This window comes from Chloroflexaceae bacterium, assembly GCA_025057155.1.
GTDB lineage: Bacteria > Chloroflexota > Chloroflexia > Chloroflexales > Chloroflexaceae > JACAEO01.
Genome location: JANWYD010000001.1, coordinates 262,456 through 320,126, shown reverse-complemented (window position 1 = coordinate 320,126; position 57,671 = coordinate 262,456). Strand labels below are relative to the sequence as shown.

The 57,671-nt window shown below is 65.5% G+C and carries 44 protein-coding genes and 1 riboswitch (2 of these 45 only partly in view); of the genes, 29 read left to right on the top strand and 15 right to left on the bottom strand.

Annotated features, from left to right (window positions below; translation table 11 throughout):
* The 6 genes from truB to metK form a co-directional block, all read left to right on the top strand.
* Positions 1–52 carry the 3' end of a tRNA pseudouridine(55) synthase TruB gene (gene truB, locus NZU74_01225; GenBank protein MCS6879933.1) on the top strand. 824 nt of this gene lie to the left of the window's left edge, so only the last 52 of its 876 coding nucleotides appear in the window; its start codon lies beyond the left edge, outside the window; the stop codon is at positions 50–52.
* A gap of 374 nt (positions 53–426) precedes the next feature.
* A riboswitch (SAM riboswitch) is annotated at positions 427–563 on the top strand.
* A gap of 44 nt (positions 564–607) precedes the next feature.
* Complete coding sequence (gene mtnA, locus NZU74_01220; GenBank protein ID MCS6879932.1) at positions 608–1,660, top strand: S-methyl-5-thioribose-1-phosphate isomerase; 1,053 nt, start codon at positions 608–610, stop codon at positions 1,658–1,660.
* A 61-nt stretch (positions 1,661–1,721) separates the two neighbouring features.
* A complete protein-coding gene (locus NZU74_01215; protein ID MCS6879931.1) occupies positions 1,722–2,780 on the top strand; it encodes a hypothetical protein in 1,059 nt (352 codons plus the stop codon).
* A 465-nt stretch (positions 2,781–3,245) separates the two neighbouring features.
* Positions 3,246–4,238 (top strand): carbohydrate kinase family protein, encoded by a 993-nt coding sequence (locus NZU74_01210; protein MCS6879930.1) that lies wholly within the window; start codon positions 3,246–3,248, stop codon positions 4,236–4,238.
* Positions 4,239–4,301: 63 nt separating this feature from the next.
* Entirely contained in the window at positions 4,302–5,564 is a 1,263-nt protein-coding gene (gene ahcY / locus NZU74_01205; protein MCS6879929.1) for an adenosylhomocysteinase, read from the top strand.
* 208 nt (positions 5,565–5,772) lie between these two features.
* On the top strand, positions 5,773–6,987 hold the full coding sequence (metK, locus tag NZU74_01200) for a methionine adenosyltransferase (GenBank protein ID MCS6879928.1): 1,215 nt from the start codon (positions 5,773–5,775) through the stop codon (positions 6,985–6,987).
* Positions 6,988–7,342: 355 nt separating this feature from the next.
* Here the strand turns inward: metK and NZU74_01195 are convergent, their stop codons facing one another.
* Both NZU74_01195 and fsa read right to left on the bottom strand, forming a co-directional pair.
* The gene (locus NZU74_01195; protein ID MCS6879927.1) at positions 7,343–8,263 is read right to left on the bottom strand and encodes a phosphoribulokinase; all 921 of its coding nucleotides are present in this window, start codon (positions 8,261–8,263) and stop codon (positions 7,343–7,345) included.
* Between the two features lie 14 nt (positions 8,264–8,277).
* Entirely contained in the window at positions 8,278–8,925 is a 648-nt protein-coding gene (gene fsa, locus NZU74_01190) for a fructose-6-phosphate aldolase (protein MCS6879926.1), read from the bottom strand.
* A 189-nt stretch (positions 8,926–9,114) separates the two neighbouring features.
* Between fsa and purL the strand changes: the two genes are divergently transcribed.
* From purL to aat, 3 genes are all read left to right on the top strand, one after another.
* The gene (gene purL / locus NZU74_01185; GenBank protein MCS6879925.1) at positions 9,115–12,078 is read left to right on the top strand and encodes a phosphoribosylformylglycinamidine synthase subunit PurL; all 2,964 of its coding nucleotides are present in this window, start codon (positions 9,115–9,117) and stop codon (positions 12,076–12,078) included.
* Positions 12,079–12,116: 38 nt separating this feature from the next.
* Positions 12,117–12,818 (top strand): hypothetical protein, encoded by a 702-nt coding sequence (locus NZU74_01180; protein MCS6879924.1) that lies wholly within the window; start codon positions 12,117–12,119, stop codon positions 12,816–12,818.
* A 78-nt stretch (positions 12,819–12,896) separates the two neighbouring features.
* The gene (gene aat / locus NZU74_01175; protein MCS6879923.1) at positions 12,897–13,490 is read left to right on the top strand and encodes a leucyl/phenylalanyl-tRNA--protein transferase; all 594 of its coding nucleotides are present in this window, start codon (positions 12,897–12,899) and stop codon (positions 13,488–13,490) included.
* A gap of 20 nt (positions 13,491–13,510) precedes the next feature.
* Here the strand turns inward: aat and NZU74_01170 are convergent, their stop codons facing one another.
* Positions 13,511–14,182 (bottom strand): RNA polymerase sigma factor, encoded by a 672-nt coding sequence (locus NZU74_01170; GenBank protein ID MCS6879922.1) that lies wholly within the window; start codon positions 14,180–14,182, stop codon positions 13,511–13,513.
* A gap of 286 nt (positions 14,183–14,468) precedes the next feature.
* On the opposite strand from NZU74_01170, the gene NZU74_01165 reads away from it, so the two are divergent.
* The 3 genes from NZU74_01165 (at position 14,469) to NZU74_01155 (ending at position 17,275) form a co-directional block, all read left to right on the top strand.
* Positions 14,469–15,377 carry a twin-arginine translocase TatA/TatE family subunit gene (locus NZU74_01165; GenBank protein ID MCS6879921.1) on the top strand — a complete coding sequence of 303 codons (909 nt, stop codon included), beginning with the start codon at positions 14,469–14,471 and terminating at the stop codon, positions 15,375–15,377.
* Between the two features lie 56 nt (positions 15,378–15,433).
* Positions 15,434–16,159, top strand: coding sequence for a twin-arginine translocase subunit TatC (gene tatC / locus NZU74_01160; protein MCS6879920.1), 726 nt, complete (start codon positions 15,434–15,436; stop codon positions 16,157–16,159).
* Positions 16,160–16,225: 66 nt separating this feature from the next.
* The gene (locus NZU74_01155; GenBank protein MCS6879919.1) at positions 16,226–17,275 is read left to right on the top strand and encodes an AI-2E family transporter; all 1,050 of its coding nucleotides are present in this window, start codon (positions 16,226–16,228) and stop codon (positions 17,273–17,275) included.
* Positions 17,276–17,575: 300 nt separating this feature from the next.
* Here the strand turns inward: NZU74_01155 and NZU74_01150 are convergent, their stop codons facing one another.
* Positions 17,576–19,282, bottom strand: a complete 1,707-nt coding sequence (locus NZU74_01150) for a SulP family inorganic anion transporter (GenBank protein MCS6879918.1) — start codon at positions 19,280–19,282, stop codon at positions 17,576–17,578.
* 579 nt (positions 19,283–19,861) lie between these two features.
* On the opposite strand from NZU74_01150, the gene NZU74_01145 reads away from it, so the two are divergent.
* From NZU74_01145 to rpoD, 9 genes are all read left to right on the top strand, one after another.
* The gene (locus tag NZU74_01145; protein MCS6879917.1) at positions 19,862–20,299 is read left to right on the top strand and encodes a zinc ribbon domain-containing protein; all 438 of its coding nucleotides are present in this window, start codon (positions 19,862–19,864) and stop codon (positions 20,297–20,299) included.
* A gap of 160 nt (positions 20,300–20,459) precedes the next feature.
* A complete protein-coding gene (locus NZU74_01140) occupies positions 20,460–22,133 on the top strand; it encodes a hypothetical protein (GenBank protein MCS6879916.1) in 1,674 nt (557 codons plus the stop codon).
* A gap of 132 nt (positions 22,134–22,265) precedes the next feature.
* Complete coding sequence (locus NZU74_01135; protein ID MCS6879915.1) at positions 22,266–23,285, top strand: MoxR family ATPase; 1,020 nt, start codon at positions 22,266–22,268, stop codon at positions 23,283–23,285.
* Positions 23,286–23,441: 156 nt separating this feature from the next.
* Complete coding sequence (locus NZU74_01130; GenBank protein ID MCS6879914.1) at positions 23,442–24,335, top strand: DUF58 domain-containing protein; 894 nt, start codon at positions 23,442–23,444, stop codon at positions 24,333–24,335.
* Between the two features lie 20 nt (positions 24,336–24,355).
* Positions 24,356–26,284, top strand: coding sequence for a BatA domain-containing protein (locus NZU74_01125; GenBank protein MCS6879913.1), 1,929 nt, complete (start codon positions 24,356–24,358; stop codon positions 26,282–26,284).
* Between the two features lie 422 nt (positions 26,285–26,706).
* Positions 26,707–27,849 (top strand): carboxylate-amine ligase, encoded by a 1,143-nt coding sequence (locus NZU74_01120; GenBank protein ID MCS6879912.1) that lies wholly within the window; start codon positions 26,707–26,709, stop codon positions 27,847–27,849.
* A 106-nt stretch (positions 27,850–27,955) separates the two neighbouring features.
* Positions 27,956–29,101, top strand: a complete 1,146-nt coding sequence (locus tag NZU74_01115) for an acyl-CoA dehydrogenase (GenBank protein MCS6879911.1) — start codon at positions 27,956–27,958, stop codon at positions 29,099–29,101.
* A gap of 70 nt (positions 29,102–29,171) precedes the next feature.
* A complete protein-coding gene (gene ptsP, locus NZU74_01110) occupies positions 29,172–30,869 on the top strand; it encodes a phosphoenolpyruvate--protein phosphotransferase (GenBank protein MCS6879910.1) in 1,698 nt (565 codons plus the stop codon).
* Positions 30,870–31,225: 356 nt separating this feature from the next.
* Positions 31,226–32,422: an RNA polymerase sigma factor RpoD gene (gene rpoD, locus NZU74_01105; protein MCS6879909.1), complete on the top strand. Its 1,197-nt coding sequence runs from the start codon at positions 31,226–31,228 to the stop codon at positions 32,420–32,422.
* Here the strand turns inward: rpoD and NZU74_01100 are convergent.
* The 3 genes from NZU74_01100 to NZU74_01090 all read right to left on the bottom strand — a co-directional run bounded on the left by NZU74_01100 (position 32,404) and on the right by NZU74_01090 (position 34,741).
* The gene (locus tag NZU74_01100; protein MCS6879908.1) at positions 32,404–33,105 is read right to left on the bottom strand and encodes a thiamine diphosphokinase; all 702 of its coding nucleotides are present in this window, start codon (positions 33,103–33,105) and stop codon (positions 32,404–32,406) included. The two genes, rpoD and NZU74_01100, sit on opposite strands and share 19 nt — an antisense overlap.
* A gap of 175 nt (positions 33,106–33,280) precedes the next feature.
* Positions 33,281–34,063 (bottom strand): protein tyrosine phosphatase, encoded by a 783-nt coding sequence (locus tag NZU74_01095; GenBank protein ID MCS6879907.1) that lies wholly within the window; start codon positions 34,061–34,063, stop codon positions 33,281–33,283.
* Positions 34,064–34,264: 201 nt separating this feature from the next.
* A complete protein-coding gene (locus tag NZU74_01090) occupies positions 34,265–34,741 on the bottom strand; it encodes a hypothetical protein (protein MCS6879906.1) in 477 nt (158 codons plus the stop codon).
* A 248-nt stretch (positions 34,742–34,989) separates the two neighbouring features.
* Between NZU74_01090 and NZU74_01085 the strand changes: the two genes are divergently transcribed.
* Both NZU74_01085 and NZU74_01080 read left to right on the top strand, forming a co-directional pair.
* A complete protein-coding gene (locus NZU74_01085; protein MCS6879905.1) occupies positions 34,990–36,129 on the top strand; it encodes a carotenoid 1,2-hydratase in 1,140 nt (379 codons plus the stop codon).
* Positions 36,129–37,091: a GTP-binding protein gene (locus NZU74_01080; protein ID MCS6879904.1), complete on the top strand. Its 963-nt coding sequence runs from the start codon at positions 36,129–36,131 to the stop codon at positions 37,089–37,091. Before NZU74_01085 ends, NZU74_01080 begins: the two co-directional genes overlap by 1 nt.
* Before the next feature lie 665 nt (positions 37,092–37,756).
* Here the strand turns inward: NZU74_01080 and NZU74_01075 are convergent.
* The 3 genes from NZU74_01075 to NZU74_01065 form a co-directional block, all read right to left on the bottom strand.
* Positions 37,757–38,611: an ABC transporter ATP-binding protein gene (locus tag NZU74_01075; GenBank protein MCS6879903.1), complete on the bottom strand. Its 855-nt coding sequence runs from the start codon at positions 38,609–38,611 to the stop codon at positions 37,757–37,759.
* A 77-nt stretch (positions 38,612–38,688) separates the two neighbouring features.
* Positions 38,689–40,932, bottom strand: coding sequence for an ABC transporter permease (locus NZU74_01070; protein ID MCS6879902.1), 2,244 nt, complete (start codon positions 40,930–40,932; stop codon positions 38,689–38,691).
* 46 nt (positions 40,933–40,978) lie between these two features.
* Complete coding sequence (locus NZU74_01065) at positions 40,979–42,394, bottom strand: HlyD family efflux transporter periplasmic adaptor subunit (GenBank protein ID MCS6879901.1); 1,416 nt, start codon at positions 42,392–42,394, stop codon at positions 40,979–40,981.
* 414 nt (positions 42,395–42,808) lie between these two features.
* Between NZU74_01065 and NZU74_01060 the strand changes: the two genes are divergently transcribed.
* Positions 42,809–43,213, top strand: a complete 405-nt coding sequence (locus NZU74_01060; GenBank protein MCS6879900.1) for a CBS domain-containing protein — start codon at positions 42,809–42,811, stop codon at positions 43,211–43,213.
* A gap of 197 nt (positions 43,214–43,410) precedes the next feature.
* A complete protein-coding gene (gene ruvB / locus NZU74_01055; protein ID MCS6879899.1) occupies positions 43,411–44,463 on the top strand; it encodes a Holliday junction branch migration DNA helicase RuvB in 1,053 nt (350 codons plus the stop codon).
* 86 nt (positions 44,464–44,549) lie between these two features.
* Here ruvB and NZU74_01050 read toward each other — a convergent pair whose 3' ends face one another.
* From NZU74_01050 to NZU74_01040, 3 genes are all read right to left on the bottom strand, one after another.
* Complete coding sequence (locus NZU74_01050; protein MCS6879898.1) at positions 44,550–45,512, bottom strand: STAS domain-containing protein; 963 nt, start codon at positions 45,510–45,512, stop codon at positions 44,550–44,552.
* A gap of 406 nt (positions 45,513–45,918) precedes the next feature.
* Positions 45,919–47,877 (bottom strand): AAA family ATPase, encoded by a 1,959-nt coding sequence (locus NZU74_01045; GenBank protein MCS6879897.1) that lies wholly within the window; start codon positions 47,875–47,877, stop codon positions 45,919–45,921.
* Between the two features lie 35 nt (positions 47,878–47,912).
* Entirely contained in the window at positions 47,913–48,554 is a 642-nt protein-coding gene (locus NZU74_01040) for a hypothetical protein (GenBank protein MCS6879896.1), read from the bottom strand.
* Between the two features lie 226 nt (positions 48,555–48,780).
* On the opposite strand from NZU74_01040, the gene NZU74_01035 reads away from it, so the two are divergent.
* From NZU74_01035 to NZU74_01025, 3 genes are all read left to right on the top strand, one after another.
* Entirely contained in the window at positions 48,781–49,617 is an 837-nt protein-coding gene (locus NZU74_01035; GenBank protein ID MCS6879895.1) for an ABC transporter substrate-binding protein, read from the top strand.
* A 339-nt stretch (positions 49,618–49,956) separates the two neighbouring features.
* Positions 49,957–50,238 carry a DUF4212 domain-containing protein gene (locus tag NZU74_01030; protein ID MCS6879894.1) on the top strand — a complete coding sequence of 94 codons (282 nt, stop codon included), beginning with the start codon at positions 49,957–49,959 and terminating at the stop codon, positions 50,236–50,238.
* A 173-nt stretch (positions 50,239–50,411) separates the two neighbouring features.
* Positions 50,412–52,577 carry a cation acetate symporter gene (locus tag NZU74_01025; protein ID MCS6879893.1) on the top strand — a complete coding sequence of 722 codons (2,166 nt, stop codon included), beginning with the start codon at positions 50,412–50,414 and terminating at the stop codon, positions 52,575–52,577.
* Positions 52,578–52,851: 274 nt separating this feature from the next.
* On the opposite strand, the gene NZU74_01020 is transcribed toward NZU74_01025, so the two are convergent.
* On the bottom strand, positions 52,852–56,424 hold the full coding sequence (locus NZU74_01020; protein MCS6879892.1) for a DUF2157 domain-containing protein: 3,573 nt from the start codon (positions 56,422–56,424) through the stop codon (positions 52,852–52,854).
* A 657-nt stretch (positions 56,425–57,081) separates the two neighbouring features.
* Between NZU74_01020 and NZU74_01015 the strand changes: the two genes are divergently transcribed.
* Positions 57,082–57,261 (top strand): hypothetical protein, encoded by a 180-nt coding sequence (locus tag NZU74_01015; protein MCS6879891.1) that lies wholly within the window; start codon positions 57,082–57,084, stop codon positions 57,259–57,261.
* Positions 57,262–57,336: 75 nt separating this feature from the next.
* On the opposite strand, the gene pdeM is transcribed toward NZU74_01015, so the two are convergent.
* Positions 57,337–57,671, bottom strand: the 3' portion of a protein-coding gene (gene pdeM, locus NZU74_01010; GenBank protein MCS6879890.1) for a ligase-associated DNA damage response endonuclease PdeM. The gene runs 328 nt beyond the window's last position; the window shows 335 of its 663 coding nt (coding positions 329–663); its start codon lies beyond the right edge, outside the window; the stop codon is at positions 57,337–57,339.

Genomic DNA, 57,671 nt, shown 5'->3' with positions numbered 1-57,671 from the left:
TCTGCGCCGCAGCGGCGACCACTGGCGCCCGGAGAAGGTGTTCTTCCCCTGAGGCATGGTTCACAATCGGCGTTCCGGCTTCATGGCCGCCCCCTGTACAGCTCCACGTAACCGGTCTGTAGGGGTGTAGAAGTGTGGAGGTGTGGAGGTGTGGAGGTGTGGAGGTGTGGAGGTGTGGAGGTGTGGAGGTGTGGAGGTGTGGAGGTGTGGAGCAGGTGAACGGGAGGGTCGGGGAGGGCGAAACCTCTGAAATTTCACCTCCACACCTCCACATAGCCGGGAACAGCGGAGCCACGACAGTTGTCTGCGCTCAATATAACAAGACCGTTACCTTGCCCGCACCCTCCTGGTATTGTCACAGACAGACGGGCATGTTATAATCGCGCATCGTTCGGAGGGGTTCAACCGGCCCATCGAACTCCATAGCGCTCATCCAGAGGGGCTGAGGGACTGGCCCGATGAAGCCCGGCAACCTCTGCAGCGGCACGGCGATAGCCACGGCCGCAATGCGGAACGGTGCCAATTCCAGCGGCGGGGCGCGCGCGTTCGCCGAAAGATGAGAGGAACGCATCCAGCCTCTCGCCGCGCGAGAGGCTTTTCTTACAATATGGCCGAAGAACTGCGAACAGTCTGGTGGGAGGAAGGGGCGGTCTGCCTGATCGATCAGCGCCGTCTTCCCCACGTGCAGGAAACGGTACGCTGCGAGGATGTGGCGACGGTGGCGTGGGCGATCAAGGCGATGGTGGTGCGCGGCGCGCCGGCCATCGGGTGCACCGCTGCCTACGGCATGGCCCTGGCGGCCCGGTGCAGTCAGGCAGTTTCAGTGAGCGACCTCATCGCTGAACTGGAGGCGGCGAAGGCCACCCTGGACGCGCAGCGACCGACCGCGGTCAACCTGGCCTGGGCCACGCGCCGCGTGCTCGAGCGAGCCCGGGCCAGCGCCCCCGAGGGGCCGGGGGCGATACGCGCCGCGGTGCTGGACGAAGCCCATGCCATTCTGGCCGAGGACCTGGCTATGTGCCACGCGATTGGCGACCACGGGGCGCCCCTGATCCCTGCGCGAGGTCATGTGCTCACCCACTGCAACGCAGGGGGGCTGGCCACCGCCGGCTACGGCACGGCCCTGGCCCCTATTCGTACCGCCTTTGCCCAGGGCCGCCCGATCCACGTCTTCGTGGACGAGACGCGCCCCTTCCTTCAGGGCGCCCGCCTCACGGCCTGGGAGTTGCAGCAGGCGGGTATCCCCCTGACCCTGATCACCGACAACATGGCCGGCTACATGATGCGCTGCGGGCGCGTGGATTGCGTGATCGTCGGCGCCGACCGCATCGTGGCCAATGGCGATACGGCTAACAAGATCGGCACCTATAGCCTCGCCGTGCTTGCGCGCGCCCATGGCCTGCCCTTCTTCGTCGCCGCGCCATCATCAACCATCGATCTTTCACTCGACCACGGCGATCAGATCCCGATCGAAGAACGTCCCGAAACAGAGGTCACCCACTGCGGTGACCGGCTGGTCGCGCCGGCCAATGTGCGGGCAGCCAACCCCGCCTTTGACGTTACACCCAATGAGTTGATTACGGCAATCATCACCGAACGGGGTGTCGTCCATCCGCCGTTTGGCGACGGTCTGCGCCGCGTTGTTAGAGAGATGCGGTAGCCGGGCGCCTGCGGCCGAGTATGCCTTACGTCCCGCGGTTTTCGCAACCAATCGAGCAGCTATGGCGCAAACCTTTGTTCCCGCCTGTCTGCCGGCGCCTCGGGCCGGTTTGCCCTCTGCCGGTCCCTCCCCCGCCGGGACGACCGCCATCGTTACGCTGGGCCAGCGCGGAACACACGCCAACCCCTTCGCGCTTTCCCTGGCCGGCTTTCCCGGTCTGACCTTCGTTGGTGAAACCTATCGAGCTGTCGTGCAACTCAGGGGCGCCGAGCGAGGCCTCGACCGCCTGGCGCTCGCCTACCTGCGCGGTGAACGCTCCGTCGGGGCACCCCCTGCCGAGTACCAGGCCGCCTTGCTGGAACAGGTGCGACCGCTCGAACCTGCCCGCCCGCGCATCGTGAAGGTCGAGGTAACCGGGCCGATCAGTCTGTCGCTGTTGAGCGTGGACGAGCACGAGCGCCCTCTGGCCTACGATCCGGCCCTGCGCGAGGCCCTGGGCCAGCACGTGGCCCTGCGGGCGCGCTGGCTCTACGAGCAGATCGCCATGACCGGCGCCGCGCCGCTGCTATGCCTTGACGAAACGTTCCTTGAAGCCGTGTACTCACCATTCTGCCCGCTGGATTGGGACGAAGGGGCCGATCTCCTGGCGCGCACCCTGGCCGAACTCCCCGGCTGGCGCGGTCTATGCGTTGCGGGAAATATGCGCTGGGCCGACCTGCTTGAACTTCCCGCCGACCTGATTTTCTTTGATGCTGTCAGACGCGAAGCCGAACTGGTGCAGGCGGCGAAGGCGATTGGTCAGTTCCTCGAGCGTGGCGGGGCCCTGGGATGGGGCGTCGTGCCCGCGGAAATACCCGAGCTGGTCGAGCAGTGGCAGGGCCTCCTGACGCAACGCTTCATTGGGGCCATCACGCAGGTGGCCACGGCAAGCGGAACGCCCGCAGAAGCCATCGCCAGCCGCTCCCTGGTCAGCACCTGTAGCACCCTGAGCCATCTGCCCGCTGACCAGGCGGCGCGCGCTGCAACACTCTGCGCGGCGATCGCCGCGGCGGCGCAGGCCCATTTTGGCCTCGTTCAGGCGCCTCGACCCGTCGCCGAACCGCTGCGCCCGTCGTCGTAGGGGCATGGGGGAAACCGGGTTGCCCCTCACGAATGGGAGTGTCTGGGAAGGTTGCGTCCTCTCAGAAACACCCTCGTTCCTTGCCAGTCGGGGAACAGGGCTTGCCAGTGCACAACGTGGATCCATTCGGATAACCGGTTTATCCGATTTTATTCTGGGCGGGCGTAGTAGTCTGTAAAGCAAGTTTCCTGGCATTTCCGTCCCCTTCCGGCCTCCCCCATTGGAGGAGCTGGCCTCCCTCCCCACTGGGGGAGGGTTGGGGAGAGGGTGAGGGTGTAGCGAAAGACTTAATTTACAGACGAGTAAGTTTCCTGGCCTTTCCGCCCCCTCCCGGTCTCCCACGTTGGAGGATGAGCCGGACACCCTCCCCTGGTGAGGGAGGGTCGGGGAGGGGGAGAGGATTTAGGGAAAGACCTTGTTTACAGACCTCTTAGCATAATTCAATTACATAGAGGAGACCCGACCGTGCGGATTGTTGTAACCGGCTCGCTGGCCTTCGACTACATTATGGACTTTCCGGGCTATTTTCGTGATCATATGCTGATGGAGAAGGCCCATATGCTCTCCGTCAGCTTCCTGGTCGATTCGATGCGCAAAATGCGCGGGGGTGTAGCCGGAAACATCGCCTATAACCTGACCCTGCTCGGCGAGCGCCCCTTGATTGTGGGCACGGTTGGTCACGACTTCGCGGACTATGGGCGCTGGTTGGAGCAGCAGGGAGTGGATATCAGCGGCATCACGGTCATTGAGCATGAGTTTACCTCCTCCTGCTTCATCAACACCGACCGCGCCAACAACCAGATCGTCGCTTTCTACGCGGGCGCGATGAGCCATGACCATCACCGCTCCTTGAGCGACCGCGGCCTGGTCAGCGATGATCTGGTGCTGATCTCGCCGACCAGCCCCGAGGCCATCGAGCGCTTCAGTGTCGAGTGCCAGCAACTGGGCGTGCCCTACATCTTCGACCCGGGCAAGCAGGCCCCGCGCCTGACGGCGCATCACCTGGAAGTCGGCCTGCGCGGCGCGCGGGTGCTGGTGGGCAATGACTATGAGTTCGGGATGATGGCTCGGAAACTTGGCATCAGCGAAGAGGAACTGATCGCCGCCACACCCCTCACAGTGGTCACGCGCGGCGAACAGGGCTCGCTGATCTATACCGAGGGCCGCCTGGCCGCCCGTATTCCTGTCGCCCCTGTCGCCGAGGTGAAGGATCCCACCGGCGCCGGTGACGCCTATCTGGCCGGCCTGGCCTTTGGCATTGCCCGCGACCTGCCGCTTGAAGTTACCGGGCGCATCGCCGCCCTGGCCGCCGCCTATGCCATTGAGCATCGCGGCTGCCAGGAACATGCCTACAGCCGGGCCGAGTTTGCCGAGCGTTACCGCCGGGCCTTCGGCCACAACCTGCCCGCCGAAGCCCTGAGCAGCGGCACAGGGCAACCTTCCGGGTCGCCCCGGTAGGGCAACCTTCCGGGTTGTCCTGCAGGATCTGCCCTGTTCACATTAGACAAGGAGCAACTCTCAATGACCAAGTCGTATGACATCAAGGACCTGACCCTGGCCGAGCAGGGCCGCAAGCGGATGGACTGGGCCGAGCAGGAGATGCCGGTGCTGCGCCTGATCAAGGAGCGCTTCGAGCGCGAACGTCCCCTCGCGGGGGTGCGCGTGAGCGCCTGCCTCCACGTAACCAGTGAGACCGGCAACCTGATGCGCACCCTGGCCGCCGGGGGCGCCGATGTGGTGCTGTGCGCCTCCAATCCCCTTAGCACCCAGGACGACGTGGCCGCCGCGCTCGTCGCCTATGAGGAGATCCCGGTCTACGCGATCAAGGGCGAGAGCAATGAGGTGTACTACCAGCATATCAAGGCCGCTCTTGATCATAACCCGCATATCACCATGGACGACGGCGCCGACCTGGTCACCGGCGTCTTGCAGGAGCGCAAAGACCTGATCCCCTCGATGATCGGCAGCACCGAGGAGACGACCACGGGCGTGATTCGCCTCAAGGCCATGGCCGCCGAAGGGGTGCTGCCGTTCCCGGTGATCGCCGTTAACGACAGCGATACCAAGCACATGTTCGACAACCGCTACGGCACCGGCCAGAGCACCCTTGATGGTCTCATCCGCGCAACCAACATCCTGCTGGCCGGTAAGACCTTTGTCGTCGCCGGCTATGGCTGGTGCTCCCGCGGGATCGCCGAGCGCGCCCGGGGCCTGGGCGCCAACGTGATCGTCACCGAGATCGATCCGGTCAAGGCCCTTGAAGCGGTAATGGACGGCTTCCGCGTGATGCCTATGGAGCAGGCTGCGCCTATGGCCGATTTCATTGTCACCGCTACCGGGAACAAGCATGTGGTTGACGCCAATACCTTCGCCGTGCTCAAGAATGGCGCGGTGATCGCTAACAGCGGGCACTTCAATGTCGAGATCAACATCCCGGCTCTCGAAGCCCTCAGCGTGGAGAAACGCCAGCCCCGCCCCTTTGTTGATCAGTACGTGCTGAAGGATGGCCGGGTTATTAACCTCCTTGGGGAAGGACGCCTGATCAACCTCGCCAGCGCTGAGGGCCACCCCAGCGCCGTGATGGATATGAGCTTCGCCAACCAGGCCCTTGCCAGCGAGTACCTGCTCAAGAACCGGGGCCGGCTTCCCGTTGGCGTCCATGCTCTGCCCAAAGACCTGGATCGCGAAATCGCCGCCCTCAAGCTCCGCGCCATGGGCATATCCATTGACGTGCTGACCCCCGAACAGGAGGCCTATCTGCGGAGCTGGCAGGAAGGAACGTGATGAGGGCCGCACCCGCCCGGGAATGCTGTTGTTCCTCCTTCCCGGAAGGTAAGAGCTGGAGGGCCAGGCCCTCCCGGTTATCCTCTCGTGCCTTTCTCCCCAACGGAAGGGGGTGTGAGGGCAAAGCCCTCCCAGGAACGCGGATACTCATCATCCCTGTAGGCGCTGCAAGAACCCGGTAGAACACAAGCAATGAAGGAAGAGGACCATGGCCAACACATTCATGACCTCGCCCCGCTTCTACTTCACCAGCGAAAGTGTGAGCAGCGGGCACCCCGACAAGATGTGCGACCAGATCAGCGATGCCATCCTCGACGCGTTCCTGACCCACGATCCGCGCGCTCGCGTGGCCTGTGAGACCGCTACCACCACCGGCCTGATTGTGGTGCTCGGTGAGATCACCTACGAGAAGGGCTATATTCCGATCGAAGAGATTGTGCGGCGCACGGTTAAAGAGATCGGCTACACCAGCGCCGAGTATGGCTTCGACGCCGACACCTGCGGCGTGCTGGTGGCCATTCATGGCCAGTCGCCCGATATTGCGATGGGGGTAGATAAGGCCCTGGAGGCCAGGACAGGCGAGATGACTGAGGCCGAGGTGGAAGCAATTGGCGCGGGCGATCAGGGGATGATGTTTGGCTTTGCCTGCAACGAAACCCCCGAGTTAATGCCCGCTTCGATCGCCCTGGCGCACCGGTTGATTCGCCGCCTGGAGAAAGTGCGGCGCACCGGCGACCTGCCCTACCTGCGCCCCGACGCCAAGAGTCAGGTTACCGTCGAGTACAGCTATGGCAAGCCGGTGCGCGTTGACACGGTCCTGATCAGCACCCAGCACGCTCCCCACGTTTCCCAGGAACAGATCCGCGCCGATATGATCGAGCATGTGATCAAGGCTGAGGTGCCGCCAGAGTGGTTCGATACCCAGACCAAGATTTTTGTCAATCCTACCGGCCGGTTCGTCGTCGGCGGTCCGATGGGCGATACGGGACTGACCGGGCGCAAGATTGTGGTTGATACCTACGGCGGAGTGGCTCGCCACGGCGGTGGGGCCTTCAGCGGCAAGGACCCCAGCAAGGTGGACCGCAGCGCCGCCTATGCCTGCCGCTGGGTCGCCAAGAACATCGTCGCCGCCGGCCTGGCCGATCGGGTCGAACTCCAGGTGAGCTACGCTATTGGCGTGGCCCGCCCCCTCTCATTAAGCGTCGAGACCTTCGGCACCGGCAAGGTCGCCGATGAGGTGATCCTCAAGGCCGTCAATGAGGTCTTCGATCTACGACCCGGAGCAATTATCCGTGACCTGGACCTGCGCCGGCCCATCTACCGCCAGACAGCAGCCGGGGGCCACTTCGGGCGCACTGACATTGACGTGCCCTGGGAGCGCACCGATAAGGTCGAGGCGTTGCGCCGGGCCGCGGGGCTGTAAGGGGGTCTGAGCTGTGTGCTGTAAGGGGATCTGAGCTGTGTCTGGGGCGCAACCCTGAGAGTTGCGCCCCCTGAGGGTTGCGCCACCCTTCAGCCGGGCAAGGACAGCAACTCAACCCTGCGGGCTGCCCGCCGGTTATGTGGTCGGGAACGGCCCGCGTCCCGGTTGGAGAGTGTTCACATCTACCGCGTACGTTCGCACCTCAGAGGACGTTGAGGGGCGCAAAGGGCTTCAAAAAGCTCATCCTCTCCGTTTTCTCTGCGCGCTCCGCGGTAAATCGGAACATATACCCCGGTTGGCCAATCGCCGCCGCCAGATCTTGTTCAGACGCCAGATCCGGCAATCCAAAATCGTATTACAGGCCTCGGGTCCGCACCAGCCCGCCAACGATGAAGAGTTGCACCAGGGCCAGGGCAGGGTCATGATGAGCGGTTGAACCGGCGCGGGTCTGACCGATCTGCTCCAGCGGCACGCGCGCCGTGCCAGGCAGATGGCTCCAGACCAGATCGGCCACGCTTGCGGCCGCAGCAGGCGTAAGCGTGGACTCAATCGTGATCCGGTCACCCTCGCGGCCATCTTCATCAATAATGTCACGCTCGATCCGCAGGCCGGCGTAAGAAGCGGCAGCCAGGTCGGCGCAAATCGGGTCGAGGGGATGCGCCTGTACCCCGTGACGGATGATCAACTCCGTGTCAAGCGCCCCCGCTGGACCTGCCGCCGCCGGACGCACGCGGAGCACAGTTGAGGCCAGAGGTCGCTGGCAGCGGATAAAGCGGGCCGCGTCGCGTTCGCGGGCCGGCTCGCGGGCCACCACCTCGGCGGGGCTGTACCCCCGTTCGCGCACGTCACGCTCCAGACGCCAGGCGCGCCGCAGCGACTCATCAGGATCAAGGTAGATCGTCAGGTCAAAGAGATCGAGGGCCTCTGGCGGCGTCAGGGTTAGCATCCCGTAGGCAATAACCAGACCGGTGGCGACGACCAGTTCAGGATCGCGCAGCGAGCCGGTGCGGTGATCATAGACGGGTTTGCTGATCTGCCCGCCAGCCCGGAGCGCTCGCAGATGCTCAACCATCAACTCCAGGTCGTTAGCCTGGGGGTCGGCATCGGTCAGGTTGCGCGCGTTGCGCTCCTCGCGCGAGTAGCGCTGGTAGTCATCGAGACAGATCGGGGTGACGCCGTTATGGCCCAGAATGCGCACCACTCCCCGCACCAGGGTCGTCTTGCCCGAGGCGCTGTCGCCCACCAGACCGAGCATGAGTGGTCGTCGACTCTCCATTATCTGTCCGGCCCTCAACTCCGCGAACGCCAGTCGGCCAGGAACTGCTCGATTCCCCGGTCGGTAAGAGGATGCCGCATCGCCTGCTGCAACACCTTGAAGGGACAGGTGGCGATGTGGGCCCCGGCGAGGGCCGACTCGACGATGTGGCGCGGGTGGCGAATCGAGGCGGCGAGAATCCTGGTCTTGATCTCCGAGTCCTGGCGGTAGATCTGGCTGATCTCGCGGATGAGCTGCATGCCGTCCACCCCTGTGTCATCAACGCGGCCCACGAAGGGACTGACAATAAACGCCCCCGCGCGAGCAGCCATCAGGGCCTGCACAGCGTTAAAACACAGGGTCACGTTGCAGCGAATGCCGCGACGAGCCAGTTGCGTGACCGCTTTCAACCCCTCGGTGGTGCTGGGCACCTTGATGATCACATTCGGATGCCAGGAGGCGTACTCAATGCCCTCCTGCACCATACCGGCAGCATCGAGCGAGATCGTCTCGGCGCTGATGGGACCGTCTACCAGTTCGGCGATCTCGGTGATTGTCGCTTTAAAATCGGCGCCCTTCTCACGGGCGATCAGGGTCGGATTGGTCGTAACGCCGCTCAACACGCCCCACGTGGCCGCCTCACGGATTTCGTCGAGGTTCGCCGTGTCTAGATAGAGTTGCATGCATCGCCTCCTCAACCGTCACAAACCGGCCCGGGAACCGCAGGCATTATAGCATAGCGAAGCGCGAAATGTGGAGTTCGAGGCGGCCCGGCGGGCCGCCTCGAACCCTGCCGGGCCAGCGCCGCGCCTTGACGCGCCCCGCGCTGATAAGCTACAATCGGGCGCTGATACGCAGCAAAGGAAAGCGCGATGCCTCAGTTTCTGGTTACGGTTGCGCCGCGTGAAACCGCTCCCCAGAGTGAGACGGTTCATCTGCTCTACTTGCTCGCTGGCCCGGATCTCGGCGATGAGACCGTAGCGTACCTTACGGCGACATTGCTGCACGACCCCGTTGTGCAGACGGCCCGCTGGACGCGCCTTGATCGCCCCTCGCTGGCCGTCGAAATGCCGCCTTCCGCCGCCTGGGTGCTCGAAATCGCTTACCGACCTGGCGTTACCGATAACGAGGGCGAGATGGTCCTCGAAGGCGCCCGACGCCTGGAGACGCCCGGCCTCGCCATGGCGCGCACCCTGCGCCGCTACCTGCTTCCCCCGGACACCGACCCCGTTGCTCGCGCCGCCGATCTGGCGAATGACCTGATACAAACCACCTTCACCTACGCGCCCGGCACGCGTCTCGACGAGCGGCTGGCCTTCTATGACTTGCTGGCGACCGTACCCGAAGAGGGCCGCCCGGTTATTGCCAGCGCGCCCCTCCGCGAGGCCGACGATGCCGCGCTGCTGCGCATCAGCCAGGAGGGCGTGCTGGCCCTGGACCTCGACGAGATGCGCGCCATTCGGGCCTACTTTACCGCCCTCGGGCGCGATCCCACCGATGGCGAACTCGAAACCCTCGCCCAGACCTGGAGCGAGCACTGCTCGCATAAGAGCTTCAAGGCGCGCGTGCGGTATCGTTCCACCAGCACCGCAGCGGATCTGCCTGACGCTGCGCTGTACCCGATGCTGCACCGCCTGGAGCATGGTCCGGTCGAAATTGACAGCCTGATCCGCACCTTCCTGATGGCCGCTACAGGCGAAGTGCTCGCCCGTCGCCACGGTGGCAGCGCCACCGACCAGGCGCCGCTGACCGATGATTGGGTGCTCTCGGCGTTCGTGGATAATGCCGGCATCATTGCCTTTGACGAAGACTACGAGGTTTCGTTCAAGGTCGAAACCCATAATCACCCCAGCGCGCTGGAGCCGTTCGGCGGGGCTAACACCGGCGTAGGCGGCGTGATCCGCGACGTGCTGGGCGTCAGCGCCGAGCCGATCGCCAATACCGACATCCTGTGCTTCGGCATGCCCGACACACCGGCCACAGCGCTGCCGCCCGGCGTGCTGCACCCCGCTCGGGTCGCCAGCAGCGTAGTGGCAGGCGTGCGCGATTACGGCAACAAGCTCGGCATCCCCACCGTCAACGGCGCGGTGCTCTTCGACCCCGGCTACACCGCCAATCCCCTGGTGTACTGCGGCACCCTCGGCATCGCCCCCCGCGGCCTGCACCCGCGCAACGTCAGCCCCGGCGACGCGATTGTGCTCGTCGGCGGGCGCACCGGGCGCGATGGCATTCACGGGGCTACCTTCAGCAGTGTTGAACTCACCCAGCAGACGGCGGTGACCGTCGGCAGCGCCGTACAGATTGGCGACCCGATCACCGAGAAGAAATTGCTCGATGTCCTGTTGCAGGCCCGCGACGCGCGTCTCTACTCGGCAATTACCGACTGCGGCGCGGGGGGCCTCTCCTCCGCCGTGGGCGAGATGGGCGCCGAGTGCGGGGCCAGCGTGGAACTCAGCCGCGTGCCGCGCAAGTATGCCGGCCTGCAACCCTGGGAGGTCTGGCTCTCCGAAGCGCAGGAGCGCATGGTACTCGCCGTGCCGCCGGCCAATCTGGAGGCGTTCCTCGACCTCTGCGCGAGCGAAGATGTGGAGGCCAGCGTCATTGGCGAGTTTACCAATGATGGGCGCCTGCATGTGACGAATCAGGGCGCGCTGGTCGTCAATCTGGATATGGAGTTTCTGCACCGCGGGCGACCGCAGCGCGTCCTCGAGGCGTTGTGGCAACCCGAGCCTCAGGTCCCCGCGCAGCCGGCAGGCGCCCTGCCGCCGCCCGCAGAGGCGCTGCTGCGCCTGCTGGCGCATCCCAACATTGCCTCGAAGGAGCGCATCGTGCGCACCTACGACCATGAAGTGCGCGGGGCCACAGTGATCAAGCCCTTCGTCGGCGCAGCCCTCGATGGTCCCGGTGACGCCGCCGTGTTGCAGCCCCTGCCCCACACCCTGGCGGGCCTGGCTCTCGGCTGCGGCATCAATCCTCGCTACGGGCGCGTGGACCCTTACTGGATGGCCCTTGCCGCCGTGGACGAGGCTATGCGCAACGTTGTGGCCGTGGGCGGAGATCCTCAGCGCACCGCCATTCTCGACAACTTCTGCTGGGGCGACCCGCGCTTGCCTGACCGCATGGCCGGCCTGGTGCGCGCCGCCGCGGGGTGCTACGATGCCGCTGTCGCCTTTGGCACGCCCTTCATTTCGGGCAAAGACAGTCTGAACAATGAGTACCGGGACGTCGAAGGCCGGCGTATCGCCATCCCGCCCACGCTGCTGATCTCGGCCCTGGCCTATGTGCCCGACGTGACCCGCTGCGTGACTATGGACCTCAAGGCGCCGGGCGATCTGCTCTACCTGGTTGGCGCGACCGGCCCCGACCTGCTCGGCAGCCACCTGGCCGCCATTATCGGCACGGACCTGCCCGGCGCTTCTCGCCTGCCCCGCGTGGACCTGGCTGCTGCCCCGCACACCTTCACCGCTCTGCACCGGGCAATGAGTGCCGGTCTGGTACAGGCCTGCCACGATCTAAGTGAGGGTGGCCTGGCCGTCGCCGCTGCCGAGATGGTGATCGCCGGCAACCTGGGGCTGGATCTGCGTCTCGACGCCGTGGCTCAAGATACCCTCACGGCCCTGTTCAGCGAAACTCCCAGCCGCTTCCTGGTGGAAGTGCGCCCGGACGATGCCAGCGCCTTTGAGGCAGCACTGGACGGTGTGATCCTCAACCGCCTGGGCACGGTGACGGTAGCGCCAACCTTGCTGATCCGCACCGCCGAAACCACGGTGCTCGCCCTTGACGTCGCCACCCTCCGCACGCACTGGAAGAGCGGCCTGGATGGAATAGACCTGTAAGCGACGCACCGCTAACAAAGGCATTGATGGTATAACCTATGGAACTGGCCACGACGCTCCTGCTGATCCTCTGCTACAGCCTGGCAGCTTACCTGGCATGGAGCGATGGCACGCCTGTCTACCTCATCACCCTGGCGGCAGGACACATCAGCAGCCTGGTCTCGCCGCTCTGGCGCGTGCTCTACGGGATCAACTATGATCTTAATCTGACCATTGTGCAGACCTTGTTAGGCCAGTCAGTGCCGCTGCCGGTGGTGATCGGCGCGGGCTGGTACTACCCGCTGCCAGCGCTGGTGGTGTACTATCTTTACATGACCCGCTGGTGGTTTCCGACAGTGATCACCGGCGTTATAACGTACATGGCGCTCCTGCTCTACTATCTGCTGATTGAGAGCTTCGGATTACGGGCAAACATCTGGGCCTACAGCACGGTTCGCCTGCCACTGGGCTTCTCCGCGCCCCTGCTGGCGGCGATTATGTCGGCGCTGATCGCCTATGGTCTCCTTTACGTGGTGCTGCTGAACCATCGCAGCACATGGCCAAGCATGCTCCTGGTCATCCTGCCCGCACCTCTGCTGTTGAGCCTGCTGGTGCACGGCTTGCTCGGCGCGCCGCTGTGGATCGCGCTGCTGCTCGATGGACAGCCCTGGATTGTTCTGGCCGGTCTGTTCAGCACGCTGCTGCTGCTGGCCTGGGCCGGGCAGATCATCACCAACGGCCTCAGACGACTGGGCGCCTGAGGCGCGCCGCGAGAGGTGGAGGCGCGGAGGTATGGAGGTGTGGAGGTGTAGCAGTGGAGGGCCAGACGCATTCGCACGATGCTTACTCCTGAACTGCTGATCGCAGCCTACGCGCAGGGCATCTTCCCGATGGCTGAGGACGACGGCAGCATCGGCTGGTACGAACCGACCATCCGCGCCATCATCCCCCTTGATGCATTTCACGTTCCAAGACGTTTGTTGCGCACCGTGCGCAGCGGGCGCTTCGAGGTGCGCTACGACACCGCCTTTGAGGAGGTTATGCGCGGCTGCGCTGCTCCCGGTCGGGGGCGCGAGACGACCTGGATCTCCGAGGAGATGATCGGCGCCTACGTGGCTCTGCATCGACTCGGCTACGCCCATAGCGTCGAATGCTGGCGCGAGGGTCAACTGGTTGGCGGGCTGTACGGGGTGGCCCTGGGAGGACTCTTCGCTGGCGAGAGCATGTTCCATCGCGAGCGCGACGCCAGCAAGGTCGCCCTGGTACACCTGGTGGAACGCCTGCGGCGCGGGGGCTTCGTGCTGCTCGACTCACAGTATCTTGGGAGCGACCACTTGCGCCAGTTCGGGGCCATCGAGATCTCGCGCGCCGAGTACCACCGCCGGTTGCGCGCCGCGCTGCGCGTGCCGGCGAGGTTTCCGATAGAACCATGAGCGCAACCTGGAGGGTCCCCTTACTCGTTTAGCGCGCGCTGCACGGCATGCCTGGCGCGGTGCACTCGCATCTTCACGGCGCTCAGGCCCAGGTCGAGCATACCGGCGATCTCAGCGTAGGAATAGCCGTAGATCTCGCGCAACACCAGCGCCTCGCGCGCTCCCGGTTCCAGACGCAATAGCGTGGCGCGCAGGTCGCGCCACTCCTCAGCGCGCACCGCCGCTTCTTCGGCCGAGGCCACTGCCAGGAAGCGCTCGGGCACGGGCGCCTCATGGTCCTCCGAGGCGGTCAACGAAACCGTAGCTGGCCGGCGTTGCTGCCGCGCCAGGGCGTCGAGACATGCGTTCACCGTCAGCCGGCGCAGCCACGCGCCGAGCGAGGCCGGGTTGACCAGATCGCCCAGCCGCAGGTAGGCCTTGAGCAAGGCCTCCTGCGCCAGATCCTCAGCATCCTGCCAGTTGCCCAGAATCCGGTAGGCAATAACCAGCACCTGCCGCTGGTATCGCTGGACCAGCTCGTCAAAATCCGGCAGCAGCGCCGGGTCGAGCGCAAGTGAGGGCTCTTCCGAAGCCGGCGCCTCGGCGGTCGCCTGCGCTGCCCCCATCGCAACCGAGGTGTCCAGACAATCGTTTTCGCCTACCTCGATCAACGAGGGACATTTCAAGACCGAAGGCGGATACAAAACGGTCACGGTGGTTCCTTGCCTTAGTTGAACCGCAGGAGCCGGAGGTGACTCATCATTCCAGGGGCCGAGAATGAAATATGCGCCTGCGGTCGTGCTCTACCTATCGCTAACAGGATATCAGGTAAAAGCGGAAGAGTGGCTCTTCCTGGGGATAAGCCATTCCTAGCCTAAGGGCTAGGTCTGACGGCAAAGTTCGCAGGGGTGTGGGAAACGAAGGTTTCCCCGGCGCAACCCTCCAGGTTGCGCCAGGCGGCCGCGAAGGGCTGCGCACGATGCGCCGGAACGTGGTAAGATGAAAAGGGCGCATAGCTACACCGCCGGGAACGGAATGGAGATTTTCAACATCCACATCTTTGAGTTCTTGCTGATCGCCGCGCTGGCGCTGGTCGTCTTCGGGCCGGAACGGCTGCCCGAGGTGGGGCGCTTCGTCGGCAAGCAAGTTGCGCGTTTCCTCGCCTGGCAGCAGCAATCGCCCGAATTGCGCCTGATCAACGACATTCGTAGCGAGTTCGAACGTGAGATCGCCACGCTCCGCGACGAATTGATCCGCACCCGTAACCAGCTCGACGTATCGCGCGACGTTGAGGCGCTCCGCGGCCAGATTGAGCCTATGCTCAATCTGCGACCCGACGCCCATCCCCAGCAGTCCGCGCAGCCTTCACCAGCCGCTGCCGCCCCACCAGAGGATGCCGGAGCGACTGAAGGGTCCATACCGGCGTCGGACAACGGCGGCCTCGCCAAAGCCCCGGCTTCGCCCGCTGCGCCCGATGATGCCGCCCCTCCCGCGACCCTCGCGGACGCGGGCGAGCACGTCGCCAACTCGCCTGCCCTGACGCCTCAACCCGCCCCTCACACGGTGCCGGCCACGACAAGCCCCAATCGTATCCCCGGCGCCGAGCCGACCGGTGTACTGCAACCGGTAGACGAACGGGCCCGGCACCTCGCTGAGCGCCGTGCGCGCCTGCACGATCCGCCTGACTATGATGATGACCCGCCAGCGTCGAATGGGTCGCCGACCGACGCCCAACCCGAGACGCCGGCTGCCTCCCTCTCCAACCACGAACGCGACGAACTGCTGTGCCAGATCCAGGCCCTCAGCAGCGAACTGCGAGCGCTGGTCGGCGAATTGCGCGAGCGTGGCGTCATTGACGTAGACTGGCGCCCGAACAGGGAGCATTCTCAGGAGACTGTGTCGCGGTGACTGCCGAGAAACTTCGTTCTACTCCCAATTCGCCGGGATCTGATGAAGGTCATAGCATGACCCTCATCGAACACCTGGTCGAACTGCGCGCGCGGTTGATGCGGGCCGCCATCGGCGTCATCGTCGGCCTGGTCATCGGCGTGATTATGGTCCTGCCTGAAGGCCCGGTGCGCCTGGTTGACATCCTCATCGCCACCTTCGCGCCGATTAATGAACGCTATGCCCCGGTGCAGGCCGTCGGCACCGCCGAGACCTTTACCAGCTATATGACCGTGGCTCTCGCAATAGGGGTCATCATCGGCATGCCGGTGATCGTCTACCAGTTGCTGGCCTTTATCGTTCCCGGCCTGACGTACAAAGAGCGGCGCGTGCTCTTCACCGCCCTGCCCTTCGTGACGTTCTTCTTTCTGGCTGGGCTGGCTTTTGGCTGGTTCATTACCGTACCCACCGCCATCCGCTTTCTAATTGGCTTCTCTTCCTCTGAACTGATACAGACTCAGCCTTCCCTGGCAAACTTTCTCAGCACCATCACCCTGTTGCTGCTGATCAATGGCATTGTCTTTGAACTGCCGGTGATCATCTACGTGCTGGCTTTCATGGGCGTGGTCACCGCTGCCCAGCTCCGCAAGTACCGGCGCTTTGCCATTGTTGCCGTAGTCATCATCGCTGCCCTGATTACCCCCACTGGCGATCCCATCAACCTGATCCTCCTGGCTCTCCCCATGTATCTGCTCTATGAAGTCGGTGTCATCCTGGCCCGCTTCGTGCCCGAACGGTCCTGAGAGGTTGTCGGAAAAGGGTGGCAGTGATCAGGGTTGACAACGAACCGGGTTCTTCGGAGCCTTTTTATGGTCAGCAACCAACAATCCACGGGTCGCGGTCTGATGACGGCTGCCGCCGTCGCGGTGCTATTCGGCGGTGTGTATCTGGCTTCCTCCATCCTGGGCTTCGTGATGCTGGCGGTCTTCTTTGCCCTGCTCTGTCACCCAATCAGGGTCTGGCTCATGGGGCGGGGCCTCGCGTCGTCAGTCGCCCTGACGATCATCGCCATTGGGCTGGCCGCAATCGTGGCGGGGCTCGCGCTGCTCGTCGGTGTGTCACTTGGCGAGATTGTCGCCAGGCTCAACGTCTACCAGGACCAGATCGCGTCGCAGTCACAGGCCTTCCGTGACCGGCTGGGCAAGCTCGGTCTGTCGTTCGCTGATCGGGCCGCGCAGGCTGCGTTGAACGCTGAGGCTCTCGGGCGAATCCTCGCCGGAATCATTGCCAGCATCGCCGGATTCCTGGCTTCATCGTTCTACGTGCTGCTCCTGGTCATCTTCCTCCTGGTTGAGGGGCCGGCCATGTTCGATCGAGCCAGTCGAGCTCTTGGCAGCACGAACCCCCTCATTACCAGGTTCCGGTCCGTTAGCCCGTTCATCGTGCGCTACTTCGGCCTGCGCACCTATCTGAATGCGATGACCGGCGTGGGCTTCGCGCTCGCCCTGCTTGCGCTTGGCGTTGACTATGCGCTCCTGTGGGGAGCGTTGATGTTCTTCCTTAGCTACGTCCCCTATGTCGGCATCTTTGTCGCCTCCATCCCGCCAACCATCCTGGCCCTGGCCGAGCATGGCCCGGGCCGCGCCATCCTGGTTGTGGCAGGGATCACAGTGATCAACATCGTGCTGGAGAACATTATTTTCCCACGCATGGTCGGCAAGGGCCTGAACCTGCCGGCCACGGTGGTCTTCCTCTCGTTCTTCGTATGGCTGGGCCTGCTCGGTGCGCCGGGAGCTCTGCTGTCTGTCTTCCTCACGCTGCTGATACTGCTGGCGCTCGACAGCTACGAGCACACGCGCTGGCTCGCCAAAACCCTCATACCCGAGCCGAGCGGGGAAGAGACCGCGGACAAGCCGTAGCCGATATGCCGACATCGGCGAGACAAGATGCGGTCTAGAGACGCCGGGGCCCACCAACGCCTCGGAACTGGACGTGGCCCTCGCACCCATCTTGCGCCCGACTTCAACAGCCTCGCGACCGCGCGGTAGCACACTATCCGCACGCCGGCCGGACGCTGCTGGCGCTGGCCCTGGCCCGGCTCTTACAGCCATCAACGTAAGCGTTCAGCGTCGGGGTAAACGCACAGACCTGAGAGCGAGAACGTTCCAATCCTGTCAGTGTTTGAGGGCAAGCCACCCTCGCTTCCAGGAGAGCGAACGTTACTGCGCGCCAGCGACCTGTTCGAAGGCTCTCACCGCTGCGCGATTGGTCACGAAGAGCCGTTCCTTCCCGATCTGCTCGAGCAGTTCATAGCGCTCGAGCAGATCGGGGACCGGCGTCCTGGCTCGGCTGATTGCGAACGTGATCCCCTGGGCTTTCAGGGCCGTGATGGTCTGGGCCAGAGCGCGGGCGCCGGTCGTATCAATGTCGCTTATTGCCGCCGCGTCAAGCACGAACCAGCGCACCGGCGGCGCGGCGTTTGCCGCAAGGGATTTAACCTCATCCTGAAAGCGGCCAGCGTTGGCAAAATAGAGCGGCGCACTAAAGCGGTAGATGATCAGCCCGGGTCGGGTCGTCTGGACCGGGGCGCCTTCCGGCGCCTCGAAGCTCTGACCATCCGGCTGCTCGACCAGCACCGCCGTATGGGGCTGCGATGCCCGCCAGATCAGGTCGATTAGCGAGAGCACAAAGGCGATGATCACCCCCTGGAGAGCGCCGAGGACTAGCACCGCGACGCAGGCGAACGCCGCGACCCAGAACTCCGAGCGGCGCACCCGCCTCAATTCGCGGAACTCATCCACCTCGATCAGCTTGACCACGGCGTTGGCGACGATGCCGGCAAGGGCGGCGTTGGGCAGCAAGGCCAGCAGGTCGGTAAAGAAGAGCAGGATCACCGCCACGACTACGCCTGCCACCAGGCTGGGGATCTGGGTGCGGGCGCCGACGCTATCCATTGCCGCTGTTCGCGACGCGCTTGAACCCACCGAGAAGCCGCCAAAGAGACCTGCCGCCGCGTTGGCGGCGCCGAAGGCGAAGAGGTCCTGATCAACGTCCAGCGGTTCACCATACTTCTCGGCGTAGCGCCGGGCGATCAGGGGCGCCTCGGCCAGGGTGACCGCGGCCAGAGCCAGCGCTCCGGGGAACAGAGCCAGGTAATCGGCCCATTTTACATTGGGCAGGGCGAAGGTGGACAGGCCGGAGGGGACGGCTCCGAGCACACTCACCCCGCGCTGGTCGAGACCGAGCACAGACACAAGGATAGTCGCCAGCACCAGGCCAATGAGCGCTCCGGGCAGCTTCGGCGCAACGCGCTGCAGCGCTCGAATCACGATAATCGTACCCACGCCGATCACAACGCTCCAGAGGCTCGCTTCAGGGATGGCCAGCAGCGTGGCCCAGGCCTCACGGAAAAAGCCCTCGGCCTCCACTGAGACCCCCATAATCTTGCGGATCTGGCTGAAGAGAACCTCGACACCGAGGCCGGTAATGAAGCCGACCAGTACAGCGTGGGAGAGGAAATTAGCCAGGAAGCCAAGCCGGAAGGCCCAGAAGGCGACAAAGATCAACCCGCAGATGAGGGCCTGGGCGAAAACCAACTGCGCGTACCGCGGCTCATCGGGCGCGGCAAACGGGCTTACCAGAGCAATGATCATCGCCGCGATGGCCGCGTCGGGGCTGGCGACCACGTGGCGGGTGTGGCAGGTCAAGGCCCAGACGATCGCGGGCAGGATGGCAGCGTGAAGGCCAACAATAGGCGGGAGGCCGGCCACCTGAGCGTAGCCGATGTTCAGCGGGATCATCAGCGCCGCGAGGGTGACGCCAGCGAGTATCTCGCGCGACAGGCTGCCGGCAGATACGCCACGCACAGCCTGCAGGAAACGGGGCGGCGCCAGACGGCGGGGAGTGGCTCTAGTAACATGTGACACGTGACCTCCTGGCAAACCGGTATGGTCATTGCTCCTCGTGCTTTTTGCCGCTCGACTGCGCAGGCGCCGGACCCGCGTTGTAACATAACCGGTTGACCGCCACCGGCGTGGCCAGGAGAAGCGCATCGTCAGCGCCAGGCTCGATGGCGACGCCAGAGGCGTCAGGCAGGCGGAACTACTGTTTCAAGACCCCGGCAACCACGTTGCGGCCCCGTGCGAATGGCATACACCTTCGTTCCTCAACAACACCACGATTAAACAACACACCTCCGCGCTGCGCATCGTCTGCCGAAACACTTGCTATACCATCCGGTAAGACAGCACGACAATGTCCTTCTAGACCAGTGGCGGCTCTTCGTCACCTCGCCCCTCGACGATCCGGCGAGCTTAGCATCGCTCACGGTCAGCCCCTCTAACGTCAACCGCCCCGCCCCCAAGCCCCGATCCTCCCTGGCCGGGGCAGCTCTGTGCCTGATTGCGTCCATTTTGCCCGGCAGCCAATTTGCGCCGCGCCCTTGCGCAATGCTATACTGCCTGCAGCATACGATCATTGTTGTGCCCCAAGGTCAGGAGCCTGTTATGGTGGAGCGTATCTGCCCCGCGTGTCAGCATGGCAACCCCATCGAGAACCGCTTCTGCGGCGCCTGTGGCGCCGCGCTGGATCGGCATGATCTCGTCCGTCGCGATGAAGGCGCGATTATGATCGCCGGCCAGAGCATCCCGCTGGCCCAGGTGAAACAGGTTACCAGGGCCGTTGCTCTGGGCCTCGCCGCCGTGGCCGCCGAGGCCGGCATCGCCTGGCTTCGACGCCGCGCCGAACGCGGCGATCTTGCCGCCCTTGCCGGCGATGCCATCACCGCCCTCCAAAAAGCGGCGCCTCAACCAGAGGCCGCGACGCCTGCAACTCCTCTCGGCAACGCGGTGACCATCGTCAGCGAGCGAGTGGTGGAGGTCTGGGAGCACGGCGGTCTGACCCGGCAGATCGTGGAGAAGCACATCTGGCGGAGAGAAGGCTGAGCGCCTGTTCGGACACCCGGGTTATCCGGTTGCGTTCCGGCAGGATGAGGCTCCCCTGCGGGCAGGAGCTGCGAAACCCCGGTCGCCCCGCCTTCCTCGAGCCAGCAATTAGCCGCACGCCGGGTTTCGTCGAGGACAATGCCCTCCGCACAGGTGCACCATGGCCCACTCCCTTACATCCTACGATCTGCTCCGGCGCCAGCTTCGGCCCCTGGGCCGGCGGCTGCGCATTAGTGATACCGTGCTGTTCGCCAGCCGCACGCTGTGGATTGCTGCTGCTGCGACTACGCTGGCAGCCCTCGCTGGCCGCCTGAGACCCATTGAGCATCTAGAAGGCTGGGTCGCGTCGCCCCTCCTGCTCTGGCTGCTGGTGATCATCGGGTACGCCCTCTTCCGTCCCCTCACCCCTATGCGCGTAGCCCGGCGCGTGGATCTGCAACTCGGCCTGCGCGAACGGCTCTCCACGGCCCTGGAACTGCACGAGCGCGAAGCCCGCGAACCCCTTTGCGAGCGCCAGCAGGCCGACGCAGGCGCCGTCGCCGGTCGGCTTAAACCTGCCATGCTGCCGCTGCGCTTTGATCGCCAGCGGCTGGGATGGGCCGTTCTGCCCCTGATCCTTACCGCTTTGTCACTGTTCGTGATCCCTAATCCCCAGGATCGGGTGCTTGCCGAGCAGCGCGCCGTCCGCGAGGCGCTGGCGGAAGCCGCTGACCGGTTGGCGGAGCTGGAACGCCAGATCCAAGAGGATCGGCAACTCGGCGCCGAAGACCGCGAACGCCTGCTCAAGGAGCTTCAGGCCCTCCAGGAGCAGCTGCGCCGCAACCCCGGCGAACGCCAGGAGGCCCTGGCCGACCTCTCGGCAGCCGAGGCGCGCCTGCGCCAGGAGCTCGACCCCAATACCGACGCCCGGCGCGCCGCCCTTGAGCAGATGGCTCGCAACCTGGAGGCCCTCTCCGGGCGACCGGCGAGCCAGCGCCCGGATATCCAGCAGGCGGCCGATCAACTGGAACAACTGGCCCGCCAGCTCGACCAGCTCTCGGAGTCTGAACGCCAGCAACTTGCCGAGCAACTGGCTCAGCAGGCCGCCCAGATGGCCGCCAGCGAACCACGGACGGCGCAGAGCCTCCAGAACGCCGCCAGCGCGCTGCGACAGGGCGACACCCGCCAGGCCGCCCAGCAACTCCAGCAGGCCGCCCAGCAGGTGCGTGAAGCGCAGAGCAATCTGGCCGGCCAGCAAAGCACTCAGCAGTCGCTCGCCGAGCTGCAGAACGCCCGTGAGCAGATTGCCCGCGCCGGCCAGCAGGGCCAGAGCCAGGGCCAGCAAGCCCAGCAGGGCCAGGGCCAGGGGCAGGGCCAGCAAGCCCAGCAGGGGCAGCAGGGCCAGGGGCAGCAAGGCCAGCCAGGGCAGCAGGGCCAGGGGCAGGGCCAGGGGCAGCAAGGCCAGCAGAACCAGGGTCAGCAGGGCGGCGGCGGCGCGAATGCGCCCCATCTGGGCCAGGGCCAGAGCAACGCCAGCGGCAATGTGGATCCGAATCGGCCCGCCAGCCAGCAGGGCAGTGGCACCGGCAGCAGCGACCTGATTTATCAACCCTACCGGCCTTCGGGCCAGCCGGGCACGCCTGAGTTTGTTCAGGGCCAGCAGGGTCAGGGCGGTTCCAGCCAGATCCAGCAAGGCCAGGCCGCACAGCCTGGAGCGAGCAACCCCTCGATGGTGCCGTATGAACAGGTGTACCCGCAGTACGCCAGGACGGCCAGCGAGGCTCTCGACCGGGGCTATATCCCGCCACATCTGAAGGACTATGTGCGCGATTATTTCAGCCGGCTGGAACCGTAGGCCCTTCGCGCAAAGGGCGCCGTCTTGCGCTGAGCAGAGGTATGGGGCAACCAGGTTGCCCTATACCCCTCCAACCGACACGGGATGAAGAGCCGTGTGGAAGCTGTTTTTAACCTGCATACAGGACCATCCATGACCACCTCTACGCCTTCTCAGCCTGAACCGGCAACCCCCGGCATCAGCCCTGACGAGTTTCGCCAGCGCGCGCAGATGATCGAGGCCGAAGTGGCCAATGTGATCGTTGGCCAGCGCGACCTGATCCGACAGGTGATCGTCACCCTGCTCGCCGGCGGCAACGCCCTTCTCGAAGGCGTGCCCGGCCTCGCCAAGACCACCCTGGTGCGCACCCTGGCCGACGTGATTGATTGCAGCTTCTCGCGCATTCAGTTCACGCCCGACTTGATGCCGGCTGACATCATCGGCACCACCCTGATCAGCGAAGATGAACACGGGCGCAAGAACTTTCGCTTTGAACCCGGCCCGATCTTCGCCAATATGGTCCTCGCCGATGAGATCAATCGCGCCACGCCCAAGACACAGTCGGCGCTGCTGGAGGCGATGCAGGAACGCACTGTCTCCGTCGCCAAGACGATCCATAAGCTCGAGCAGCCCTTCTTCGTGCTTGCCACCCAGAACCCGCTGGAAATGGAGGGCACGTACCCGCTGCCTGAGGCCCAGCTCGACCGCTTTTTCTTCAAGATCAACGTCGCCTTTCCCACCGCCGCCGAACTGGTCGAGATCGCCCAGCGCACCACGGGGTCCTACAAGCCGGTGATCCGGCACGTCGCCAACGGGCCGCTCATCCTGGCTATGCAGAACCTGGCGCGCACCGTGCCCATCGCCAGCCACGTGCTGGCCTACGCCGCGCGCCTGATCAGCGCCACCCACCCTGAAGCGCGCGAGGCCCCGGCGATCACGAAACAGTATGTGCGCTACGGCGCCTCGCCCCGCGGCATGCAGGCGTTGATCCTGGCCGGCAAGATCCTCGCCCTGCTCGACGGGCGTTACAACGTGGCCTTCGCCGACCTCAAGGCCGCCGCCCTGCCCGCGCTGCGCCATCGCGTCGTGCTGAACTTCGAGGCCCAGGCTGAAGGCATTTCGCCCGATGAGGTTGTCAAGGGCGTGCTTGAGGCGGTGAAGGAAGAGGGATGACACCAGAACCTGGTGGCTTCCACAACCCCTGCCAGTTCGGAAAAGGACAGTGCGCGCAACCCTTCGGGTTGCGCGCCGAGTCCGGAAGAGCAGGGCACTCCCGCAACGTAATGGAACGACCTGCTTATTCGGATAGGCTCTAAAGGCAGGCCCGGCGTGACTGAACGCGCAAGCGAACCTCTGCTCGATTCGGCGTTCTTGCGGCAGCTTGATCGCCTGGCCCTGGTACTGCGCCGGCCAATGGCCGGTGACATCCAGGGCGAGCGGCGCAGCCCCCGCCGCGGCTCGTCGGTGGAGTTCGCCGACTTTCGCCCTTATGCTCCGGGCGATGACATCCGCCAGATTGACTGGAACCTCTACGCCCGCGCCGAACGCTTCTACCTGAAGCTCTTCGTCGCCGAAGAGGAGCTCAACATCCATCTGCTGGTGGATACCAGCGCCTCAATGGATTGGGGCGCGCCCAACAAGTTGCACTACGCCCGGCAACTCGCCGCGGCTTACGGCTACATCGCCCTCTCCAACCTCGACCGTGTCAGCGTCACCGCCTTCGGCGCCGGGCCGGGCAACCTGCAACTCCCCGGCGTGCGCGGTAAACGCGGCGCCGTGCCGCTCTTCGCTTTTCTGCAGCGCCTGCAACCCGGCAAACAGGGCGACCTGGCGCGCGCCTGCCATCGCTATATTCAGTCGGCCCGCACCGCCGGTCCGCTCCTGCTGTGCTCCGACCTGCTCGATCCTGGCTGGAAGGACGCCCTGAGCACTCTGGCCTCACGGCCCTTCGAGATCACCGTTATGCACATCCTGGCCCCCCAGGAACTCGACCCCGATCTCGAAGGCGATCTTAAATTGATTGACGTTGAGAGCGGCGCCCCCGTGGAGATTAGCGCCAATCTGGACCTCATGCGCCGCTACAAACAGCACCTGGCCGCCTGGCGCGGCGAGATTGAGAGTTTTTGCAACGGCCGCGGGATCATCTACGTGCCGGTTGACACCGGCGTGCCGGTCGAAGAGTTCGTACTGGGACGTATGCGCCGCCGTGGCGTGTTGCGTTGATTACAAGCCGGAAACGTTCTATGTCCCTGATCACCCCCCTCGCCCTGCTGGCCGCAGCCATTGTCGGCCCGGCCATCGTGGCGATGTACCTGCTGAAGCTGCGCCGCGAGGAGCGCACCGTCTCCTCGACGTTCCTCTGGCAGCGCATGGTGCGCGATGTGGAGGCCAACGCCCCGTGGCAAAAATTACGCCGCAACCTGCTGCTGCTGCTCCAACTCCTGCTCATGCTGCTGCTGGTCTTCGCTCTGGCCCGGCCCTACCTGGCGGCCCAGGGCATCAGCGGGCGCAATCTGATCCTCATCATTGACCACTCGGCCAGCATGGGCGCCACCGACGAGCCGCCCACGCGCCTGCACGCCGCCAGGGAACGCGCCTACCAGTTGATCGATCAACTGCCCGATGGCGGACGCGCCACCGTAATCGCTGCCGGCGGGCGCATGGAAGTCCCCGCCGCCGCCACCTCCGACCGGCGCGAACTGCGGCGCGCCGTTGAGCAGATCCAGCTCTCCAACGGCGGCGGCTCCGACCTCTCCCAGGCCCTGACCCTCGCTGCCGCCCTCGCCGCCCGTGAAGAAGATAGCGAGGTGGCAATTATCTCCGATGGCAATGTAATCTTGCCGGATAATCTGCGCGTGCCGGCACGCGTCAGCTATTTCCCAATCGGACGGGACACCGAGAATATGGCTGTGAGCGCCATCGGCCTCCAGCCCGGCACAAATGGGCAAACGCTCTTCGTGCAGGTTGCCAACTACGGCCAGGCCGGCGCCACGCGCCGCCTGGATCTCTACCTCGACGGCGCCATTTTCAACGCCTATAACCTTACTATCGAAGCCGGCCGCGAGCAGAGCCTGATCATCGAACTTCCCCCTCAGGTAGAAGTGGTTGAGGCCCGGCTCAACGGCGCCGACGCCATGCCCGCCGATGACCGCGCCTTTGCCGTCAGCCCGGCCACCGAAGCTGCCACCGTGCGCCTGGTAACGGCGGGCAATCGCTTCCTGGAAACCGGGCTGAGCCTGTTGCCCGGCCTCAAGGTGGTCTCCGTCCCTGCCGCCACCACCACCTTCACCGAAACCGTCGCCCAGGTGCCGGTTACCATTCTTGATGGCGTGACGCCCCCGGAGTTGCCGCCGGGCAACCTGCTGTTCATCAATCCGCTCCGCTCCACGGCCTACTTCTCGGTCACCGGAACCATCGAGTTCCCACAGGTGCGTCCGGCCAGCGGTGAGGACCCTATTCTGCGTAATGTGAGCCTGAGCGAGGTGAGCGTGCTCAAGGCTGCCCGGATCGTGCCGGGCAACTGGGGCCGCGTGGTGGTCAACAGTGATGGCGGGCCGCTACTGGTGGTCGGCGAGCGCGAAGGGCGGCGGCTGGCAGTGCTGAGCTTCGACCTGCACGAATCCGACCTGCCCTTGCAGATCGCCTTTCCCCTGCTGCTCTCCAATCTGATGAACTTCCTCGCCCCCGGCAGCGGGGCCGAGGCGGCCCAGCTCGCGCCGGGCCAACCGCTTAGCCGCCAGGTGGACGCGGCGATCACCGAAGTGCGTGTGACGCGCCCCGACGGGCGCACCGTCAGTTCCCGCAGCGGCGAGGTGCAGATCCAGGCCGGCCAGGCCATCTACGCCGATACCGACGCTCTGGGCGTCTACACCATCGAAGAGTTTGCCGGCGCCACTCTGGTCGGGCGCCATCGCTACGCCGTCAACCTCTTCGCTCCTGGCGAGTCGCGCATTGCCACCCAGCGCGACCTGACCATCCCCCAGACCAGCGGCGCCAGCAGCACCGTCTCCCGCGAGCGCGACAGCCGGCAGGAGTTCTGGCGCCTGGTGGCGCTGATCGCGCTGATTGTACTGGTGGTGGAATGGCTCGTGTACCAGCGCAATGGGCTGGCCTACCTGCGCGAGCGCTGGCGCCAGCGCACTGGCGACCGCCAATCGCCCCTGCGGTCATGAGATCGTGCCCGTCTCACCAGAGGCTCAGGGGTGCAGCCCTTCCGGAAAACCTCAATACGGGCCTTGCGCGCCGCAGGTGCGTGTATAATACACAACACAGCAAGATCGGCAACCGGAGCGCGGCGGGGTGTGACGAAACGTTCTGCACGTGCCGCGGCCCACCGGCCCGCCGGGAGCCTGAAGGCTCCGGCTGGCATTGCGAAGGCTGCCTGCGTAGCCTGCTGAAGCCGACGCAGGCCGACTTCGCAGGACGTTAGCCCGCGGCTTATGAAGATTAAGAATATAAACCGGTATTCGCCCGGTAGCTGCGAAGCCCGCCTGCGCGGGCTATACCGGATTTAATGCGTAATAAGCCGCCGGGCGAAGGGGAGCGTGCAAGACGTTTCGTCACACCCAGCGCGGCAAGGCGCAAGGAGCGGCACATGAGCGTTTATAACCCCATGGACCCCGACTTTGCGTTTACCCTGGGGATCGAGGAAGAGTACCAGATCGTCGATCCAGAAACTCGCGAGCTGCGCTCGTATGTTACGCAGATCCTCGAACCAGGGCGCACCATTCTGCGCGAGCAGATCAAGCCGGAGATGCACCAGAGCATCGTGGAAGTGGGAACGCGCCCCTGCCGCACCATCTCCGAGGCCCGCGCCGAGATCCGCCACCTGCGCGGCACAATTGCCGGACTGGCCGCTCGCCACGGGTTGAAGATCGCCGCCGCCGGAACGCATCCTTTCTCCTCCTGGATGACCCAGGATATCTTCCCCCACGAACGTTACCACGCCGTGGTGGGCGAAATGCAGGACGCGGCCCTGCAATTGCTGATTTTTGGCATGCACTGCCACATCGGCATGCCTAACAATGAGGTCGCCGTTGAACTGATGAACGTGGCCCGCTACATCGGGCCGCACCTGCTGGCCCTCTCCACCTCCTCCCCCTTCTGGATGGGGCGCAAGACCGGCTTCAAGTCCTACCGCAGCGTGGTCTTCAGCGGCTTTCCCCGAACCGGCACCCCGCCCACCTTCCACTCCGCCGCCGAGTTTGAGCGCTACGTGCAGTTGCTGGTCTCCACCAATTGCATTGATAACGGCAAGAAAATCTGGTGGGACCTGCGGCCCCACCCCTTCTTCGGCACGCTGGAGTTCCGCGTCTGCGATATGGCCACGCGCCTGGAGGAGTGCCTGGCCCTGGCCGCCATGATGCAGGCGCTCATCGTCAAGTTCTACCGCATGTTCGAGGAGAACACCACCTTCCGCGTCTACCGGCGCGCGCTGATCAACGAGAACAAGTGGCGCGCCCAGCGCTGGGGTCTCGAAGGCAAGCTGATTGATTTCGGCAAGCGCGCCGAAGTCGAGACGAAGGCCCTCGTGCACGAGATGGTCGCCCTGGTGGATGACGTGGTAGATATGCTCGGCTCACGTCGCGAGGTTGAGTACCTGTTAAAGATAGCCGATGAGGGCAGCAGCGCCGACCGGCAACTGCGCGTCTTCGCCGAGACCAATGACCTCAAGGCGGTAGTTGACAATCTGATTGCTGAAACAATGGAAGGAGTGGAGATACTGCATTTTGAATGACCGGGGCGCGCCGGACGATGGCCTCCCCCTCAACCGGGAGGGCAGCGCCCGCGAACCCCGGCCAGCCCCATCGAGGTCGCCATTTGGTGCAAGGGAGCAACCAGGTATGCACTTTGATCTGACCCGCGAGCAGGAACTGATCCGCCAGACCGTGCGTGAATTCGCCGAGAAAGAGATCGCCCCCCGGGCGCGCCATGTTGATGAGACGGGCGAGTTCCCCGCCGAGACCTTCGAGAAGATGGGTAAACTGGGCCTGATGGGCCTGCCCTTCCCTGAAGAGTACGGCGGCGCGGGCGCCGACACTGTCAGCGCCGCCATCGCTGTGGAAGAAGTGGCCCGCGTGTGCGGCTCCACCGCCCTGGCCTACGCCGCGCATATGGGCCTGGGCTCGGCGCCGATCTTTATGTTCGGCACCGAAGAGCAGAAACGCAAGTTCCTCGTGCCCGCGGCGCGGGGCGAATACCTTGGCGCCTTCGGTCTCACCGAACCCCACGCCGGCTCCGACGCCGGGGCCACTCGCACCCGGGCAGTGCTCGAAGGCAACGAGTGGGTGATCAACGGCCAGAAGATGTGGATCACCAATGCCCCCGTCGCCGGCCATTTAATCATCACCGCTGTTACCGATCCCGAGCGAGGCAAGAAGGGCATCTCGGCGTTTATCATCCCCCGCGGCACGCCGGGCCTCAGCTTCGGCAAGCACGAGCCCAAGATGGGTCTGCGCGGCTCGATCTCCACTGCGGTGATGCTCGAAAATGTGCGCGTGCCGAAGGAGAACATGCTCGGCGAGCGCGGTCACGGCTTTGTGCAGTTCCTGCGCGTGCTGGACGGCGGGCGCATTAGCATCGGCGCCATGGCCGTGGGCCTGGCCCAGGGAGCCTACGAGGCCGCCGTGCGCTACGCCCGTGAACGCGAGGCCTTCGGCAAGCCCATTGGCATGCACCAGTCCGTTTCGAACATGATTGCCGATATGGAAGTCGGCATCGAAACCGCCCGGCTGTATGTCTACAAGGCCGCCTGGCTCAAGGACCAGCACCGCCATTTCCATCGCGAAGCCGCGATCGCCAAGCTCTACGCCTCCGAGGTGTCGGAGAAGATCTGCCGCGACGCCATCCAGATCTTCGGTGGCTACGGCTACAGCCAGGAGTTCCCCGTCGAGCGCATGTACCGCGATACGCGTCTGTTGACCATCGGCGAGGGCACCTCGGAGATCCTGCGGAACGTGATCTCCCACGGGGTGCTGGGCTTCCGCTAGGCAGGGCGACCTTTCAGGTCGCCCTGCCGGCCCTGTCTGATCGAGGCAAGGTTAAGGAAAACCCCTTACTATGACCGCCCGCAGCTTCTCCGGTCTTCCCGCCGCGCCGGGGCTGGCATTTGGCGCAGCGCTGGTCTACCAGGCCACGCCCGCCCGTCCTGGAACGATTGCCGATCCGGTGATCGAACGAAGCCGGCTCATTCGCGCCCTGACTGAAACCGACGCTGCCATTGCGGCCCACGAGGCTGCCTCGCGCGCGGCGGGCCAGACTGAAAGCGCGGCGATCTTCGCTGCCCACCGGCTGCTGCTCAACGACCCTGCGCTGCGCGAACGCGCCCTCGCCCTGGTCACCGAACTGGGCCGGGCAGCCGCCGATGCGATTATCACCGCCGCTGAAGAACAGGCCCTCGAACTTGAACATCTTGACGACGCCTACCTCAGCGCCCGGGCCGCCGATGTGCGCGCCGTGGCTGTGCAGGTCTGGCGCGCGCTGACCGGCGCCGGCAGCCTCGGGCAGCGCCTGGCGACCCCTTCCATCGTCGTGGCTCGCGATCTTGACCCTGCCGATCTCGCTGGTGCTCCTCGTAATCTGTTGCGCGGCATTGCGCTCGCCGCTGGCGGCATCACCTCTCACGCTAGCATTATCGCCCGTAGCCTGGGCATCCCCGCCGTCGTCGGCCTCGGCGACGAAATCCTCGTTGCGGCGTCCAGCGCCCGCACCATCGCCCTCGACGGCGACCATGGCCTCGTGACGCTCGATCCGCCTGCCGATCACCCGGCCCGCCTGCGTTCCCGTCCATGCGACCGAGCCGCGCGTAGCGTCACCGCGCGCGATCCGGTCACCACGCGCGATGGGCGGCGCATCCGCCTGCTGGCCACCGTCGCCTCACCGGACGAGGCGCGCCAGGCCTGCGCCGAGGGCGCCGAGGGCATCGGGCTGCTGCGCACCGAATGGCTCTTTCTCGAACGCTCCGATTTGCCCGACGAGGAAGAGCAGGTGGCCCTCTACCAGGCGGTGGCTGAGGCCATACCCGGCGTGCCGATCACCGTGCGCACCCTCGATGTTGGCGGCGATAAGCGCCTGCCGGGCGTGCCCCTGCCCCGCGAGGACAATCCGTTCCTTGGATCGCGCGGTATCCGCATCTGCCTGAGCCGCCCGGAGATCTTCCTGCCCCAGCTTCGCGCCCTGCTGCGCGCGCGGGCCACGCACGACATACGCATGATGCTGCCCATGGTCACTACTATCGCCGAAGTGCGGCGCGCCCGGGCCCTGCTTGAGCAGGCGCGGAACCAGCTCGTCGCCGCCGGGCGTTCGTTTGCTCCGAGCATCCCGCTGGGAGTGATGATCGAAGTGCCTGCCGCCGCGCTCAACGCCACCCACCTGGCCCGGGAGGCGGCGTTCTTCAGCCTGGGCACCAACGATCTCGCCCAGTATACCCTCGCCTGCGACCGGGGAAACCACCGCCTGGCCGATCTCTACCAGCCGCTCGACCCCGCCGTGTTGCGCCTGATCCGCATGGCCTGCGAGGCTGCTCACCAGCACGGCCGCCCCGCCAGCATCTGCGGCGAACTCAGCGGCGATCCCCAGGTGACCGCGCTATTGATTGGCCTGGGGGCCGATGAATTGACCTGCGCCCCGGCAGCCCTGGAACGGGTGCGCGCCGCCATCACCACTACCGACGCCCGCGCCGCCTGCAGTCTGGCTGAGCGCGCCCTCGCCGCTGAAGGCCCGGAACAGGTTCGCGCGATCCTGCGCGATACGCTATAATCCCTGGTCGGAATTACCCTGTCGCTTCACGTTGAATTCCCTCTCAAGCGACACGTACAAAGCAGCCCGGCGAAACCGGTCTCTTGTACCAGTTCCTGTTGAATGCGGTCAGGCTATCACCGCCAGGTCTCATGGGGGGCCATAGACGGCAATTCATCGTGCGCCATCCGAAATGATATAAGCCCTCCAACGCCTGTCAGGCGGATGTGCTACAATATATGTCATACACCACACCGGTCATGCGTGCCAACGTTGCCGCTTCCCGTTGCCGGGCCGCCCCTGCGCGACCCGTATCAGGGAAGAGGCGATAATCTCAGGAGACGCTATTGGCGCCAGGCCCTTCCAAGGAAATGTCTATGTCTCAGACGCCACCCGAAACCGCGCGCCCGACCGCCATCGTCAATCCCTCCGATATTCAGGCGCTCATCGCCCAGGGTAGGCAGCGGGGCTACGTCACCCTTGATGAATTGCTGCAGATCGTGCCGGCGCCCGAAGAATCAGCCGCTGAGGCCATTGACGCGGTCTACGCCGCCCTCGCCGAGGCCGGCGTGCCCGTGCGCGAACCGGCCGATGAGCAGCTTGTCGAAGAGGAGCCAGGCAGCACATCGGTCATTGATCTTGACGAGGAACTCTCCGATGCGCTGCTGGGCGACAGTGTGCGGCTCTACCTGCGCGAGATCGGTCAGGTGCCGTTGCTCACCGCCGAGCAGGAGAAACGCCTCGCCCAGCAGATCGAGCGCGGCCAGAAGGCCCGGGCTGAGTTGAAAACCGTCCCGCCGGATAGCCCGCGGGCCGCGGAGCTCCGCCGGCTGATTGCCGCTGGCGAGGAAGCCCGCCAGCAGATGGCCGCCGCTAATCTGCGTCTGGTGGTGAGCATCGCCAAACGCTACCGCGACCGCGGCCTGCCGCTGCTGGATCTGATCCAGGAAGGCAGCCTCGGCCTGCTCCGCGCCATCGAGAAGTTTGACCACGATAAGGGCTTCAAGTTTTCCACCTATGCCACCTGGTGGATCAAACAGGCTCTCTCGCGCGCCCTTGCTGACCAGTCGCGCCTGGTGCGCCTCCCCGTGCACCTCGGCGAAACGCTCAACCGCATTCAGGCCGCCCGCCGTCAGTTGACCCAGAACCTCGGACGCGAGCCGAATGATAGCGAACTGGCCCAGTTCCTCAATATGAGCGAGGAGAAGCTCCGCGAATTGCGCCGCACCGCGCAGGACCCGGTTTCACTCGCCACTCCCGTCGGCGAAGAGGCTGATAGTACGCTGGCTGACTTTATTCCTGACCCCCACGCCCTCGACGCCGATGATGCCGCTGCCAGCGGCATGCTGCGCCAGCAGATCGCCGCCGCCCTCGATCAGCTCACCGAGCGCGAACGGCGCGTGCTGGAGCTGCGCTACGGCCTCGCCGATGGGCAGCCCCGCACCCTCGAAGAAGTCGGTCGCGCCTTCGGCGTGACGCGCGAGCGCGTGCGCCAGATCGAGGTCAAGGCCCTGCGCAAGCTCCGCCATCCGCGCCTGGGCAAGCTGCTGAAGGATTACCTCGACCAGATCTGATCCGCTTCGCGCCGCCACACGCGCACCACCAGCAGCATGCCCTCGCGCACCAGCACCGCGGCGGGCGTCTGCGCGATCACGTTACTGATGCCGCGTGAGCGCTCGAACCGCAACTCCTCGTCCTCCAGCGCATAGTACAGGCCGCGCGTGGTCACTCCGCGCGCCGGGCCGCCAAGCGGCAACAGCGAGATCGTGTCCCCTACCGCGCCGTTGATTAACGTCTCGCCACGGGCCAGATAGGCCTCCTGGTCAACGTCGAGCAGCCGCACCCGGCGTCCCGCTAGCTCGGGGAGCGCCAGCAGCGCCACGTTCGACAGCCCCTGATCCCAGCGCCCGCCGATGGCCCCCAGCACGTCAATCCTGTCGGCCTGACGCGCCGCCGCGGCCAGCAGGGCCAGCTCCAGATCAGTTTCGTTTTTCTCAATTGGATAGCGCAGAAACGTCGCTCCGGCGGCGGCGAACGCCTCCGCCGCCTCGGCGGTCAGTGAATCCAGATCGCCGATCACCAGATTGGGGGTGATACCGGCGGCAAACAGCGCATTGCCGCCGCCATCAGCGGCGATTACCAGATCGGCGCGCGCCAGGAGATCCCGGAACGGCGCTGCTCGAAACGTCGGCGCATTGGCGACAATCACGGCGTGCATAGGCGGCGCGGGAAAGGCGCGAAGAGGCAAGAGGCGCATGTCTCTAGCATACCACGAAGGGGAGCGGGGAAACCAGTTTCCCCGCTCCCCTCCCGGAGATCCCCAATCGCTCTATAGCGTTTCTCGGAAAGGTTGACTCGCAACACTGGCGGCGCAAGCCTGGCAAGCCACACAGCTCAGTGTCCTCAGCGGATCAAGGATTCCGGTCCGTGCTCTAGCTCACCGCCACGGCCCGCGCGGCCCGTTGCCGGGCCTCGATGAACGTCAGCAAATAGCGGATGCGTTGCGTCAATTCACAGGCGGTAGCTGAAAATGCCCGCAGACGAGCCTCTTCACTCTCAACTGCCGCTGGATCGGGAATGGACCAGTGGATCTGCCTCTCGGCGCCGGCAAAACTTGGACAGGCTTCACGGGCGCGATCGCAGACGGTCACCACATAGTCAAAATGCTGCCCCTGAAACTCATCAATGTGTTTTGAACGAAGACCCTGCGCCGCCTCACCGAGGATTTCCGCCACCAGCGGATTGACCGTTCGTGGCCGGGTGCCGGCGCTGTAAGCCTCCACGGCGCCGTGGCTGAGCTGGCGCATCAGCACCTCGGCAAGCTGCGAACGGGCGCTGTTCTCGGTGCAGAGAAAGAGCACCCGCGGCCGGGCTGGCTCGGCCGGCGGAGGTTCAGGCTCAGGGGCGAGGCGCAGCGAGGGGTGCAGCGCGCTGACAACCTGCTCTATCACCGCGCGCAGCCGGTCAACCTGGAGCCGGTAGTAGCGCACGCTGGCATTGGCGTCGCTGATCCGGCTGCTTACCAGTCCCAGTTGCTCAAGCTGCTGGAGCCGCTCCTCCAGCACCTCCTGCTGGACCCCGAGACGGGCCTGCAGATCCTGGAGGTGGGCATCGCTGGCGGCGAGGTTTTTCACCAGCCCCCACACCACGTCGTCGGCGAGGATGCGCGCGAGCGCATGAGCGTCGTCATAGTCGGTCGTTCCTGGCGTGATCATAGGCGCCCCCTAATTTGTACTAATCTTGGCTGATATAATAACACGGTCAGGGCGAACATGGAAGGCCCTGGAGGACCAGATCTTTTGCAAATATGAACACGGGCCCTCCCTGTGTCCATACCCCTGTCCTGGAAAGCGCCACAAGCGCCGAGGCCGCTCTCCGAGACGCGCTCGAACGCCAGGCTGCCGGTGCGCCGCCGGTCACCGCCTGCCGGCCAGGCCCGCGCCCCACACCTCGCCGCCAGGCCAGGCGTCCTCGTCGGGGCGCCAGAGTTCGCGCACGTCGCGGGCGCGCCGTAATTGCCCGAAGGTGGTAGGAATGAACACTACTCGCCGCAGCCGCGCCGCGGGCACCGGCAGCGGCAGCGTCGCCAGCGGGCCGATGTCCACGCGATAGTAGCGCTCGCCAGCGCGCGGGTGGTTCGGTTCGTCAGGCAACAATTCCCGCCGTGTGGTTACATGGTAGCGCAACACCGGCGCGTAGTAGCGCACCGACCAGCGTTCGGCGCCGAAGGCGCCCGTCTGGTAAAATGCCAGATAGTCGGCTGCAAAGCGCGGCGGCACTCGCGCCAGCGGCACACGGTACCACCCCGCTGTGCGCGCCAGTTCCAGGTCGCGCGGGCGCGGCGCCACCGCTACCAGCACCCGCGCGGCGTCGTCGGGCAGTTCAGTTTGCATCGCGCCTCCAGATCCCGGTACAATACGGTTATGATGCGCTGGCGACTGTTGCGCCAATCCGGTGAGACACGGCGGCTCGCACTGGAGAGCAAGCGGATTGACGGTCTGGCCCTCGCCTCCACACCTCAACAGCTCTACACTTCCACAAACTGGCTATGAGGCGCCGTAGATCAACTCTCAAGCTCCAACGCCCCGATCTGAAACGGGCCTCATACACATACTGTACCGCTCAGAGGACAGCAAACGTTATGCTTCTACGCTGGTTGGGCTGGTTCGCTGCCACTATGCTCCTGGCGGCATGCGCAGCCCCCGCACGCCCCGAGATCCGCGCCCGCATTGACGCCGCAGCAACCCTCAGCAGCGGCGACGCTGGCTTCGCCCGCGCCCTCGCGCCGCGCCCTTTCGTCTTTCCGCGCGACCACGGCCCGCATCCGGAGTACCAGATCGAGTGGTGGTACTACACCGGCAACCTCTCCGCTGGCGAGCGCCGGTTCGGCTATCAGTTGACTTTCTTCCGCAGCGAGCTGACTCCCCGGCCCGTCGCCCGCGAGTCGGCCTGGGGCGCAACCAGTGTCTACATGGCCCACCTGGCCCTGAGCGATGTGGCCCGGGGGCGCTTCTACGCCTACGAGCGCTTCAGCCGAGGCGCCGCCGGTCTCGCCGGCGCCTCGGGTGAGCCGTTCCGCGTCTTCCTCGAAGACTGGTCCGCCGACGGTTCCGGCCCCGAGGGTATGACCATGCGCCTGCGCGCCGCCGAGGGCGAGGTGGCCCTCGATCTGACCCTCGAGAGTCTGAAGCCCCCCGCCCTCCAGGGCGATCAGGGCCTCAGCCAGAAGGGGCCAACCCCCGGCAACGCCTCGTATTACTACTCGTTGACCCGCATGGCCACCACGGGCACGATCCGTGTGGGCGATCAGACCCACGCCGTCAATGGGTTGAGCTGGATGGACCACGAGTGGGGCACCAGCGCCCTCGAAGCCGGCGCCGTCGGCTGGGACTGGTTCAGCCTGCAACTCGATGATGGCTATGACCTGATGTACGCCCAGGTGCGCACGCCTGCGGCGGTCAGTTACAGCTTCGGCAGCCTGGTTGACCCGGCGGGCCGCACCACGCCCCTCGACCCTGCCGGGGTGCAACTGGAGGTGCTGGCAACCTGGCGTAGCCCGGCCTCGCAGGCGCTCTACCCCGCCCGCTGGCGCCTGAGCATCCCCGCCCTGGATATGCGCCTGGAGCTTGAGCCGCGCCTGGCCAATCAGGAACTGCCGGTGTCGGTCGTGTACTGGGAGGGGGCGGTGCGCATCCAGGGATCGCGCCAGGGCCGGCCGGTCACCGGTAGCGGGTATGTCGAACTGACCGGCTACGCCACGGAGCAGGGGGGACGCTTCTAATGACCAGCCCGCCCCTCACCATCGTCACCGGCTTCCTGGGCAGCGGCAAGACGACCCTGCTACGGGCCTTGCTGGAGCGCGGCGCAGGCGGGCGCCGGCCTGGTCTGGTGGTCAACGAACTGGGGCAGATCGGCCTCGATGGGAGCATCCTCGAACAGGCGGGCGCGGCGCCCCTCGTCGAACTGACCGGCGGCTGCGTATGCTGCGAAGCAGGCAGCGACTTCTTGCTGGCCGTCGAAGAACTTGCCGATTACGCCCCCGATTGCATCGTGGTCGAGACCACCGGCCTGGCCGAGCCAGGGGGGATCATCCGGCGCGCCCGTAGCGCCGGACTGCCGCTCGATGCGGTCGTGGCCGTGGCCGACGCCGCCAACCTTGCGGCAGCCCTCAACGCCTCGCCAGTGGCCGAATGGCAACTCCGCGCCGCTGATCTGATCATCGTCAGCAAGGTGGATCTGGTTACAGCCGCCGAACGCGCTGCAGTTACGGAGCGCCTCCGCGCCCTCAATTCCCGCGCAGCGATCGTTCCGGCAAGCTACGGGCAGGTTCCGCCCGATCTGCTCTTCGGCCCGCGCCTCGACCACGCTGATCCGTCCCCCAGGCCCGACCATCTGCGGCAGGACGCCTTCAGCAGCCTGTCGTGGAGCAGCGACATCCCCCTGCGGCGCGCGGCGCTCGAAGCGGCTCTGCGGGACTTCGGCGCCGCCGTCTTCCGCGCCAAGGGCATCGTCCACTGCACCGACGCCCCCTGGCCCGACGAGGTGCAGCTCGTGTGCGGGCGCCTGAGCTTTACTCCTCTGCGCCCCCGCGCCCCGCTGACGCCCCTGAACCGGATCGTCCTCCTGGGGCCGGCGCTTGACGCCCGGGCGGAGCAGTATGCCGCGACCCTCGACGCCTGCGCCGATGACCCCGTCCGCGCCGTCGCCTGGCGGGCGCGCTACGCCGCCCTGTTTGACCCGTAGAGATGTGGAGGTGTGGAGGTGGAAAACAACTTTCCTGTTCTACAGCTCCACACCTATACAGAATGGTGACAGCGAGCAACTGTCAAGCTGCAATGCTCGACAACTGGCAACGAAACGGTAATGCCCCCCCGCATATAATCAGACTGACCCCGGCGGTTAGCGCAGCCTTTACTTCCGCTTTACCACCGGATCACCCTGCTGTGTCAAAATGAGCATAGCGTCAGGCCGCGTTCCCGGCCTGTTTGGTGTTGCTAGATATAGGGGCCTCCTGCGATATAATTCCAGGAGGCTCCTATATATTGAGGTGTTATCCACACTCCATCCACAAAATGTGGATAAGTGATCGGTGCGCTGACTACATTTAGTGTAGCAAGTCCGTAGACCGGAGTGGCTGCTGAGGCCGCAGCGCAACCTTCCGGGTCGTGCGCTTTACACCCGTTCCTGTTGAACTGATGCATAGGTAATTATTAGTCTGTGAACGAAGTTTTTCGGCGCCTCTGCACCCTTCCCAACCCTCCCCTGCTGGGGGAGGGAGTCCGGCGCCTCCCCCCGTTAGGGGGAGGTTGGGAGGGGGGCGAAAATGCAAGGAAACTTCGTTCACAGACTAATTATCACCGTTAGACCCCCACCAATCCAAAATTCAAAATTCAAAATCCAAAATCGCATTACACTCGTTCCAGCAGATCGTGCAGCACGGGGGCCACTTCGGCCAGCGCCGGGGGCAGATGATCGCCACGGAGAATGGCCTGCCCCAGGGGCGAGCGTTTCAACTCCAGCAACTCGCGCTCAAGCTCGTTGCTCATTGAGACATCGCGCAGGATTCTGCCGTCGCGGAAGGTGATCACCCGCTGGGCGGCAGCGGCCACCTCGGTGTTGTGAGTCACAATCACCAGCGTTACGCCCTGCTCACGGTTGAGGCGCGTCAGCAGGGCCACGATGTCGGCAGTATTCTTGCTGTCGAGGTTGCCCGTTGGCTCATCGGCGAGCACAATCGAGGGCGCATTGGCCAGAGCGCGGGCGATCGCCACCCGCTGGCGCTCGCCCCCCGAAAGCTGGTTCGGCAGATGGTCCCGGCGCCCGGCCAGACCCACCAGGCCCAGCAACTCCGTGGCGCGGGCGCGGCGCTGCCCCGGCCGCAGCGGCAGTTCGTACATCGGCACCTCGACATTCTCCCGCGCCGTCAGGGTTGGCAAGAGGTTGTGGCTCTGGAAAATAAAGCCGATGGTGCGGCTGCGAAAGCGGTCGAGGTTACGCACCTTTGACAGCGGCGTCCCGTTGACAATCACCTCGCCCGAGGTGGGCCGGTCGAGCGCCCCGATCAGGTTCAGCAGGGTGGACTTGCCCGAGCCAGAGGGACCGACAATCGCCAGCACCTCGCCGCGCCGTATCTGCAGATCCACCCCGTCGAGAGCCTTGACCGGCACCTTTTCTCCGTACACACGGGTCAGCGCCCGGGTCTCCAGGATAACCTCGCTGGTCTCGGACTGCGGCGCTTCCGCCGCGATGACTGGCTCAGCCATAGCACGCACCTGCTTCTGATATGAAGAGTGGGGAGATCAACGGGTTTCCCCAGCCACGGGCGCAGAAGGCGCATCGACTACTCATAATGCAACGCCTCAACCGGCCGCAGCCGCACCGCCCGCAGCGCCGGCAGCGAGCCGCCCACCAGCCCCAATCCCAACGCCATCGCCAGGACCCGCGCGACATCGGCCGGAGCATAGGCGGCATTGAGCAACTCGCCAAAACCGGGCGTCAGGCGCACCAGTTGATTGATGCCAATGCCGATCAGCACCCCCGCTCCAGCGCTGAACAGGCTGAGGGCAAAGGACTCGGCCAGGATCATGCGCAGCACCCGCCCCGCGCGCCAGCCAACCGCGCGCAGCACCCCGATCTCCTGGGTGCGTTCGTACACGCTCATCAGCATCACGTTCATGATCACGATCCCGCCCACCAGCATCATTAGCGCCATCAGGGCGCCGAAGACGGCGTCCATCGTAGCAAAGTCCTGCATCCGTTGCGTCAGGTCGGCAGTGCGGGCCACCATAAGTTGCGGGTATCGCTCTTCGAGCGTCCTGGCGATCTCGGCGGCCCGCTCGGGATGGTGCAGGGTGATCCCCAGGAAAGACACCTGCCGGGGCTTGCCGAAGAGCCGCTGCGCGTCCCTCAGCGGCACCACTGCGCCGGTGTCTTCGTAGGCCAGACCGGTCTCGAAGATGCCAACGATGGTAAACGATTGCCCCGAAACGCGCAGCTGGTCGCCAACGCCCTTCTCCAGGCTATTGGCCGCCATGCGCCCGAGGATCATCTCGCCGGGACGTTGAATGGTCCGGCCTTCGCTGACCCGGTAGTGGGCCAGATAGTTCTCGCGCGGATCAACGCCGTAGACCAGAAAGAACGGCAACCCGGGCACGGCGCTGGTGCCGAAGATCAGCCGCGAGACGCTCTTGACCTCGGGATGGGCGCGCAGTTGCTCGGCAACCCGCTCGTCAATCGCCGAGAACATCACATCAGAGGCCCCGGCCTGCTCGGCGAGGAGATCGGCCTGCCCGGCTGCCAGCAACTGGGTGATCGCCCGCCGCGAGCCCTCGCTGATGCCGGCGAGAGCCACGATCAACCCCACGCCGACACCCAGGCCAATCATGGTCATCAAGCTGCGCGTGGGGCGCCGCAGCAGGTTCCGCAGGGCCGGGCCGCGCATCACCGGGGCGAGCATACGGGCGACCGGCCCCCAGCGCACCGGGGCGCCGCTCTCGGCGCGCATCGCCTCCACCGGCGCCAGACGCGCGGCCCGCCACGCCGGGTAGCCACCGCCAACCAGGCCGAGCACGCCAGCGATCACCAGGGCCTGGATGTAGCCAATCGGTTCCACTGTGCCGCTGAGGAACCCGCCCAGGGCCGCCGAACGCGATAGCAGGCCAATCGTCGCGATGCTCAGCAGCAATCCCAACCCCCCGCCCACCAGGGCCAGCAGCAACGCCTCGCCAAGAATGAGCTGCATAACCCGCCGCCGCCGCCAGCCCATGGCCCGCAGCACCCCGATCTCGCGGGTGCGCTCAAACACGCTCATAAGCTGGGCATTCATCATCCCCAGGCCGCCGACCAGTATCGCGAACAGCCCGACCACCCAGCCCATGGCGCGGTAAATATCCAACAGTTCGTCCTGGGCGGTCGCCTCACCCGAAGCGGTGACCGCCAGCGTGGGCCAGCGGCTCTCAATCGCCCGCCGCACCTCCTCCCGGTCGCGTGGATCGCGCAACTTGAGCTTGAAGTAGCTCACCTGGCGACGCTTGTCGAATGCCCGCTGCGCATCGGCCAGGTGGATCACTGCCCCATTATCCTCGAAGCTCGACCCCGTCTCGTAAATGCCAACCACATGGTAGCTGATGTCGTTAATGCGGAATTTGTCGCCAACGCGCTTGTTCAGGCTCTCGGCGCTCTTGCGGCCCAGCATCACCTCGCGCTTCGCGCTGATGGGCCGCCCGGCGATGATCTGATAGCGGCGCATCCCGAAGCCGCGCGGGTCCTCGCCGGTCACCAGGAAGTATGGCGACTCGGGCAGTTGCAGGATGCCCACCACTGCGCCACTGACCTCGGCCACGCCGCGCATGGCGGCGATCTCTGCGCCCACCTCTTCGTCAATCGCGCCGACGATGATCATCACCGCGTCCTTCTGGCTCACCAGCAGGTCGGCGTCGGCGCCGCCGCCCACGGCGCCAAACCCACTGGCCATGCCCTCCCCAAAGGCCGAGAGCACCACCACGGCCGCGACGCCCACGGCGACTCCCAGGATGGTCAGGGCGGTACGCACCTTCCGGCGCAGGAGGTTCTTGAAGCTGAGCATAAGCGGCTCCGCCGATCGCTGGCAACCGGGCGCGCCCGGCGGCCGATCACTCACCCTCAATGGTCACCGTGGCGGTCATGTTCCAGCGCAGGCGCTCGTCCCACTGCTGCGGCTCAACGGTGACGGTGTAGATCACGTCGCCCTGGTAGGTCTTGCCCAGGGCCTGCATCTTCGTTACCGTACCGGACAGGGTGAGATCGGGCAGAGCGTCGAACGTAAGCGTCACCCGATCGCCGACCCGCACATTCACCACATCAAGCTCCGTCAGATCGCTGGTCTCAACGCGCCAGGCGCTGAAATCGGCCAGAACGACGGCTGGCTCGTTCGGCGAGGGTTGTTCGCCGACTTTCAAGTTGATCTGCACCACCGTGCCGGCGAAGGGCGCGGCGAGGGTCGCGCGTTCGAGGGTCAATTCGGCCTGGCGTAGCGCGGCCTGAGCGGCGCGGACGCGGGCCTCGGCGGCGGCCAGTTCAGGCGTGCGCGGCGGGGTAGTGAGTTGTTCCAGAGCCGCACGGGCCTGGGCCACAGCAGCTTCGGCCGCTGCCACTTCGCCAGCGCGCGCCTCACCAGTGAGGCGCGCCAGGGCCGCCTCAGCAGCGCTGACACGGGCGCGGGCGGCCGCGATCTGGTCGGCATCCGCTCCCGCCAGCACCTGCTCCAGGCGCGCGGCGGCCTCGCGCACCTGGGCCTCGGCGGCGGCGATGCCGCTGCGCTCGGCCTCACGGGCGCGCTCCAGATCCACCTGCGCCTGCGCCAGCGCGGCCTGCCCGTTCTCGACGGCGCGGCGCGCCGCGGCCTCGGCGTCGCGGCGCGCCTGGGGCAACTCACTCCGCAGTTTTTCCAGCTCAACGTTCTCCCAGTAGATGCGCGAATAGGCGTCCTGGGCGTCACGCAGGGCATTGGCGGCTTGGCTCAGGCGCGTCTCGGCGGCGAGTTTGGCTGCCGACAGGGTGGCCCGCTGAGCCTCCAGGTTGGCCTCCGCCTGCGCCAGAGCAGCGCGGGCCTGCTCGGCCTCGGTGCTCCGCGCCCCGGCGAGCAGCCGCGCCAGCAGGGCGCGCGCCTGTGCCAGCTCGTCGCGCGCAGCCCGTATATCGGCGGACGTCACCCGCCCGCGCGCCTGCCGGGCAAGGGCCTCGGCCTGGGCAAGCTGCGCCTCGGCGGCGGCAACCGCCTCCGGGTCAGCCGGCTCCCGCAGCAGGTCGTACTGGGCACGGGCCTCATCGAGCGCCGCGCGCGCCTGTTCCACCGCTACGGCAAGCTCCGCGCCGTCGAGCCGCGCCAGTGGCGCGCCAGCGGCCACCCTCTGGCCTTCCTCTACCAGGATCGCCTCGACCACGCCAGCGGTCAGAAAGCGCAGTTCAGCGCTACGTATCGGCACGATCCGCCCATCGGCCACCACTCGCGGCGCCACGTTCTCAACCTCGGGCACGGGGGTGGGGGTCGGCGCGAACGACCCTGGCACAGCACATCCGCCCAACAACAACAGCGCGATGCCTGCCAGGCCTCCCAACCGAATGACGGGCTGCATCATTCGACACCTCCACGGGCAACCCGGACCTCACAGGGGTGAGGTGTGGGATCTCGGAACGCAAGCGAGTCAATCATACTCCACCCCCCCGCAGCGGCTATCGTTCTTTGTGAGGATCTTACCTCCTTCCCGACAACCAGGCAGCATCGCCCCCACGATGGTGCGCCGCGCGGGGCAGTCAAACGGTAAGAGATATCCACAGAGGCTTAACGTTTCTTCTCCCTGAAACCTCCGGCGGGCTGTAGGATGGAAAAAGAGCACAGAAATGGATGAGCGAGATACAGGCAGGGCAGGACGCATTGCCGCCTTTGTGCCGGGCGGTGTGCTCCGCCAGAAAGGAGCGAGACCATGCTGGTCCGCGATCGGATGAGTGCCCACCCGGTAACCATTGAACCAGAGTCGAGCGCCTTGTCTGCGCTCGGCATCATGCAGTACCACCGACTCCGCCATCTTCCCGTCACCGATGCGAATGGCCGGCTGGTAGGCATCCTCGCCGAGCGTGATCTCCTGCTGGCAGCCTCACGTTACCTCCACGCGGGGATGGAGGTCTCTGAGGTGATGTCGCGTGATGTTTTCCGGGTAAAGCCAGATACGCCGATCGAGGAAGCGGCGTTGCTCATGGCCAATCATAGCATCGGCAGTCTGCCAGTGGTTGATGATGAGGGGCTGATTGTCGGCATTATCACCGAGAGCGATATGTTCCGCGCCCTCGCCGAGATCGTTTCAGCAGGACGAACGGTTGAGCAACGCTGACGCCACAGGAGGGGATCGCTACGGGAAAATACAACCCGGCAGGTGCGGCATCGTGAGACGGCGACCCCGTCGCTCACTGTAGGCGCCGCGCCTGCCGGATTTTTTGGTTCCCTCAAGCCCCGGTCGAGCACGGCGAGACGGGCCGCCCCGCTCTTGCCGTGTTATAATGCACGGCGAAACGTCTGTGCGAGGAATACATGGACGAGACCGAGCGCCTGCTCAGCCCCAAACGCGCGGGTGACGACCCTCAGGCCGAGAAGAGCCTGCGCCCGCGCACCCTGGCTGAATTCATCGGCCAGGAGAAGGTGGTGGACCAACTGCGTATTGCCATCGCTGCGGCAAAGGCCCGCGCCGAACCTCTCGACCATACGCTCTTCTACGGCCCCCCCGGCCTGGGGAAGACCTCGCTGGCCAATGTGATCGCCAACGAGATGGGCGTGGCCATCAAGGTCACCAGCGGCCCGGCCATCGAACGCGCTGGCGATCTGGCCGCCATTCTTACCAACCTCCAGAAGAACGACATCCTATTTATTGATGAAGTCCATCGCCTCAACCGCGCTGTGGAAGAAGTGCTCTACCCGGCAATGGAGGATTTTGCCCTCGACCTCATCGTCGGCAAGGGCCCCGGCGCGCGCAATCTGCGCTTGAAACTGCCCCGCTTCACCGTCATCGGCGCGACGACCCGCCTGGCCCTGCTCACCTCGCCCCTCCGCGACCGCTTTGTGGCCCCGCACCGCCTGGAGTTCTACTCCGACGAAGCCATGCGCGACATCGTGATGCGCTCGGCGCGCATCCTTGGAGTGGCGATCAGCCCCGAGGCCGCCTACGAACTGGGGCGGCGCGCCCGTGGCACGCCACGGATCGCCAACCGCCTGCTGCGGCGCGTGCGCGACTATGCCCAGGTCGTGGCCGAAGGGACGATTGATCTGCCCGTGGCCCGCGCCGCCCTGAGCCAGCTCGAAGTGGATGAGCTTGGCCTCGATGAGAACGACCGCCGCCTGCTGCGGGCAATCATTGACCTGTTCAACGGCGGCCCGGTAGGGGTTGCTACCCTCGCGGCGGCCCTGGCGGAAGAAGTGGACGCCATCGAGGATGTCTACGAGCCGTTCCTGCTGCAACTGGGCTTCCTGCAACGCACCCCCCGCGGGCGCATCGCCACGCGCCGGGCCTACGCCCACCTCGGCACACCCTACGTCGAGCGCCAGCCCCCTCCCGACCCCGATGAGACGATCCAGGGACGTCTGTGGTAACGCCGCCCCATGCAGCGACCGCAAGCGCAACCCTTCAGACTGCGCCCGCAGAACCGGGGGCGCTGCGCCACTCCGCCCGGGCAGTTCTACCCCTGCAACGCCACTGCGATGCCCGCCTGCAAACTGCTCTGGGTCTGGATGCCGCTCAGATCCACGCCGAGATGCACCAGCGTCTGGGCGATCTGAGGCTGGATGCCGGTGAGCATCACCCGCGCGCCCAGCAGCTTCACCGCCTGCGCCGCCTGGATCAACGCCTGCGCCACCTGACTGTCCACCACCGGAACGCCGGTGATGTCCAGGATAACCAGACGGGCCTGCTGCCGCGTCACCCCATCGAGGAGGGTCTCCATCACCATGTGCGCCCGGCTGCTGTCAATCACTCCGATCAGCGGCATAATCACCACGTCATCGGTGATTGGTATGAGTGGCGTGGACAATTCGCGCAGGGCCTCGCGCTGGGCCGCCAGCATGCGATCCTCCGTCTCGCGGCGGTAGAGCGCGGCGCCAAACATCACCGCCGCGCTGCGCAAGGCCTCTACCTCGACCGCCTCCCAGCTATGGGCCACGGTGCAGTGGTCAAAGCCCACAAATCCCCACCAGCGCTGCCCAACGAAAATTGGCGCTGCGACCAGTGCAAGGATGTCCTGCACCTCCAGCAACTTCTGCTCGGAAGCCGGAAAATCAGCCACCCTGCCGTAGACGACCCCGTTCTGCTTCAGCAGGCGCTCCCAGCGCCCAAAGCCCGCCTCGGTGAAAGGCAGGTTCTGCAACTCGGGATTGTCAATCTGCGGCGTAATTCCCGGCGCCACCCACTCCGCCACCTGGCTTATCACGGCGTGATCGTCATCCGGCGTGAGGTCCACGAAGATATAGGCCCGGCTGACCTGGACCGCCTCTCCCAGCACGGCGAGCATCTGCGACATCTGCGTTCGGGGATCAAGATGAACCGACAACAATCGCGCCACCTCGGCGAGCGCGGTGATGATCGCGTCGCGCCGTTCCAGCATGCGCCGCAGGCGCGCAACTTCAGCTTCCAGTTCCGTGACCACGTGGGAGACTCCCGTTTGAGGCTGGTATGAACACGCGCAGTCAGAGGGATACGCTCTCGAGTGACCCTCCGGGTCGCGTAAGGGCAATCCCTTCCAAAAGCAGTAGTGCTATCTTACAATACCGGTATTGCCAGAAACGAAAAGCAGGGCGCGGTTCCGAGGGGGGCAGCCTGGAACGTGTTCGGACTTGCCGCAGAGGACACAGAGAAGCGCAGAGGATGGACGTCTGCAACTCTCTGCGCTCTCTGTAGTGATCAGGCCTTAGTAGTTTGTAAACAACGTTTTTCGCTATACCCCCACTTCCTCCCCAACCCTCTTCGGTCAGGAGATGGCGCCCGGTTCCTCCCCGTGTTAAGGAGAGGAGCCGGGCGTGGAAATGCCGAGAAACCGGCAGGCAGCACGGGGATCAGATGACGCCTGTACTCTCGTCGCGGCGCTGCTCGGCATCGAGGATAATCGTGCCGGGCGCCGGCAGGGCGCCAGGTCGCGCCTCGCGGCGCCGGCGCACCAGAGCGCCGCTGCTCTGCGCGCGGGCAGCCGCAGCGAAACCGAAGGCCGCGCGCTCCCTGCGGGCGCTGATCGGCGTGAAGGGATGCTCGGCCTCAACCCGATCAAGGATCTCCTTCACGTCAATGTCGGTCAACTCGTTGCGCAGGATAAGCGCCTCGGCAATGGCGATGACCGCCTCGGGGTTGTTCTCGAGCAGGCTCTTCACCTGGCGGTACTGCTCCTGCAGAATAGCCTCAATGCGCGGCTTAATGTCCGGCGCGTTCAGGCCCTGCATGCCAAAGGTGAGGTAGGAGAAGAAGCTCTCATCCATCCCGTAGGCCCCGACCATCATCGCCGCCAGGCCGGTGGCGCTCTGCAGGTCGCTGGTCACGCCGCTCATCTGAATGCCCAGGAAGAGTTCCTCGGCAGCGCGGCTGGCCAGGCTGATCTTGATCCGGTCAAGCAACTCGTCCTTGGTCCGGGTGTGGATCTCTTCCTCCGGCTTCCATGCGGCAAAGCCGAGGGCGGTGCCGTGACGCACGATGGTAACTTTGGTGAGCCGCTCCTTCTTGAGCAGCTTGACCATGGCGTAGGCATGTCCGGCTTCGTGGTAGGCGATGCGGCGGCGCTCCTCATAGGACATGCTGCGGATGGGCTGGCGCAGGCCCCACTCGTGGGTCTCGCGGGCGCGGGTGAAGTCCCAGTAGTTGATGGCGGCGCGACCGTCGAAGTGGGCGTGAATGGTAGCTTCGTTGATGCAGTACTTGATCGCCACCGGGGTGTAGCCGATGGTATCGGAAACCATGCGGTCGATGGGCATCGGCTCGTGCTTGACCTTGCTGAGGTAGTACTCGATCACCTCGCGGCGCCCATCGGCATCCGGCGGTTCAACGGCGATCTTGCGGTCGAAGCGGCCCGGACGGAGCAAGGCGGCGTCGAGCGTCTCGGCCAGGTTGGTGGCCGCCATCGTGAGCACGGGGGGCATATCGGGCTTGCCGCTGCGGAGCCGCAGGGTGCGCAACAGCTTGCCCCACCAGCTATCCTGGGGCGGCGGGTCCATCTGCAGCAGCAGTTCATTGAGAATGCCGTTGCCGCCGCCCATGATGCCGCCGATGCCCATCACCACCCTGTGCAAACCGCCAGCGGCGGCGCCCTCCATCCCGGCGGCGCCGGTACCCATCAGGCTGGTCGAGCGGGCGCCGCCGATGGCGTCAATTTCATCAATGAAGATAATGCAGGCCCCATACTCGCGAGCGAAGCGACGAGCCTTGCGGTACAGGTTCATCACCTTGATGTTACCCATCCCCATCCAGGCCGACTGCAACGATGGGGCGCTGAGATAGCCAAAGGGCACCCCCGCCTCGGTTGAAATGGCCTGCGCCAGGTAGCTCTTGCCGGTGCCGGGCGGCCCGATCAGCAGAATGCCGCGGGTCACCTCGCCGCCCATCTTCTTGAACTCCTTGGCCCCCTTCAGCAGCGTCACCACCCGCCGCGCCGCCTCCAGCACCTCGGGGTTGCCGCGGTAGTCCTTGAAACTGATGCCCGTCTCGCCTGGCTTTACCCAGTAGATGCGGGTACGGGCCATAAAGTAGTACATGAGAAAGAACTGAAAGCCAATGAAGAAGAACAGGTAAATAGCGACAGGGATGAATTGCAGGATCATCGGGCCAAGGTTGCCCGACAGAATGGTCTCGAACACCGGGGGCAGCAAGTTGGTCGCCAGCCAGATCCCGATCGCAATGAAGATCAGCGTGCGGACGAAGCGGAAGAGCTTCCACTGCCAGCGGTAGAAGAGCTTATCCAGCTTCTTGTCGAGCTCGCGATCGAAATCATCGCGGTATTGTGCGTCGTTGGGGCGGTAGGGCTCAATGGCCATGCGTGTTCTCCACTTCCAGATACGCGCCAGCGCGCTTACTCGATGGCGACAATCTTGCCGTCTCGGTCCACGGTGAAGACGAAGGAAATCGAGCGCGTGCGAGCGCTCCGGGGAACTGACACTTCCACGACGTAAAAATACATCGCCTGGTTATCGGGGAGCCTGACGCCGCCAATGTACTCAAACTTGCGGTAGCGCTGCCCGTTGCGCCGTTCCTGTTCCATCTGTTCGGCCAGGACATCGCGCGTGAAGTCGCGCGCCTGCAACGACTCCTGGAAACTGGGGCTGAAGGAGTTCCACATCAGATCGGCGTCGTAGGTCTGCTGGCCGCGCAGGAAATCCACGACCGCGGGGGCGGGCTGGAGCCAGGCGACGCGGATATCCGCCGGCTGCTCACGGGTGAGCCGCGGCAGGATCAGCAACAGGCTGAGGAAACCTATCACGCCCAGGAGGAAGGTGGTGAGGATGATCCAGCCCAGATTCGGGCGGGCCACCAGCCAGAGCTGTTCAGCGTACCAGAAGGCGCGATGGAAGAGCAAGCGCGCCACCCGCGCGGCCACGCCGGGCGCCGAGGGCGCGGGACTTGCGACGTACATCCCCGGTGGCGGCCCGTCACCGTAGAGTGAGGCGGGGTGGGGCGGGGCTGCAACGGGTTGCTGCTCGCGAGGCTCTTCCATGCACGTTCCCTTGTTCGCGCAGCGCCGCAAAGAGACGAGAATGTTGCTACTCAAGAAGCGTCTTTACAGGCTTCTCCGGTGCGGCGGTGCAGATTACGCGCGTGATGGGATCAGGTGAGCAGTTCAGTCCTCTTCTGCGTAGTGCCGGACTACGCGGAAGCAAGGTTGTTACTGTGAAGTATACTTCAGCCATCTGTGAGAATCAAGGAACGATAATGAGAATATGATGAGTCGCCCGCCTCGATGGCAGCGTGATGCGCTGGTGGACGGGATGGCCCTGGGCGTGCTGGCGCTGTACGCGCTGCTGGCGTGGAGCGCCGCAGGCGGCCCCCGGGGGGCGCCGCCCCTCGACCCGGTCTGGACAGCAATGCAACGTCGAGAGACGTTGCGGGTGGCGACCGACGTGGGCTTCCGCCCGTTTGCCTTTGAGCGGGATGGGGAAGTGATCGGCTACGACATTGACCTGGCCCGGGCCATCGCCGCGGAACTGGGGGTAAAGGTCGAGTTCGTGCCCACGGGCTTCGACGCGCTCTACGACAGCCTGGTGAGCGGTCGGGCGGATATGATCGCCTCGGCGCTGCCTTACGCCCCCGAACAGGGCTTCCGCGCCCGTTTCTCACGCTTTTACTTCGACGCGGGGCAGGTTCTGGTCGCGCCTGCCGGGGCGCCCATCGCCGGGGTCGCCGATCTGAGCGGCCAGACGGTGGGCGTGGCTCTGGGCGCCGACGCTGACGCCCTCGCCCGGCGCCTGCTGCGCGCAGGGGCGAACTTCAGGCTTCGCCAGAACTACGACGACCCCGCCGATGCTCTGGCCGACCTGCGAGCGGGCCAGCTCGACGCGGTCATTACCGACATGGTGACGGCGCTGGAGGCCACCCAGGGCCGTGCGGATCTGCGCATCGTCGGCGCCCTGACCAGCGAACCCCTGGTCCTGGCCTTCCCCCGTTCGGCCTTCCGGCTCGAAGCCGAGGTCAACCGCATCCTCGATGATTTGCAGCGCGACGGCTTCTTCGCGCGGCTGAACGAACACTGGTTCGGGATTGGCGGCGCCCCGCCGCCATGAGGAGTACGGAGAAACCAGGTTTTGTCATACCCCCGCTGCAGGGCCTGGAGTCCCTCGCTCGCCTCAGGCTTTACAGAAACTTTACACAAATCTTAAACGCGCATGAAAAAGCTCTGGTAGGCTGTTACCACCGAGCAATCCATCGAATAACCCGAAACATCGGTTCTGAGAGGTGCGCCGCAGAACGCGGCTGCTTCTCGCATCTCGACGCGTACCACGTTCGTCGCGCCGGGATGGCTCGTCCGTGTCCGCCGAAACCGGATGGCTTCGGGAAACGGATGCGATTGCGCAATGGAAGGCGCCAGGAAGCGCCGGACGTAGCGAGCAAGGAGGCCCTCAATGACCGACCTCACCAAGCTGCCCGCCGAGGAGCGCGCCAGGCTCTACTGGCGGGAGAACCTTCGCCTGATCACCACGCTGGTCATCATCTGGTTCGCGGTCTCGTATGTGCCGGTGCTGTTCGTCAATCAGTTGAACAACATCGTGATCGCCGGCTTCCCCCTGGGCTACTATATGGGCTCGCAGGGATCGCTGGTGGTGTTCGTGATCCTCATCTTCTACTACGCCTTTGCCATGAACCGGCTTGACGCGAAGTACGGCCTGAGTGACCGCGACCGCTAGCGCCGCGCCATCTTTAAGAAGCATCGCTGCTCGACGCAATCGGTTTCGCGCTCAGTTGCATTTGTGCGCCCCGTGGTTGAACGACGGAGTCACCGCCAGAGCCGGCCAGCCGCGGCTCGCTCTCCACGGGCCATCCGCTGACGAGTGGTGTTACAAGTGTCAGGAGTGTGACCATGGCAGTCTCTTCCTCGAGCGCCCAGAGCGTCTTCCGCAACAAGATGGCGCGGTACTATGGGCTGTTTACCATCGGCTTTCTCCTCGTATCGGCCGTCATGCTGCTGCTGGAGGTCTTTGCCGGCCTGCCGTCGCGGATCATCGGCTGGATCTTCCTGCTGCTGACCATGGCGCTGTATGCCACCATCGGCATCATCTCGCGCACCAAGCTGCTCGATGAGTACTATGTCGCCGGGCGCAACGTGCCGGCTGTGTTCAACGGCATGGCCACCGGCGCCGACTGGATGAGCGCCGCCTCCTTCATCTCGATGGCCGGTACGCTCTTCCTCATCGGTTATGACGGCCTGGCCTACATTATGGGCTGGACCGGCGGCTACGTGCTGCTGGCCCTGCTCTTCGCGCCGTACCTGCGCAAGTTCGGCCAGTACACCATCCCTGACTTCGTGGGCGCTCGCTATGGCGGCAATACCGCCCGCGTCGTCGCCGCCATCTGCGCCATTATCGTGAGCCTTACCTATGTGACAGCCCAGGTGGTGGGCGTGGGCCTGATTATGCAGCGCTTCGTCGGCGTGGATTACCGGCTTGGCGTGGTGCTCGGCCTCTCCGGCGTGCTGGTCTGCTCGTTCCTCGGCGGTATGAAGGCGGTGACCTGGACCCAGGTGGCCCAGTACATCATTCTGATCACCGCCTACCTGATCCCGGTGACGTTCCTCTCCATTAAGCTCACCGGCTTCCCCATCCCGCAGTTGAGCTACGGGCAGGCGCTGCAGAAAATCATGGTTCTGGAGCAGGAACAGGGGCTGTCTAAGACCACTGAGTCGCCAGTGGTGCCGGGCAAGTTCGTCACCACCGGGTACATTCCGCCCTTCAACGAAGGGATGAGTAACGCCTCGGCGCGCGCTGCCGTGACCCAGATCAATACCCAGTTCGGCACCTCGCTGACCCCGCCCGAGGCGATCACCATTCCCGACGCCAAGCGGCCCGAACTGGGCGACTGGCGCGGCACGCCGTGGAACTTCCTGGCCCTCATGGCCTGTCTCATGCTGGGCACTGCCGGCCTGCCCCACATTCTCATCCGCTTCTACACCGTGCCCTCGGTGAAGGAGAGCCGCTTGAGCGTGGGCTGGTCGCTGTTCTTCATCTTCCTGCTCTACTTCACCGCCCCGGCCTACGCTGCCTTCTCCCGCTGGAACATTCTTGAGAACGTGGTTGGCAAGCCGGTCAGCGAACTGCCGGAGTGGACGGAAACCTGGGGCCGCAATGGGCTGATCGCCATCCGTGACTTCAGCAGCATCAACGGCGTGGAGATTGGAAAGCAGCCCTCCTGGGTGAAGAACCTGGAGAAGTCCAAGGCCGTCGTTGTCGAGGATCTGAACGGCAACGGCAAGATTGACCTCGGTCCCTTCGAGAAGGTTGATGACAAGACCGGGCGCGCCGGCGAGATCTCCGGCACAGCGGTGACCGAGAAGTCAGTGGACGGGATCGTCCAGTATGGCGAGATCGGTACGCCGACCTCCGCAACGATTGACGGCGACCTGGTGGTGCTCTCCGCGCCTGATATCGCCGGCCTGCCCTTCACGATCGGCGCGCTGGTGGCCGCTGGCGGTCTGGCCGCGGCCCTCTCCACCGCTGACGGGCTGCTGGTGGTGATTGCTTCGGCGGTGGCCCACGACATCTACTTCCGCACGATTAACCCTAAAGCCAGCCTGCAAACCCGCATCATGCTGGGCAAGGCGATGATCGTCGTGGCCGCCGTAATCGCCGCGCTGCTGGCCATCCCGCGCCTGGCGCTGATCGCCCAGATGGTGGCCTGGGCCTTCTCGATGGCTGCGGCAACCTTCTTCCCCGTCGTGCTGCTGGGCATCTTCTGGCGACGCGCCAATGGCCCCGGCGCCATCGCGGGCATGATCGGCGGCCTGGCTGTGACTATCTTCTACATGTCGATGAATTATGTCAACCCGGCCTTTAACGTGCTCGGCATCTCTCACCTGGGTTCGGGCGTCTTCGGCCTGCCGGTGGCGATCATCCTCTGCGTTGTGATCAGCCTGATGACCAAGGCCCCGCCGAAGGAGATCCAGGAGCTGGTGGATAACCTTCGCAACCCGATCACCGACGACGAGACGATGGCGAAGTACGGCAGCAAGGGCGCGGCTCAGGCCCACTGATCGGCATGGGTTCGGTGGAGGGGTCTTCCTTCTTCCGATATGCCCGCGTCCTTCACCCCCCACCCCCCTACCCCCTTCTCCCGCGCGGGAGAGGGGAGCGGGGGGTGAGGGGGTGAGATCGTAAGCCCATAGGAATGCTAAAAACCCCTTCTCGCTTGAAAAACCCTGCACCTGAGAGATGAGGTAGGGGTTTTCCACTGCCCCAAATTAGGGTCAGGGAGGGGGCGAAACACCACCAGAACGACGATCGCCTGAGGGCCGCACGGTGAAACCCCTACTCCCACGCCCGGAGCTGCTCGGCCCAGAAGCGCCCGGCCCGCAGCAGGCGCTCCTGGTGGCGCTCCAGCACCACGTAGGCCAGCACCATCATCAGGCCCACGATCCCCAGGATGACCCACTGGTTCGCCAGGCGCACCGTGTCAACGGTCATCCACAGTACCCCGGCGACGAAGAAGGCGATCCCGCCCACGAAGGGCACCCGCAGCCGCGAGAGGGCGCCGTAGGTCGCCATCACCAGCGACTCGCCGAAGAGCAGCAATGAGTAGAATAGCCCGCCCTCGGGCAGCAGGGCCTGCGCCGTGGTCACCCCGAGGAGCAGCATGACCGCCGCGGCTTCGATGAGTTGCGAGGCGCGCCGCTGGCCCTGGAAGCGGCGCAGTCCCCCGGCCAGGACCAGCAGGTATAGCCCTGCCGGGATGACGTACCACTGCAACTCGCGCACACCCCAGCCAGCGAGCTGGCTGAGGGCCGCGCCCACGAACGCCCCGCCCGCGCCGTAGGCGTAGGCAGCCTGTTGCTCGCGCACGGCCACGGTGGCCAGCAGGAGGCCCAGGCTCGCCAGGGCGAAGGTCAGCGGGGCGAGTTGACCGCCCAGCGTGGCCCCCAGCGTGAGCAGCGCCGCCGCGCCCAGGGCGCCATCGCCGGTGACGCGCCGCCACAGGACCAGGCCAGAGCGGATCGCCAGCCACCCCAGCAGGCTGAGACCCACCAGTTCAAGCACCAGCCAGGCTGCTGCCCAGGCGCCCTCCAGCCCCGCGGCGGTGTGCGCCAGCCAGGCCCCCGGCACCGCCAGCGCCAGACTGCCCCAGGCCACGGCCTCGCTACGTTCGACCTGCGCCAGCACGGCGAGCAGCGCCGCCAGCGCAAGCGCGGCGCTCGCCAGCGCCCCATCGCTGGCGCTGGCCAGGGCCAGGGCCCCCACCCCGCCGACCGCGGCGCTGTTGTAGCCCCATAGCCCGGCGACGTTCCAGGGGGCCGGCCCGCGACGCAGTGCGGCGCTCGCCAGCGCCTGGAGCCACACCAGCCCGGCCAGCAAGAGGCCGGCCTGTTCCCGCGGGTTGTCGGGCAACTGCCAGGCGACGGCGTGGAACGTCGCCAGGTCGGCCGCGATGAAGGCCAGGGCCAGGAGCCAGGGTTGCCGGTAGCGCCAGAGCGCCAGGGCGTAGAGACCGGCCATGCTGCCCCAGATGAGAGCGAGACGGGCCGAGTCGCCCAGGACCAGCAGCGGCGCGAGGGGCAGTAGGAAGAAGGCCACCCACTCGTAGGGCGGCCCATAGCTCCGGTCAACGCGGCGCAGGGCCTGGCCGAGCAATGCCAGGCCCAGGGCCAGGGCGCAGACCACCAGGGCCAGGTCGCCGAGTTGCGGCTGCCAGGCGGTGAAGAAGCCCTGACCGGCGGCGACGAGCGCGCCGGTGGCCAGGAGCAGCGCCACGCCATAGCCCAGCAGCGGTTGGCGCCAGCGGAAACTGTGCAGCGCCGCCAGCCCCGCCAGGCTCAGGAAGGTCAGCGCGGCGAGGGGATGCCTGTCAAAGACCTGGAGCAGAGCCAGCGCGGCGGCGAACGCGCCGGCAAGCGCGCCCCAGGCAATCGCCGGCCAGGTCCAGTAACGCAGCGCCGTGGCGCGCAGCCGTTCGCCGCCGAGGGTGTAGGCGGCGCTCAGGGCCAGGGCAGTGAGCGTCGCGGCGCGGGTCCAGGCCGCGCCGGGAACGAAACGCTCGAGAGCGAACCATGCGACAAGGAGACCCGCGCCCAGGCTGAGGACAGCCCACGGCCAGCCCCGCCGCAGCGCGGCCTGTGCGCCGAAGATCAGCGTGAGGAGCAGGGCCGCCGGGAGTTGCGTCGCGGTGTTTTCCAGCGCCAGCCCGCCGGCAGCCAGAGCGATGAAGATCCCCAGGGTCTGGAGCGCGGGATCGTAGGCGGGGCGAAGCGAACCGGGCCACCAGCGAGCGCCGGCGAAGGCCAGGGCCGCCAGGGGCAGCAGGAGCAGGCCGATCTGCCCGTATGTGAGCGGCGTAAGGGTGAGCAGCGCGCCCAGCCAGCCAGCGAGCGCGGCGCCCCCGCCAGCGAGCGCCCCGGCGGCCAGACCATCGCGGCTGGAACCAAGCCAGGCGAAGCGCCCCCGTTCGACCAGGACGATGGCGCTGAGGCCCATGGCCGCCAGGGGACCAAGGGCGAAGCGCGCCACGTTCAGATCGAGGCCCGCCGGGAGCAAGGCCAGCGCGCCAATGAGCAGCGCGCCGAGGGCCAGCGGCGCGGCGGCGGGGCGTGCGCGCTGTTCAAGAGCGGCGCTCAGCCACAGGTAGGCCAGGGCCAGGAGGGCCAGTGCCAGGGCCTGCACGCGCAGGGGCGGATCGAACTCGGCGAGGATCACCACCAGCGCCAGGGGCGGTAGCGCAACAGCGGCCCAGAACCACCAGCCGCGCCGGTCGGCCCGGTAGCGCAGGACGCAGAACAGGGCGGTGACCAGGAGGGTAACGCCGAAGGCGAGGCCGTCGCTCAGGCCGGCCAGGTAGAGGGTGCAAGCGCCCAGGGCCAGCAACGGCGCCCCTACCAGGCTGACGTGGGCCACGCCCGTAGCTGACCCCGTGGCGCCGGTGGACCGCAGGCGGATGGTAAGGGGGACCAGGGCTGCCAGAAAGATCGTGGCAACGGCGCTTTTCCATCCCCCATCCAGGGCCTCGGGGGCGGCGAAGATCAGGCTGAGGGCAGCAACCACTGCCGCGCCAGCGTAGAAGGCCCGCCGGGTGCGCCAGGCGGTGAGCAGGTACAACCCCAGGCTGAGGGCCGAGGCCAGTTGCCAGGCCGGGCGCGGGGCCAGATCAAGCAGACCGTGACGCGACAGGGCAAAACCGACCACCGGGACGAGCAGGGCGGCCACGGCCTGCAAATTGGCGCCAGCGGCGCCCAGAGCGGGCTGGCGCGCCATCCACGTCCCAAGTCCCCAGAGGGCGACGGTGGTGCCGGCGAGGATGGCAAACTGCACCAGCGGCGAAAAGCTGGCCCAGTTGAAGATCACCAGGGTCAGGCTGGAAATGACGAGCAAGAACGCCCCCAGATAGAGCAGGGCGCGGCGGGTGCCCAGGGCCAGCAGCGCGGCGCCCCAGGAACGGGCGCTCACCCGGGGGGGCGGTTCGGCGGCGATTGGCGCGGACGGCGCGGCGGCGACGGGCGCGGGCGACGCCGCAAGGGGTGGGGACGCCGCAACAGGCGCAACTGGCGCGACAGGCCGGGCCACGTCGCCGGAGGACGCGGCGGGCGCAGAGGCGGCATTCGGCGCAGTGGCAGCCGCGGAAGGGAATGTGCCGAACCCGGCGGCAGCGTAGTCGGCGGCGATCAGACTGCGAATGGCAGATCCCACCGCCGGGGAGAGGCGCTCCTCGGCCACCCAGCGTTGCACCAGCGCGTCGAACTCAATGAACTGCTCCGGCGTGACCTGCCCGGCCGGAGACGGAACATACGGATTGACCGTGCGCGGCCCTGCGGGCCGGCGCGCCAGCCAGACGATGAGGGCCAGGAACAGCATTCCCAGCAGTGCGGTGCACAGAAGTGTGGTCAGCAGGTCGAGCATAGGATCTCCTCACGAGGACAGGGGGCCTGATTCGCACACCTTGATCAACGATGGCGCGCCGCGTTCCGGTAAACGAGCGCCATACACCCGTGATTGCAGCCACTGTACAGTGTACGACACGACGCTATACGCCAGCGTAACCAGCGGGTAAACATTCTGTTACCGGCATATTACGTCCGGGGCAATCACGGAGGCAAAGACAAGGGAAACCAGCGCATCACGTCTCACACAGCTTCACCGCCCATCGAAGGCATGAACCAGATCCTGAAGACTTTGCTATCCCCAATCCTGCCTATCTACAGCTCGTTTTCACCTCAGGAGCGGAGCGAAACCAGACGGAGAAGGAGATTCTTCCCGAAAAGGGGAGGAATCCCTCAATGAAAGAAAGGTAAGGCGCCCCTCAACAGCGAACCGGCGGGCGGCTACCCTGTAAGTAGTCTGTAAACAAGGTCTTTCGCTCAACCTTGCCCCCTCCCCAACCCTCCCCCCCTGGAGGAGGGAGCTGAGCACATCAACCCAACGGGGAGAGAATGGGAGAGAGGCGGAATTGCCAGGAAACTTATCTTACAGACTAGTAAGCAGGATGATGGGCAGAGAAAATTTCTTGCCCACCCAACTATCAATCGTTTTGAGATGGTCTGTAATGAGGTGTCACCCATGGAAGCAATGAATCAGCGCGTATCGCAGGTAGCGCGTCGCGACGGACGCACGGAAAGCCGGGGGTTGTTCGGCGAGGTCTCGGAAACCACGGCCCTTGTGCTGGCAGGCGTGATCACCCTGCTCACCTTCGGGGGCATTGCATACGCGATCAACGCGCTGTTCATGTTGCTGGGGTGAACACCAGGGAAAGCGGGTCGGCGCAACCTTCCAGGTTGGACCGCCCGTAGATGAACACAGCGGCCCGGCGGGTCCTCAGAACCCGCCGGGCTGTTGCACTTCAATGACCTCGCTGGCGATAACATAGGCGCGTTCATCAGCGGCGGGGGATACCGTGGCGTGGCCGGTGAAGCTGCCGAAGGCGGGCAGGATGGCCCGGCTGGGGCCGATGAGGAAGCAGGGCAGCCGTTCGCGCTGGCGGCCTGGCCCGGTCAGAACGACGGCGGGATGGAGGTGGCCGGCCAGAACGTAGGCCGGTGCGGGCGTGTCGGGATCGTGGCAGAGGACGAAGGGACCGAGAAGAAAGGGCGCGTTAACGCAGGCGATGCCCCAGGCCGCAGGCGGGTCGCCAGCGCGCACATCGTGGTTGC

Excerpts from the sequence above, each read along its gene's own strand:
- mtnA (MCS6879932.1), top strand. The coding sequence starts at position 608 with ATGGCCGAAGAACTGCGAACAGTCTGGTGGGAGGAAGGGGCGGTCTGC.
- NZU74_01215 (MCS6879931.1), top strand. The coding sequence starts at position 1,722 with ATGGCGCAAACCTTTGTTCCCGCCTGTCTGCCGGCGCCTCGGGCCGGT.
- ahcY (MCS6879929.1), top strand. The coding sequence starts at position 4,302 with ATGACCAAGTCGTATGACATCAAGGACCTGACCCTGGCCGAGCAGGGC.
- metK (MCS6879928.1), top strand. The coding sequence starts at position 5,773 with ATGGCCAACACATTCATGACCTCGCCCCGCTTCTACTTCACCAGCGAA.
- NZU74_01195 (MCS6879927.1), bottom strand. The coding sequence starts at position 8,263 with ATGGAGAGTCGACGACCACTCATGCTCGGTCTGGTGGGCGACAGCGCC.
- fsa (MCS6879926.1), bottom strand. The coding sequence starts at position 8,925 with ATGCAACTCTATCTAGACACGGCGAACCTCGACGAAATCCGTGAGGCG.
- purL (MCS6879925.1), top strand. The coding sequence starts at position 9,115 with ATGCCTCAGTTTCTGGTTACGGTTGCGCCGCGTGAAACCGCTCCCCAG.
- NZU74_01180 (MCS6879924.1), top strand. The coding sequence starts at position 12,117 with ATGGAACTGGCCACGACGCTCCTGCTGATCCTCTGCTACAGCCTGGCA.
- aat (MCS6879923.1), top strand. The coding sequence starts at position 12,897 with ATGCTTACTCCTGAACTGCTGATCGCAGCCTACGCGCAGGGCATCTTC.
- NZU74_01165 (MCS6879921.1), top strand. The coding sequence starts at position 14,469 with ATGAAAAGGGCGCATAGCTACACCGCCGGGAACGGAATGGAGATTTTC.
- tatC (MCS6879920.1), top strand. The coding sequence starts at position 15,434 with ATGACCCTCATCGAACACCTGGTCGAACTGCGCGCGCGGTTGATGCGG.
- NZU74_01155 (MCS6879919.1), top strand. The coding sequence starts at position 16,226 with ATGGTCAGCAACCAACAATCCACGGGTCGCGGTCTGATGACGGCTGCC.
- NZU74_01145 (MCS6879917.1), top strand. The coding sequence starts at position 19,862 with ATGGTGGAGCGTATCTGCCCCGCGTGTCAGCATGGCAACCCCATCGAG.
- NZU74_01140 (MCS6879916.1), top strand. The coding sequence starts at position 20,460 with ATGGCCCACTCCCTTACATCCTACGATCTGCTCCGGCGCCAGCTTCGG.
- NZU74_01135 (MCS6879915.1), top strand. The coding sequence starts at position 22,266 with ATGACCACCTCTACGCCTTCTCAGCCTGAACCGGCAACCCCCGGCATC.
- NZU74_01125 (MCS6879913.1), top strand. The coding sequence starts at position 24,356 with ATGTCCCTGATCACCCCCCTCGCCCTGCTGGCCGCAGCCATTGTCGGC.
- NZU74_01120 (MCS6879912.1), top strand. The coding sequence starts at position 26,707 with ATGAGCGTTTATAACCCCATGGACCCCGACTTTGCGTTTACCCTGGGG.
- NZU74_01115 (MCS6879911.1), top strand. The coding sequence starts at position 27,956 with ATGCACTTTGATCTGACCCGCGAGCAGGAACTGATCCGCCAGACCGTG.
- ptsP (MCS6879910.1), top strand. The coding sequence starts at position 29,172 with ATGACCGCCCGCAGCTTCTCCGGTCTTCCCGCCGCGCCGGGGCTGGCA.
- rpoD (MCS6879909.1), top strand. The coding sequence starts at position 31,226 with ATGTCTCAGACGCCACCCGAAACCGCGCGCCCGACCGCCATCGTCAAT.
- NZU74_01100 (MCS6879908.1), bottom strand. The coding sequence starts at position 33,105 with ATGCGCCTCTTGCCTCTTCGCGCCTTTCCCGCGCCGCCTATGCACGCC.
- NZU74_01095 (MCS6879907.1), bottom strand. The coding sequence starts at position 34,063 with ATGATCACGCCAGGAACGACCGACTATGACGACGCTCATGCGCTCGCG.
- NZU74_01090 (MCS6879906.1), bottom strand. The coding sequence starts at position 34,741 with ATGCAAACTGAACTGCCCGACGACGCCGCGCGGGTGCTGGTAGCGGTG.
- NZU74_01085 (MCS6879905.1), top strand. The coding sequence starts at position 34,990 with ATGCTTCTACGCTGGTTGGGCTGGTTCGCTGCCACTATGCTCCTGGCG.
- NZU74_01080 (MCS6879904.1), top strand. The coding sequence starts at position 36,129 with ATGACCAGCCCGCCCCTCACCATCGTCACCGGCTTCCTGGGCAGCGGC.
- NZU74_01075 (MCS6879903.1), bottom strand. The coding sequence starts at position 38,611 with ATGGCTGAGCCAGTCATCGCGGCGGAAGCGCCGCAGTCCGAGACCAGC.
- NZU74_01070 (MCS6879902.1), bottom strand. The coding sequence starts at position 40,932 with ATGCTCAGCTTCAAGAACCTCCTGCGCCGGAAGGTGCGTACCGCCCTG.
- NZU74_01060 (MCS6879900.1), top strand. The coding sequence starts at position 42,809 with ATGCTGGTCCGCGATCGGATGAGTGCCCACCCGGTAACCATTGAACCA.
- ruvB (MCS6879899.1), top strand. The coding sequence starts at position 43,411 with ATGGACGAGACCGAGCGCCTGCTCAGCCCCAAACGCGCGGGTGACGAC.
- NZU74_01045 (MCS6879897.1), bottom strand. The coding sequence starts at position 47,877 with ATGGCCATTGAGCCCTACCGCCCCAACGACGCACAATACCGCGATGAT.
- NZU74_01040 (MCS6879896.1), bottom strand. The coding sequence starts at position 48,554 with ATGGAAGAGCCTCGCGAGCAGCAACCCGTTGCAGCCCCGCCCCACCCC.
- NZU74_01035 (MCS6879895.1), top strand. The coding sequence starts at position 48,781 with ATGAGTCGCCCGCCTCGATGGCAGCGTGATGCGCTGGTGGACGGGATG.
- NZU74_01030 (MCS6879894.1), top strand. The coding sequence starts at position 49,957 with ATGACCGACCTCACCAAGCTGCCCGCCGAGGAGCGCGCCAGGCTCTAC.
- NZU74_01025 (MCS6879893.1), top strand. The coding sequence starts at position 50,412 with ATGGCAGTCTCTTCCTCGAGCGCCCAGAGCGTCTTCCGCAACAAGATG.
- NZU74_01020 (MCS6879892.1), bottom strand. The coding sequence starts at position 56,424 with ATGCTCGACCTGCTGACCACACTTCTGTGCACCGCACTGCTGGGAATG.
- NZU74_01015 (MCS6879891.1), top strand. The coding sequence starts at position 57,082 with ATGGAAGCAATGAATCAGCGCGTATCGCAGGTAGCGCGTCGCGACGGA.